44 protein-coding genes, 1 tRNA gene and 12 pseudogenes (2 of these 57 only partly in view) are annotated in these 57671 nt (G+C 51.4%); 38 read left to right on the top strand and 19 right to left on the bottom strand.

Going from position 1 to position 57671, the window contains the following annotated elements:
- The 4 genes and pseudogenes from ACQ86O_RS04845 to exaC all read left to right on the top strand — a co-directional run.
- Positions 1-163: the 3' end of a glutathione S-transferase gene (locus tag ACQ86O_RS04845; protein WP_431224341.1), read on the top strand. It extends 443 nt beyond the left edge of the window; only the last 163 of its 606 coding nucleotides appear in the window; its start codon lies off the left edge, out of view; the stop codon is at positions 161-163.
- A 77-nt stretch (positions 164-240) separates the two neighbouring features.
- Positions 241-1631: pseudogene (gene selA / locus ACQ86O_RS04840) on the top strand (L-seryl-tRNA(Sec) selenium transferase).
- A complete protein-coding gene (selB, locus tag ACQ86O_RS04835; RefSeq protein WP_431224340.1) occupies positions 1628-3469 on the top strand; it encodes a selenocysteine-specific translation elongation factor in 1842 nt (613 codons plus the stop codon). The pseudogene selA and the gene selB overlap by 4 nt, the downstream one beginning before the upstream one ends.
- Before the next feature lie 223 nt (positions 3470-3692).
- Complete coding sequence (gene exaC, locus ACQ86O_RS04830; protein ID WP_431224339.1) at positions 3693-5231, top strand: acetaldehyde dehydrogenase ExaC; 1539 nt, start codon at positions 3693-3695, stop codon at positions 5229-5231.
- Positions 5232-5280: 49 nt separating this feature from the next.
- Here the strand turns inward: exaC and ACQ86O_RS04825 are convergent, their stop codons facing one another.
- Together ACQ86O_RS04825 and ACQ86O_RS04820 are read right to left on the bottom strand one after the other, a co-directional pair.
- Positions 5281-6540 (bottom strand): tetratricopeptide repeat protein, encoded by a 1260-nt coding sequence (locus tag ACQ86O_RS04825; protein WP_431224338.1) that lies wholly within the window; start codon positions 6538-6540, stop codon positions 5281-5283.
- A 229-nt stretch (positions 6541-6769) separates the two neighbouring features.
- A complete protein-coding gene (locus ACQ86O_RS04820; RefSeq protein WP_431224337.1) occupies positions 6770-8014 on the bottom strand; it encodes an MFS transporter in 1245 nt (414 codons plus the stop codon).
- 216 nt (positions 8015-8230) lie between these two features.
- Here ACQ86O_RS04820 and ACQ86O_RS04815 point away from each other — a divergent pair, with 216 nt between their 5' ends.
- Entirely contained in the window at positions 8231-9223 is a 993-nt protein-coding gene (locus ACQ86O_RS04815; protein ID WP_431224336.1) for an acyltransferase, read from the top strand.
- 3 nt (positions 9224-9226) lie between these two features.
- On the opposite strand, the gene ACQ86O_RS04810 is transcribed toward ACQ86O_RS04815, so the two are convergent.
- From ACQ86O_RS04810 to xylA, 4 genes and pseudogenes are all read right to left on the bottom strand, one after another.
- Entirely contained in the window at positions 9227-10144 is a 918-nt protein-coding gene (locus tag ACQ86O_RS04810) for a GlxA family transcriptional regulator (protein WP_431224335.1), read from the bottom strand.
- 48 nt (positions 10145-10192) lie between these two features.
- A complete protein-coding gene (locus ACQ86O_RS04805; protein ID WP_431224334.1) occupies positions 10193-10759 on the bottom strand; it encodes a cysteine hydrolase family protein in 567 nt (188 codons plus the stop codon).
- Between the two features lie 151 nt (positions 10760-10910).
- Positions 10911-12362 (bottom strand): xylulokinase, encoded by a 1452-nt coding sequence (gene xylB, locus ACQ86O_RS04800; protein WP_431224333.1) that lies wholly within the window; start codon positions 12360-12362, stop codon positions 10911-10913.
- A 90-nt stretch (positions 12363-12452) separates the two neighbouring features.
- Positions 12453-13771: pseudogene (gene xylA, locus ACQ86O_RS04795) on the bottom strand (xylose isomerase).
- 382 nt (positions 13772-14153) lie between these two features.
- Between xylA and xylF the strand changes: the two are divergent.
- From xylF to ACQ86O_RS04750, 9 genes and pseudogenes are all read left to right on the top strand, one after another.
- A complete protein-coding gene (xylF, locus tag ACQ86O_RS04790) occupies positions 14154-15149 on the top strand; it encodes a D-xylose ABC transporter substrate-binding protein (RefSeq protein WP_431224332.1) in 996 nt (331 codons plus the stop codon).
- A 32-nt stretch (positions 15150-15181) separates the two neighbouring features.
- Positions 15182-16723 carry a xylose ABC transporter ATP-binding protein gene (locus ACQ86O_RS04785; protein WP_431224331.1) on the top strand — a complete coding sequence of 514 codons (1542 nt, stop codon included), beginning with the start codon at positions 15182-15184 and terminating at the stop codon, positions 16721-16723.
- Positions 16701-17884: pseudogene (gene xylH / locus ACQ86O_RS04780) on the top strand (xylose ABC transporter permease XylH). Before ACQ86O_RS04785 ends, xylH begins: the two are co-directional and overlap by 23 nt.
- An 88-nt stretch (positions 17885-17972) precedes the next feature.
- Positions 17973-19149: pseudogene (xylR, locus tag ACQ86O_RS04775) on the top strand (D-xylose utilization transcriptional activator XylR).
- Positions 19150-19333: 184 nt separating this feature from the next.
- Complete coding sequence (locus ACQ86O_RS04770; protein WP_431224330.1) at positions 19334-19594, top strand: hypothetical protein; 261 nt, start codon at positions 19334-19336, stop codon at positions 19592-19594.
- A gap of 62 nt (positions 19595-19656) precedes the next feature.
- On the top strand, positions 19657-20022 hold the full coding sequence (locus ACQ86O_RS04765; RefSeq protein WP_431224329.1) for a helix-turn-helix transcriptional regulator: 366 nt from the start codon (positions 19657-19659) through the stop codon (positions 20020-20022).
- Positions 20023-20083: 61 nt separating this feature from the next.
- Positions 20084-20686, top strand: coding sequence for an Orn/Lys/Arg decarboxylase N-terminal domain-containing protein (locus ACQ86O_RS04760; protein WP_431224328.1), 603 nt, complete (start codon positions 20084-20086; stop codon positions 20684-20686).
- Positions 20641-22494: an Orn/Lys/Arg decarboxylase N-terminal domain-containing protein gene (locus ACQ86O_RS04755; protein ID WP_431224327.1), complete on the top strand. Its 1854-nt coding sequence runs from the start codon at positions 20641-20643 to the stop codon at positions 22492-22494. Before ACQ86O_RS04760 ends, ACQ86O_RS04755 begins: the two co-directional genes overlap by 46 nt.
- 82 nt (positions 22495-22576) lie before the next feature.
- Entirely contained in the window at positions 22577-23923 is a 1347-nt protein-coding gene (locus ACQ86O_RS04750; RefSeq protein ID WP_431224326.1) for an amino acid permease, read from the top strand.
- A gap of 92 nt (positions 23924-24015) precedes the next feature.
- Here ACQ86O_RS04750 and ACQ86O_RS04745 read toward each other — a convergent pair whose 3' ends face one another.
- Positions 24016-24600 carry a DJ-1/PfpI family protein gene (locus ACQ86O_RS04745; RefSeq protein ID WP_431224325.1) on the bottom strand — a complete coding sequence of 195 codons (585 nt, stop codon included), beginning with the start codon at positions 24598-24600 and terminating at the stop codon, positions 24016-24018.
- A 173-nt stretch (positions 24601-24773) separates the two neighbouring features.
- Between ACQ86O_RS04745 and ACQ86O_RS04740 the strand changes: the two genes are divergently transcribed.
- From ACQ86O_RS04740 to ACQ86O_RS04730, 3 genes are all read left to right on the top strand, one after another.
- Positions 24774-24868, top strand: a tRNA-Sec gene (locus ACQ86O_RS04740).
- 162 nt (positions 24869-25030) lie between these two features.
- A complete protein-coding gene (locus ACQ86O_RS04735; RefSeq protein WP_431224324.1) occupies positions 25031-26206 on the top strand; it encodes a tyrosine-type recombinase/integrase in 1176 nt (391 codons plus the stop codon).
- A 5-nt stretch (positions 26207-26211) separates the two neighbouring features.
- Positions 26212-27585 (top strand): hypothetical protein, encoded by a 1374-nt coding sequence (locus ACQ86O_RS04730; protein WP_431224323.1) that lies wholly within the window; start codon positions 26212-26214, stop codon positions 27583-27585.
- A gap of 182 nt (positions 27586-27767) precedes the next feature.
- Here ACQ86O_RS04730 and ACQ86O_RS04725 read toward each other — a convergent pair whose 3' ends face one another.
- The 5 genes from ACQ86O_RS04725 to ACQ86O_RS04705 are packed head-to-tail and all read right to left on the bottom strand — an operon-like array spanning position 27768 to position 29891.
- Positions 27768-28355, bottom strand: coding sequence for a phage polarity suppression protein (locus ACQ86O_RS04725; RefSeq protein ID WP_431224322.1), 588 nt, complete (start codon positions 28353-28355; stop codon positions 27768-27770).
- Positions 28356-28378: 23 nt separating this feature from the next.
- Positions 28379-28630, bottom strand: a complete 252-nt coding sequence (locus ACQ86O_RS04720) for an ogr/Delta-like zinc finger family protein (RefSeq protein WP_431225649.1) — start codon at positions 28628-28630, stop codon at positions 28379-28381.
- Positions 28631-28635: 5 nt separating this feature from the next.
- Positions 28636-28809, bottom strand: coding sequence for an ogr/Delta-like zinc finger family protein (locus ACQ86O_RS04715; protein ID WP_431224321.1), 174 nt, complete (start codon positions 28807-28809; stop codon positions 28636-28638).
- Between the two features lie 45 nt (positions 28810-28854).
- Positions 28855-29034 carry an ogr/Delta-like zinc finger family protein gene (locus ACQ86O_RS04710; RefSeq protein ID WP_431224320.1) on the bottom strand — a complete coding sequence of 60 codons (180 nt, stop codon included), beginning with the start codon at positions 29032-29034 and terminating at the stop codon, positions 28855-28857.
- Positions 29031-29891, bottom strand: coding sequence for a hypothetical protein (locus ACQ86O_RS04705; RefSeq protein WP_431224319.1), 861 nt, complete (start codon positions 29889-29891; stop codon positions 29031-29033). The genes ACQ86O_RS04710 and ACQ86O_RS04705 overlap by 4 nt, the downstream gene beginning before the upstream one ends.
- Before the next feature lie 182 nt (positions 29892-30073).
- Between ACQ86O_RS04705 and ACQ86O_RS04700 the strand changes: the two genes are divergently transcribed.
- From ACQ86O_RS04700 to ACQ86O_RS04660, 9 genes and pseudogenes are all read left to right on the top strand, one after another.
- Positions 30074-30289 carry a hypothetical protein gene (locus ACQ86O_RS04700; RefSeq protein WP_431224318.1) on the top strand — a complete coding sequence of 72 codons (216 nt, stop codon included), beginning with the start codon at positions 30074-30076 and terminating at the stop codon, positions 30287-30289.
- 498 nt (positions 30290-30787) lie between these two features.
- Positions 30788-31054, top strand: coding sequence for a helix-turn-helix transcriptional regulator (locus ACQ86O_RS04695; protein ID WP_431224317.1), 267 nt, complete (start codon positions 30788-30790; stop codon positions 31052-31054).
- Positions 31051-31607: pseudogene (locus ACQ86O_RS04690) on the top strand (host cell division inhibitor Icd-like protein). Before ACQ86O_RS04695 ends, ACQ86O_RS04690 begins: the two are co-directional and overlap by 4 nt.
- On the top strand, positions 31597-31896 hold the full coding sequence (locus ACQ86O_RS04685; RefSeq protein ID WP_431224316.1) for a Derepression protein: 300 nt from the start codon (positions 31597-31599) through the stop codon (positions 31894-31896). Before ACQ86O_RS04690 ends, ACQ86O_RS04685 begins: the two are co-directional and overlap by 11 nt.
- Positions 31889-32338, top strand: coding sequence for a hypothetical protein (locus ACQ86O_RS04680; RefSeq protein WP_431224315.1), 450 nt, complete (start codon positions 31889-31891; stop codon positions 32336-32338). Before ACQ86O_RS04685 ends, ACQ86O_RS04680 begins: the two co-directional genes overlap by 8 nt.
- A gap of 75 nt (positions 32339-32413) precedes the next feature.
- Positions 32414-32677, top strand: coding sequence for a hypothetical protein (locus ACQ86O_RS04675; protein ID WP_431225648.1), 264 nt, complete (start codon positions 32414-32416; stop codon positions 32675-32677).
- Complete coding sequence (locus ACQ86O_RS04670) at positions 32670-32993, top strand: DUF5375 family protein (RefSeq protein ID WP_431224314.1); 324 nt, start codon at positions 32670-32672, stop codon at positions 32991-32993. Before ACQ86O_RS04675 ends, ACQ86O_RS04670 begins: the two co-directional genes overlap by 8 nt.
- 12 nt (positions 32994-33005) lie before the next feature.
- Positions 33006-35338 (top strand): annotated as a pseudogene (locus ACQ86O_RS04665) (primase-helicase zinc-binding domain-containing protein).
- Between the two features lie 306 nt (positions 35339-35644).
- The gene (locus ACQ86O_RS04660; RefSeq protein ID WP_431224313.1) at positions 35645-36460 is read left to right on the top strand and encodes a hypothetical protein; all 816 of its coding nucleotides are present in this window, start codon (positions 35645-35647) and stop codon (positions 36458-36460) included.
- Positions 36461-36692: 232 nt separating this feature from the next.
- On the opposite strand, the pseudogene ACQ86O_RS04655 reads toward ACQ86O_RS04660, so the two are convergent.
- Positions 36693-37799, bottom strand: a pseudogene (locus ACQ86O_RS04655) (IS3 family transposase).
- 74 nt (positions 37800-37873) lie between these two features.
- Here ACQ86O_RS04655 and ACQ86O_RS04650 point away from each other — a divergent pair.
- From ACQ86O_RS04650 to ACQ86O_RS04605, 10 genes and pseudogenes are all read left to right on the top strand, one after another.
- Positions 37874-38853: pseudogene (locus ACQ86O_RS04650) on the top strand (IS3 family transposase); the annotation flags it as partial.
- Between the two features lie 147 nt (positions 38854-39000).
- Positions 39001-39143, top strand: a pseudogene (locus ACQ86O_RS04645) (IS5/IS1182 family transposase); the annotation flags it as partial.
- 332 nt (positions 39144-39475) lie between these two features.
- Positions 39476-40267 carry a winged helix-turn-helix domain-containing protein gene (locus ACQ86O_RS04640; protein WP_431224312.1) on the top strand — a complete coding sequence of 264 codons (792 nt, stop codon included), beginning with the start codon at positions 39476-39478 and terminating at the stop codon, positions 40265-40267.
- A 541-nt stretch (positions 40268-40808) separates the two neighbouring features.
- Complete coding sequence (locus tag ACQ86O_RS04635; RefSeq protein ID WP_431224311.1) at positions 40809-41339, top strand: fimbrial protein; 531 nt, start codon at positions 40809-40811, stop codon at positions 41337-41339.
- A gap of 73 nt (positions 41340-41412) precedes the next feature.
- Positions 41413-41940, top strand: coding sequence for a fimbrial protein (locus ACQ86O_RS04630; RefSeq protein WP_431224310.1), 528 nt, complete (start codon positions 41413-41415; stop codon positions 41938-41940).
- A 79-nt stretch (positions 41941-42019) separates the two neighbouring features.
- A pseudogene (locus ACQ86O_RS04625) lies at positions 42020-44505 on the top strand (fimbria/pilus outer membrane usher protein).
- A gap of 12 nt (positions 44506-44517) precedes the next feature.
- Complete coding sequence (locus ACQ86O_RS04620; RefSeq protein WP_431224309.1) at positions 44518-45237, top strand: fimbria/pilus periplasmic chaperone; 720 nt, start codon at positions 44518-44520, stop codon at positions 45235-45237.
- A gap of 31 nt (positions 45238-45268) precedes the next feature.
- A complete protein-coding gene (locus ACQ86O_RS04615; RefSeq protein WP_431224308.1) occupies positions 45269-46411 on the top strand; it encodes a fimbrial protein in 1143 nt (380 codons plus the stop codon).
- 263 nt (positions 46412-46674) lie between these two features.
- Positions 46675-52185 (top strand): ESPR-type extended signal peptide-containing protein, encoded by a 5511-nt coding sequence (locus ACQ86O_RS04610; RefSeq protein WP_431224307.1) that lies wholly within the window; start codon positions 46675-46677, stop codon positions 52183-52185.
- A gap of 125 nt (positions 52186-52310) precedes the next feature.
- Positions 52311-53072, top strand: a complete 762-nt coding sequence (locus ACQ86O_RS04605) for a hypothetical protein (RefSeq protein WP_431224306.1) — start codon at positions 52311-52313, stop codon at positions 53070-53072.
- A 93-nt stretch (positions 53073-53165) separates the two neighbouring features.
- On the opposite strand, the gene ACQ86O_RS04600 is transcribed toward ACQ86O_RS04605, so the two are convergent.
- From ACQ86O_RS04600 to ACQ86O_RS04590, 3 genes are all read right to left on the bottom strand, one after another.
- Positions 53166-53798, bottom strand: a complete 633-nt coding sequence (locus ACQ86O_RS04600; protein WP_431224305.1) for a hypothetical protein — start codon at positions 53796-53798, stop codon at positions 53166-53168.
- A 55-nt stretch (positions 53799-53853) separates the two neighbouring features.
- The gene (locus ACQ86O_RS04595) at positions 53854-54261 is read right to left on the bottom strand and encodes a winged helix-turn-helix domain-containing protein (protein WP_431224304.1); all 408 of its coding nucleotides are present in this window, start codon (positions 54259-54261) and stop codon (positions 53854-53856) included.
- Between the two features lie 1028 nt (positions 54262-55289).
- Positions 55290-55451 (bottom strand): SMR family transporter, encoded by a 162-nt coding sequence (locus tag ACQ86O_RS04590; RefSeq protein ID WP_431224303.1) that lies wholly within the window; start codon positions 55449-55451, stop codon positions 55290-55292.
- 22 nt (positions 55452-55473) lie between these two features.
- On the opposite strand from ACQ86O_RS04590, the pseudogene rhuM reads away from it, so the two are divergent.
- A pseudogene (gene rhuM, locus ACQ86O_RS04585) lies at positions 55474-55644 on the top strand (RhuM family protein); the annotation flags it as partial.
- A pseudogene (locus tag ACQ86O_RS04580) lies at positions 55644-55818 on the top strand (integrase); the annotation flags it as partial. The pseudogenes rhuM and ACQ86O_RS04580, both read left to right, overlap by 1 nt.
- A 401-nt stretch (positions 55819-56219) precedes the next feature.
- On the opposite strand, the gene ACQ86O_RS04575 reads toward ACQ86O_RS04580, so the two are convergent.
- The 3 genes in view from ACQ86O_RS04575 to ACQ86O_RS04565 are tightly spaced (at most 4 nt apart) and all read right to left on the bottom strand, a layout consistent with a single transcriptional unit that may run on beyond the window.
- Positions 56220-56840 carry a class I SAM-dependent methyltransferase gene (locus tag ACQ86O_RS04575; RefSeq protein ID WP_431224302.1) on the bottom strand — a complete coding sequence of 207 codons (621 nt, stop codon included), beginning with the start codon at positions 56838-56840 and terminating at the stop codon, positions 56220-56222.
- A 4-nt stretch (positions 56841-56844) separates the two neighbouring features.
- On the bottom strand, positions 56845-57444 hold the full coding sequence (locus ACQ86O_RS04570; RefSeq protein WP_431224301.1) for an NADPH-dependent FMN reductase: 600 nt from the start codon (positions 57442-57444) through the stop codon (positions 56845-56847).
- A protein-coding gene (locus ACQ86O_RS04565) for an MFS transporter (RefSeq protein WP_431224300.1) crosses the window boundary here: on the bottom strand, positions 57437-57671 show its end. The gene runs 1001 nt beyond the window's last position; 235 of the gene's 1236 nt are visible here — the last part of the coding sequence; its start codon lies beyond the right edge, outside the window; the stop codon is at positions 57437-57439. The genes ACQ86O_RS04570 and ACQ86O_RS04565 overlap by 8 nt, the downstream gene beginning before the upstream one ends.

Below are 57671 nucleotides of genomic sequence, written 5' to 3'. Positions count from 1 at the left end.
CGCAGAACAGATTACGCTGGCGGATATTGCCACCGGTTGTGCGTTGGGTTATCTGAATCTTCGGCGTATTATCCCCAATTGGTGCGTCGGGCGTCCAGAATTGGTCAAATTGGCGGAACGCTTGTTCGCCCGAGAAAGCTTTGCCCGTACAATGCCTCCCTGATGAGGCAAATCGAGCGCACCCGATAAGGCGCCAATAAGCCAGCTTGCCGATAACCGGACACTGAAAACCGAGCGACCATGAGCACTGAATCCCAGCAACTATACAGCCAGTTACCTGCCATCGACCGCCTGCTGCGCGATCCTGCCGTTGAGCCTGCCGTAGCCAAACACGGCCAGACGTTAATCAGCGAGCTGCTGCGCCAGATGCAAGCGCAGGCACGTGAAGCCATCAAGACGCAGCAACAGTTGCCTGCCTGGTGCCAGGATTGGCCGCAGGCGCTGCATGCACGGCTGAACCAACAACAACGCCTGGCGCTGCAACCGGTGTTTAATCTCAGCGGTACCGTGCTGCATACCAACCTGGGGCGCGCTCTGCTGGCACAACCGGCGATTGAAGCCGTGGTCAGCACCATGGGCACTGCCGTTACGCTGGAATATGATTTGGACGGCGCAGGCCGTGGTCATCGCGATCGGGCCATCGCAGATTTGCTGTGCCAGCTTACCGGGGCGGAGGATGCCTGCATCGTCAATAATAACGCAGCGGCGGTGCTGTTGATGCTGGCGGCAATTGCGCCAGGCCAGCAGGTGGTGGTGTCACGTGGCGAACTGGTGGAGATTGGCGGCGCGTTCCGTATCCCGGACGTTATGCGTCAGGCTGGCTGCCAACTGGTGGAGGTCGGCACCACCAACCGCACCCACCTGAAAGATTATCGTTCTGCCATCAACGAGCAAACCGGGCTGTTGATGAAGGTACATACCAGTAATTACAGCATTCAGGGGTTTACTGCATCGGTAGAAGAAACCGAGCTGGCGCAATTGGGCCACGAACAGGGCATTCCGGTGGCGACCGATCTGGGGAGTGGCTCATTGATTGACATGGCACGCTATGGCCTGCCAGCCGAACCGATGCCGCAGCGTTTGATCGCCGCAGGGGTCGATTTGGTGACCTTCTCCGGCGATAAACTGCTGGGGGGCCACAGGCCGGGATTATCGTGGGTAAAAAGGAGCTGATTGCGCGCCTGCAACAGCATCCACTGAAGCGTGCTTTACGCGTTGGCAAAATCACGCTGGCGGCGTTGGAAGCCACGCTGCGCCTGTATCAACAACCTGAATTGCTGGCAGAACATCTGCCGACACTGCGGTTACTGACCCGCCCGCAGCAGGCAATGCAGGATGCCGCAGAGCGCTTGTTGAGCCAGTTGGCCCCGCAGTTTGCCGGCCACTTCGAACTGCGTAGTGAGCCGTGCTGGTCACAGATTGGCAGCGGCTCCCTGCCGGTGGATCGCCTGCCAAGCTATGCCCTGACCTTTACCCCGCTCGATGGCCGTGGCGCAACCTTAGAAGGTTTGGCACAGCGCTGGCGCAGCTTGCCACAACCGGTGATTGGCCGCATCAACGACGGCAAACTGTGGCTCGATCTGCGCTGCCTGGAACAGGAGGGCGCACTGGTTGAGGCGTTGAGCGCATGATTATTGCTACCGCAGGCCATGTCGATCATGGCAAAACCACTTTATTACAGGCGATAACCGGCATCAATGCCGACCGCCTGCCGGAAGAGAAGCGCCGTGGCATGACCATCGATCTTGGTTATGCCTATTGGCCGCAGCCCGATGGCCGGGTGCTGGGATTTATCGACGTTCCCGGCCATGAAAAATTCCTTGGCAATATGCTGGCTGGCATTGGCGGCATCGATCATGCGCTGCTGGTGGTGGCCTGTGACGACGGCGTTATGGCGCAAACCCGCGAACACCTGGCGATCTTGCGCCTGAGTGGGAGAGCGCAATTGACGGTGGCGCTGACCAAAGCCGACCGTGTAGATAACGTGCGCGTGGCTGAAGTCAGTGCTCAGGTGCTGGCAGAGCTGGCGCAACAGGGCTGGCAGGATGCGCCGCTGTTTGTCACTGCGGCGGCGCAAGGGGAAGGCATTGATGCATTGCGCCAGCATCTGTTGGCGCTGCAACCCGGCGAGCACCTGCAGGCACGCCGTTTTCGTCTGGCGGTAGACCGTGCTTTCAGTGTGAAAGGCGCAGGGCTGGTGGTGACCGGGACGGCACTTGGCGGCAGCGTGGCGCTGGGGGATACGCTGTGGCTGACCGGCGCAGAGCGGCCGGTGCGGGTTCGGGGCTTGCATGCGCAGAATCAGCCGGTTGAACAGGCGTTTGCCGGCCAGCGTATCGCGCTTAATATCAGCGGTGATGTCAGTAAAGAGCAGCTAACGCGTGGCGACTGGCTGCTGGAGCAACAACCACCAGGCGCAGCAGAGCGCATTTTGGTGGAGATTGACGCTGACGTGCCGTTACAACATTGGCAATCGCTGCATATTCACCATGCGGCCAGCCATATTACGGGCCGCATTGCGTTACTCACTGGCAATCTGGCGGAGTTGATCCTCGATCGCCCGCTGTGGCTGGTGGAGAACGATCGGTTGGTGCTGCGCGATATCGGCGCTCGCCAAACCTTGGGAGCCGCACGTGTGCTGGTGCTCTCGTCCCCGAAACGGGGGAAGCGCCAACTGGATTACCTGGCCTGGCTGGCCGCGCTGGCTCAGGCACAAAGCGATGGGCAAGTGCTGGATTTGCGCCTGCCGGGTGGCGCGCTGGATCTGGCCGCATTTGCCTGGGCACGGCAATTGACCGATCCGGGCCTGCAACAACTGCTGGCTGGTTATGCCCTGCTCATCGCCGGTCACATGGCCTTGGCCCCGGCCCAGGTGCAGGAAAAAGAACAGCATTTGTTGCAGGTGCTGGCTGAATACCACCAGCAACATGGCGATCAGCTTGGGCTGGGCCGCGCCAGGCTGCGCCGCATGGCATTGCCAGCGTTGGATGAAGCATTGGTATTTATGATGATCGATCGGCTGCTGGCGGCAGGTTTACTGCGCAATACGCGCGGCTGGCTGCATCTGCCGGAACACGGTTTGGCGTTTAGTGGTGAGCAACAGGCGCTCTGGGGGCGTATCGAACCGCTGTTTGGCGAAGAGCCGTGGTGGGTACGCGATCTGGCAGCTTCGCTGGGCGAAGAAGAAAACAGCGTTCGCGCCACATTACGTAAAGCGGCCCAGTTGGGGCATGTCACCGCAGTGGTGGTGGATCGTTACTACCTGAGCCAACGCATTGAACAGTTTGCTACGCTGATCCGTGAGCTGCATAACACACAGGGCAGCACCAATGCCGGTGATTTCCGCGATCGGTTGGGCGTAGGCCGTAAGCTGGCGATCCAGGTGTTGGAGTTTTTCGATCGCAGTGGTTTTACCCGCCGCAGGGGGAATCAGCACCTGCTGCGGGACAGTGGGCTGTTTGGTGGTTGAAATTATGGATGCAGAATGTTGCACCCAGTTTAAAAGATTGTGACCACCCTCGCGCATGTGACTATTATTTCGCCATTGCTCCCGCTATTCACCTATCTTTTGTGTAGCGATATTTTCCCAGATTCAGCTTCTTACGTTTTTCACGGATTGGCGGCCAACTGGCTGCGAACCTGCTTACCGCCCACCGGCGGTAAGGTTGCTGCTGCGTAAAAAGGAGATAACAATGGCGAATACCACTACGGCAAGTCACGTCACGCCTGAAAATACCGGGTTCCCCCTCAAGTTGAAAAAACGCTACGATAACTTTATTGGTGGCGCATGGGTGCCGCCGGTACAGGGCGAATATTTTACCAACCTGACGCCGATCACCGGCCAGGCGCTGTGCGAAGTGGCCAGCTCTTCTGCACAAGATATCGAACTGGCGCTGGATGCGGCCCACAATGCCAAAGGCGCCTGGGGCAAAATGTCGGTACAGGCGCGTGCCAACCTGCTTAACCGGGTTGCTGACCGCATGGAGCAGAATATCGATCTGCTGGCGGCGGCAGAGACCTGGGATAACGGCAAACCTATTCGTGAAACGGCTAACGCCGATGTCCCGCTGGCTATCGATCACTTCCGCTACTTTGCTGCCTGCGTCAGGGCCCAGGAAGGCGGTATCAGCGAGATCGACGCCGAAACGGTGGCCTACCATTTCCACGAACCGCTGGGTGTGGTGGCGCAAATTATCCCGTGGAACTTCCCGCTGCTGATGGCCTGCTGGAAGATGGCCCCGGCACTGGCGGCGGGTAACTGCATCGTGCTGAAACCGGCCAAACTGACGCCGCTGTCGGTGCTGATGTTGATGGAACTGATCCAGGACATTCTGCCGCCAGGGGTGATCAACGTGGTCAATGGCGCGGGTGGAGAGGTAGGGGAATATCTGGCGACCTCCAAGCGCATCGCCAAAGTGGCCTTTACCGGCTCCACCGAAGTCGGCCGCCAGATCATGGGCTACGCGACTCAGAACATTATCCCGGTGACTCTGGAGCTGGGGGGCAAATCGCCCAATATCTTCTTTGCCGACGTGATGGATAAAGAGGATTCTTTCTTCGACAAGGCGCTGGAAGGCTTTGCGCTGTTTGCCTTCAACCAGGGGGAAGTCTGTACTTGTCCGAGCCGTGCGCTGGTGCAGGAATCCATCTATGAGCGCTTTATGGAGCGGGCTATCAAGCGGGTAGAGAGTATCCGCAGCGGTAACCCTCTGGATGCCAGTACCCAAATGGGGGCGCAGGTCTCCGAAGGGCAGATGAAGACCATTCTCAATTATATCGAGATCGGTAAGCAGGAAGGGGCACGGGTGCTGACCGGTGGGCGGCGCAAAGCGCTGGATGGCGGGCTGGCAGAAGGCTATTACCTTGAACCGACCATCCTGTTTGGCAAGAACAGCATGCGAGTGTTCCAGGAGGAGATTTTCGGCCCGGTGCTGGCGGTGACCACCTTCAAAGATATGGATGAAGCGCTGGCGCTGGCCAATGATACCGATTATGGCCTGGGGGCCGGGGTGTGGAGCCGCAACGGCAATATTGCCTACCAGATGGGGCGTAACATTCAGGCGGGCCGCGTCTGGACCAACTGCTATCATGCCTATCCGGCCCATGCGGCGTTCGGCGGGTATAAACAGTCCGGTATCGGGCGTGAAACCCATAAGATGATGTTGGAGCATTATCAGCAGACCAAATGCCTGCTGGTGAGCTACTCCGAAAAACCGATGGGCCTGTTCTAAGCCCTGAATAGGGGATAAGGGGGCGGCCCGATGCGGCCGCCCCGCTGTATTAATCGATATTACGTAACTGCCATTCTCCTGCCATCACCGGATCAAGCAGGAAGAATGGCATCAGTTCCCGCCACTCGTGGTTTTTTACCGGACTGGCGTACTGGCATAAGCGGTTGCCCTGCTCATCAAGCACCTCCCAACGTTGTATCTCACCGTCGTTTTTCTGGCTTGGAGTGCCGGCCAACTGATAGCTGGCATTGCTGCCGATATGGAATTTATCTGTCTGCCAACGGATCGGCGGGTGGGCAGGATAGGGTTGGGCATCATGGAAGCCAAACAGCTCATCGTGATTGAGCAGGCTCTGCTTGAGGGTGGGCCAAAGATACTGACGCAGGAAATATTGATCGACAAAGCGCCGGTGCCCTTCCTGTTGGCTCAGATAGACACGGGTCTGATCGATGATCGAAGGCAGGTTTTCATTACGGCATCCACCCCACATTCCCGCCAGTAACAGCTCGGTATGAGTAAAGTAATCGCGCATATGGTGATACCAACGATCGCTCTGCAACCAGGCTTCTACTGCCGCCTGTTCCCGCTCTGAGAGCAGTGAGTCGGCATCCCGGATCAGGTAACGTTTGACCTTGGGATCGTCAAGTACCAGGAATCGCCACATCAGCGGTGGGATGCTCTGATGCTGTTCCCCCTCAACCTTGATCACTTGCGCCCCTTCCGCCAGCAGGCGTTGCTGAATTTCCTGCGGCACGCTGTCATCCAGATAAAAACGGCATTGCCAGGCAGGGAACAGCGTTTTACTGGCTCTGGCATTCACCACGGCACTTTCGCAGTAACGCACCAGCGCGCCAAACAAAGTGAAGGCGATGACGTTCTCTTGCGGGTTCTGCGGATTAAAGGCGGGTGGCCGTGGTGCTGGTAACGGGTAAGCAGGCCCGGCCCCGAATTTTTTATCGCCGTGCTCCAGTGAGAGCAGGCCATAACGGCGCACTTCTTCTGGTCGATTCAACCACCCGCAGACCTCTGCCAAACCGTCGATCATCGTCTCTGGCAACTGTTCGAACGGCAGGCTTTGCAGCAGCTTCTTATAGGTTTTATAGGATTTCTGATACTCCCCGGTGCGCATCAGGCACAGCGCATAGCTGGCAAGCACATCGGGGTTGCGTGGTACCAGGCGCAGCGTAACTTCTGCGATGACTTTACCGGCGGCAAAATCATTTTGCGCAATAGCGTCACGATACTGCTGGGCCAGCAGATTAAGGCGCTGCTCTTGCAGGGGCGGGTTGGTCTTTTGAAAAGGGTGCATCGTAGCTAGCCTCACATTGATATACCTTTCTTACTTGAAGTTGCAGCGTTGTTGGCTGCCACTCCAATGACGTGGGGTATACATGATCGAAATGTGGGGGCCTGAGCAAAACAGGGCGATCCATGCCCCCTTAAAAACAGCTTGCCGGTTAAGCAAGCCAGCGTGTATCCATACTGCTAAAAGGCTCTGTGGCTCAATCAACTCCAAAAGCCCTGATTCTATAATGAAACTATTGCGCCGTACTCGGGGTGGGTGTTACTCCGCCACGGTGTTTACTGAGGAACAAGACGGTTAACGTCAACCAGCACAGGCCACTGAGCAAATTGAACAGACTGAACAGCCCGTTGCCGCCCCAGACATAAGCCAACTTTGCCAGCTCAATCCCCACGGTGAAAACCGACATGCTCAGCATGCCCATAACCGCCGATACCGCCCCTTTGCTGACGTTACTGGAAAACAGCGTCAGACGGTATAAACCGGCGTTTGCCAGGCCGATGCCATAAGCATACAAGCTCAGGCCGGCGGTCATCCACAGATAGGCATGAGCGGAAAATACCGTGGCCAATGCGGCGATCAGCAGGCCCAGCAGCATCGGCCAGGCACCCAGCTTAATCGGGCGTTCAATGCTGAATTTGCCAGCCAGGCGCGCCAGCGTCAGGTTGCCGAGGATCAGCGCGCCAAACACCGGGATCTGCAACAACCCATAGTCCAAGGCGGAAAGTGACTCGCCTTTGATCAGGATCACCGGCGATTGGGCAATCCACGCCAGCAGCGGCAGACTGGCAAAACCGATGGCCAGCGAACCGCAGATAAAGCGGCGATTAACCAGCACCTGGCGATAATCTCGCCACAGGTTGGCTGCCGAGAAGGCTTCTCCCTGCAGCGTGGCGGTTTCCGGCATCGCTTTGTACAAACCGACAAAGGCGATAGCTGCCAACACCGCAAACAGCACAAACATACTCTGCCAGGGGGCGACGTGAACCCAGGCGGCACCGGCCAGCGGGCCGAGCAACGGGGCGATCAACGCCACGTTAGCCATCAGCGCGGTTATCTTGATACAGGTTGCTTCTTCAAACGATTCCTGGATGGTGGCATAGCCGACCGCGCCGATAAAGCACAGGCCAATCCCCTGCAGGAAACGCATAATGATAAATTGTTCAATGTTGGTAACCAGTAAGATCGCCAGACAGGTCACGATAAAGAAGGCCACCCCGGCCAGCATGACCGGGCGGCGGCCACGGCGATCTGACAATGGTCCCAATAGCCATTGCAGGAAAATACCGCCAGCCAGATAGGCGGTCATTGAGGTCGGCACCCATTCCACACCGGCGTTGAAATCCGCAACCACGGCTAGCATACCGGGCTGAATCATATCGTTTGCGATATAGGTCGCAAACTCGAACAGCACCAGACAAAGTGGGAATAAAAGCGCCTGTCGGCCCAAACGTGCCGCAGGTGGTAAAGAGATTTTCATTTTTATTTTACTGATAGCAAAGAAGAAATAAGGAACTGCCAGGGCGGGAGCGCAATCTGAGCGAGTTATGGCGGCTATTTTGCCGCCAATTGTCACCCTTGGCAATAATAAGGTTATGTTTAAGCACATTCTGATATTGCGCTCAAACGTTGTGCTCCGCTTTCTGGCGCTATAACCTTTGGTTAACATTTTTCTATGACAGAATTATAGGCGTTAATGAGCAATAAAATTGGTTGGATAGATAATCTGCGTGCGGTGGCGTGCATGATGGTGGTGATGATCCATGCCACCACCTATTACGTCACCACCGGTATCCAAGTCGGTGAGCATAACTGGGATATGGCTAATGTATTAAACTCGCTTTCTCGCGTGGGTGTGCCGTTGTTCTTTATGATCTCCGGTTTTCTGTTTTTTGGTGAGCGCAGTGCCAGTAAAAAACATTTTATCCGCATCGCCTGCTGCATTGTTTTCTACAGCGTTATTGCCCTGATTTATATTGCCCTATTTACCCGTATTGGGTTTTGGCCTTCGCTGCAGGCCATTTTACAAAAGCCGGTGTTTTATCACTTGTGGTTTTTTTATGCGATTGCGGTTATCTACCTGCTTTCTCCCCTGATCAGCGTCAAACCGGTGTCTGGCCGTTATCTGGCGGGGGTGATTGTTATCCTGGCGATTATTGCCAACCCCAATACCAGCAAGCTGACGGTGGAGCAGGTGCGCCTGCTGCCGGTAAACCTGTATATCGTTGGTGATACCTTCTATTACCTGCTGTACGCCCTGGCGGGCCGGGCGATTGGCCTGCTGGAAACCCAGCGGCGCAGCCTGAGCCTGTTGGCGGCCGCGGGTTTTGCGCTGAGCGTGATCCTGATTATCCGTGGCACCAAGAGCCAGATGTTTATCAACGGCAGCTTTGCGGATACCTTTTATATTTATACCGGCCCGTTGGTGTTTGTGGCTGCGGTTTCTCTGCTGGTGTGGGTTAAGAACTGCTTGCCGAACCCGATCGGCTGGCTTGGTGTTATCTCCCGCCATTCGCTGGCGATCTACGGTTTTCACGCCATGATCGTCAACCTGATGCGTAATAGGCATTGGGAGTTCCCTGCGCACCCGCTGCTGGATATTTTCTGGGTGTTTGGCATGGCGCTTGGCCTCAGCCTGCTGTTGTCGATGGGATTGCAGAAGCTGGATACCCGGCGGCTGGTTTCCTGAAAGTCACCGCTGCCAGCGCTGTTGTGCCCGCCGCAGTTGGCGGCCCGACGAGAAGCCTGCCGTCAGCGCGGCCTTTTCCAGGCCGTAACCCTGCTGCAGGCGCTGTTGAGCTACCGCCAGCCGCAGTTGTTCATGATATTCCCGTACGCTGATCCCGATATGGATACGAAATAACCGTGCCAGATGGCGGCTGCTGACGTGGGCCTTTTCTGCCACCCGGGGAACCGACCATTCGGCTTCGGGTTCAGCGGCCATCACATCCTGCGCCCGGTGTACGGCTGGGTGCAGATGGTTTCTATAGCGTAACCAGGGCGAAAGCTGCGGATCGTCGCCGGAACGGCGGAAATAAACCACCATCTCGCGGGCGATATCCAGCGCCCGGTCGGCGCCGCAATATTGATTTACCAGGTGCAAGGCCAGATCGATACCGGCAGTGATCCCGGCGCTGGTGAACACCCCGCGATCCTCCACAAAAATCCGGTTTTCTTTCACTTGTGCGGCCGGTGCCTGCTGGCGAAGGCGGTCGAGTAGATCATGATGGGTGGTGCAATGGTAACCGTCCAGCAACCCTGCCTGCGCGGCCAATAGGGCGCCGGAACAGACACAAACCAGCCCGATCTGCCGCTGTGCCAGGGCCGGGCGCAGGGCCCGCAGCCAACGACGGGCCAGTTCTGCTTCCTCATTGGCCAAGAAGCGCTGCGAGTCTGCTACCCCTGGTATCACCAAAATATCCCCGTCTGCCCACTGCTGCGGTAATGGGGCCAACTGGCCGATGGTCATGCCGATGGAACAGGTAATCTGCGGCACCGGGCTGACATAGTGCAATTGGAACTGCCCGGAGAGCCGCAGTACTTCCGCCGGGCCACTGACATCCAGTGACAGCACGTTGGGGAGCATCAGAAAGTATACGGCTCTGGGCATAACACCGTCCTGTTTAGCAGCTAAATGTATTGTGAGGGGGATGGCGACTTATTTATTGATTTGAGCTTGCTGTGCAATCTGCGCCAACGCCTCATCGACACTGGCAATGGTGGCAAAGCGGTCAACCAGAACAGTTTCAGTATGCCGTTTTAACTGATCGGGGGTGAAAAGGCCACCGTCTGGATGATGCATGGGGAAGGTGAGTGTGGCTTCGGTCACGAAAGTGACCTTATACCCTAAATCAGAGGCGACGCGGGTGGTGGTTTCGCAGCACTGCTCGGTGCGGATCCCGCTGATGATCAGATGGTCGATCTGGCGGTCCCGCAGCCAGTTATCCAGGCCCGACTCGGTCAGCGCATTGTGCACCCGTTTATGTACCGTAATATCGGCCTGATGGTTGAGGAAAGGCAGGTGTTGTACATAGCCGGATGCCAAAGAAAACGGCCCTTCGGGTGAGACGTGGAATACATCAACCAGTGCCACTCCCTGTTGCTGGCAACCCGCAATCAGGCGTGTCAGTGCCTGTTCAAATGCAGGCAGTTGGTCTTCCTGCCAGAACGGGCGATGTTGAAAGGATTGTTGAACATCGATGATCAATAACGCGCTATGTGACATTTTCGGCCCTCCTTCAGTTAGGTGTAACACCATACTGCGCCAACAGTAGGCCTAAAAGAAGGTCAGAAACGGCCATGATTAGGGCAATAGCGGACCGAATTGGGAGGACGGAGCGCAGCCCCCATCCATTGCGTGAGGGGCTGGCGAAGGGTCACATCAGCGGCAGCAGGCAGCGATACAGCTCGCGGAAGGTGTTGCGCCGTTGCGCGTAGTATTGGTGCCGTTCTGTATCCGGTTCGTGCACCTGCTCCAACGGCAGTTCAGGCAGCAGAACGTTGAGTGGCTTGCTGGGGTTCATCGCAATCTGTGCCAGGCGCGCGGCACCCAGGGCTGGGCCAACGTCACCGCCGGTACGGTATTCCAGCCGCTGGCCGCTGATATCTGCCAGCATCTGACGCCAGAACGGGCTACGTGCGCCACCGCCAATCAGGGTAATGGATGAGGGCTGCAAGCCGCTGGCATGCAGCACGTCCATACCATCCGCCAGTGCAAAACCCACGCCTTCCAGTACCGCTCGGGCCAGATCGTTTGGCCCATGCTGGTGGGTAAAGCCCCAGAATGCCCCTTTGGCATTCGGGTTATTGTGTGGCGTGCGCTCACCGGAAAGATAGGGCAAGAACCACAGCGGCGCTTCGGCAGGTTCGGCCTGTTCGACGTTGTGCAGCAGGGTGGCGACACTGTCTACGTGGGTTAGCTGGCAGGCCCAATCCAGGCAGGACGCTGCGCTGAGCATCACCGACATCAGGTGCCAGGTCTGTGGCAGCGCATGGCAGAAGCTGTGCACCGCGCTGGCCGGGTTGCTGAGAAAGCCGTCGCTAACCGCGAAGTAAACCCCGGAAGTGCCAAGCGACAGCATGGCCTGCCCGGCCTGATACAACCCAACGCCAATGGCTCCGGCGGCATTGTCACCGCCGCCAGCGACCACCGGCACCGGGGCGATCCCCCAGTGTTTGGCCAGCGTGACATTCACCTGCCCGATCCTCTGGTTGCCTTCAAACAGTACCGGCATCTGCTCGCGCGTCAGCCCGCAGGCACTGAGCATCACATCGCTCCAATCGCGTTGTGCGACGTTCAGCCATAGCGTGCCAGCGGCATCGGACATATCAGTGGCGAACTCGCCGGTAATGCACCAACGCAGGTAATCTTTCGGCAATAACACCTTATCAATCTGGCGGAAGATCTCGGGCTCATGCTCTTTAACCCACAGCAATTTGGGGGCGGTAAAGCCGGGCATCATCAGGTTGCCGGTTATTTCGCGCGAATTGGGCACCGCTTCTTCCAACATCTGGCATTGGGCAAAGCTGCGGCCATCGTTCCAGAGAATTGCCGGGCGTAATACCCGTTGCTGTTTATCTAACAGCGTTGCGCCATGCATCTGACCCGTCAGGCCGATGGCTTTTACCTGTTGCAGATCGTGAAGCTTTGCCAATGCCAGCATGGCGCGATCGGTAGCCTGCCACCAATCCTGGGGTGATTGTTCAGACCATAAGGGATGGGGGCGCGAGATGGGCAGTGGTTCGCCGTGGCTGGCAAGCAGTTGACCTTGCTCACCTAACAGGATGACTTTCACACCGGAAGTGCCTAGATCGATTCCAATATACATGAGCGCGAGTCCTTTAAAGAGCGGTGAGCTCCCACCCACCAGCAAGCAGGTTCCCCCTCCCTTGCGGGGAGAGGGGCTGCAACAGAAGTGTTAGCCAAACAGGTAGCGGTTAACCAGATTCTCCAGTTTTTCCTGATGTCCGCTGACATGCTGTGGCGCCAGAGTCTGTTGCTCAGCGTACTGCGCCAAGGCTTCCAACGACAGCTTGCCCTGCAAAATTTGCTGGCCCAGCTCACCGTTCCAACCGGCATAACGTTTGGCGACCTGCTGATGCAGTTTGCCGTCTTCTACCATGCGAGCGGCCACTTTCAGCGCCAGTGCCATGGTGTCCATCGCCCCGATATGGCCATAGAACAGGTCATATTTATCGGTGCTCTGGCGGCGTACCTTGGCGTCAAAGTTCAGCCCCCGGTGGTAAAGCCCCCAGCCTTGAGGATTTCGAACATGACCAGCGCGTTCTCTTCCACGCTGTTCGGGAACTGATCGGTGTCCCAGCCCAGTTGCGGATCGCCACGGTTGGCATCGACCGAGCCAAAGATCCCCAATGCGATGGCGGTGGCAATCTCATGGTGGAACGAATGGCCAGCCAGCGTGGCGTGGTTGGCTTCAATGTTGACCTTGATCTCTTTCTCCAAGCCGAACTGTTTGAGGAACCCATACACCGTCGCAACGTCGTAATCATACTGATGCTTGGTCGGTTCCTGCGGTTTAGGTTCGATCAGCAGTGTGCCCTGGAAGCCGATTTTATGCTTGTGCTCAACCACCATCTGCATAAAGCGGCCAATCTGTTCGCGTTCCTGGCGCAAATCGGTATTGAGCAAGGTTTCATAACCTTCGCGCCCGCCCCACAGCACATAGTTTTCACCGCCCAGTTGGTGGGTGGCGTTCATGGCGGTAAACACCTGGGTGGCGGCCCAACTGAAGACTTCCGGGTCCGGGTTGGTTGCAGCTCCTGCCCCGTAGCGCGGATGGGTGAAGCAGTTGGCCGTCCCCCACAACAGTTTTACGCCGCTGCTTTGCTGCTTTTCGGCTAATACTTCGGCCATGACGGCAAAGTTGTTCTGATACTCTTTCAGCGTGGCTCCTTCTGGCGAAACGTCGATATCGTGGAAGCAGTAGTAAGGAACATTCAGCTTGTGGAAAAACTCAAACGCCACATCGGCTTTGCGTTTGGCTAACTCCAGCGCATCGCCCGGTTGCTGCCAGGGCCTGTCGAAAGCGCCCACGCCGAACATGTCTGCCCCGTTCCAGCAGAAGGTGTGCCAGTAGCAGGCGGCAAAACGCAGATGATCGGCCATGCGTTTACCAAGGATGATTTCATCGGGGTTGTAGTGGCGGAAAGCCAAAGGATTGGTGCTGCTGGTACCTTCGTAACGAACCTGCTCAAGCTGATCAAAATAGGATTGCATTGGTGACTCCTTGGTAACGGTGCGGTGACGTTATCTTCGGAGTAACTCGGGAGTTGCTCAATTACGTTATTTCACACTTAAATTCACAGAATTATTAAATGTGCGCGGGATCTCATAATTCGCTTTATTCATGACACCGCTCATTTTTACTGAGGCTGTTGTTATTTCATCTGTGCAAAACATGATCGCTATCATAAAAAAACATAAATCTAACATTAAACCAAAAATCATAATTAGCCGGTAAAAATCTGTAATTGCTGAATAGGCAGCAAGCGATAACAATCCACTGGAAGTTTCGCAATCTATATCCATCGCTAAGCAATTTATGCACGATGAAAACGATGGGTATCACTATTTCCCTACACAACTAAAGGGTCATAAGATGAAATTCAAACCACTTCTTCTTTCTGCTTGTGCACTTGTGCTGCTGGCCAGCCAACCGGGATACAGTAAAGACATTAAAATCGGTATGGCTATCGATGACCTGCGTTTGGAACGCTGGCAGAAAGACCGCGATATCTTTGTTAAAAAAGCCGAATCCCTGGGGGCTGACGTATTCGTTCAGTCGGCCAACGGCAATGAAGAAACCCAGATGGCGCAGATTGAGAATATGATCAACCGTGGCGTTGATGTGCTGGTGATCATTCCTTATAACGGCCAGGTGCTGAGTAACGTCATCAGCGAGGCGAAGCGTGAAGGGATCAAAGTGCTGGCCTATGACCGTATGATCAATAACGCCGATATCGATTTCTACATCTCGTTTGATAATGAAAAAGTCGGTGAGATGCAGGCGCAAAGCCTGGTGCAGCGCGTGCCGCAGGGTAACTATTTCCTGATGGGTGGTTCCCCGGTGGACAATAACGCCAAGCTGTTCCGCAAGGGCCAAATGACCGTGTTACAACCGCTGATCGACGGCGGCAAGATTAAGGTGGTGGGCGACCAGTGGGTCGACGGCTGGCTGCCGGAAAATGCGCTGAAGATTATGGAAAACGCCCTGACGGCCAACAATAACCATATCGATGCGGTAGTGGCTTCCAACGATGCTACTGCCGGTGGGGCGATTCAGGCATTGGCGGCGCAGGGGTTGGCGGGCAAAGTGGCTATCTCCGGCCAGGATGCCGATCTGGCGGCGGTAAAACGCATTGTAGCGGGCACCCAGACCATGACTGTGTATAAACCGATCAGCAAGCTGGCTGACGAAGCGGCGGATATCGCAGTGCAACTGGGTAAAGGGGAGCAGCCAAAATCTAACGCCAAATTAAATAATGGCAGTAAAGAAGTGTCTGCCTGGTTATTAACACCGGTTCAGGTAGATAAATCGAATATCGACAGCACCATTATTGCTGATGGCTTCCATAAAAAAGCCGATCTTAATTAATTCCTGGTGAAGCCATCTTGGGGGAGTGAATAATGCCCTGCCTGTTAGAAATGAAAAATATCACTAAGCAATTCGGCGTAGTGAAAGCCGTGGATAATGTCAGTCTGCAATTAGAGGCCGGCCAGGTATTATCCTTGTGTGGTGAAAATGGCTCAGGGAAATCTACCTTGATGAAAGTGCTGTGCGGAATATATCCGCACGGCAGTTATCAGGGCGATATTTATTTTTCGGGCGATATCATCACGGCGAAAACCATTCGTGATACCGAGCAGAAAGGCATTGCCATCATTCACCAGGAACTGGCCCTGGTAAAGCAGATGACGGTGCTGGAAAACATGTTTCTCGGCAATGAATGGGGCCGCTATGGGCTGATGGATTACGACAATATGTATCTGCGCTGCCAGCGTATGCTGGCGCAGGTCAAGCTGGCGGTAGACCCCAATACCCGCGTGGGCGAGTTGGGGTTGGGCCAGCAGCAACTGGTGGAGATCGCCAAGGCGCTGAACAAGCAGGTGCGCCTGCTGGTGCTGGATGAGCCTACGGCCTCGTTGACCGAAAGTGAAACGGCTACCCTGCTGGCGATCATTGCGGATCTGCGCGATCACGGTATTGCCTGTATCTACATCTCCCACAAGCTGAATGAAGTGAAAGCGATCTCGGACTTTATCTGCGTGATCCGCGATGGCAAGCATATCGGCACCCGGCCAGCTTTGGGCATGAGCGAGGACGACATTATCGCCATGATGGTTGGCCGTGAGCTGACGGAACTGTATCCGCAGGAACCCCATGACATTGGTGAGGTGATCCTGCAGGTGGAGAACCTCACCGCCTGGCACCCGGTCAATCGGCATATCCGCCGGGTGGATGACGTGTCTTTCACCCTGCGGCGTGGGGAGATCCTCGGTGTGGCCGGGCTGGTGGGGTCTGGGCGTACCGAAACCATGCAGTGCCTGTTTGGGGCCTATCCAGGACGCTGGCAGGGCAACATCCTTATCGAAGGGCAACCCGCCACCATCAGCAACTGCCGTCAGGCGATGGGGTATGGCATCGCCATGGTGCCGGAAGATCGCAAACGCGACGGCATCGTGCCGGTGATGGGCGTGGGGGCCAACATGACGCTGGCAGCGTTGGGGGATTTCAGTGGGCCGTTAACCGTGCTGGATGATGCGCAGGAACAGGCCACTATCCAGCAATCGCTGGCGCGGCTGCGGGTGAAAACCTCTTCCCCTGAGCTGGCCATTGCCCGCCTGAGCGGCGGCAACCAGCAGAAAGCCATCCTGGCCAAGTGCCTGCTGTTGAACCCAAAAATCCTCATTCTGGATGAGCCGACGCGCGGCATCGATATTGGTGCCAAACAGGAGATTTACAAGTTAATCAACCAACTGGTGCAGCAAGGGATTGCGGTGATTGTGGTGTCTTCCGAACTGCCGGAAGTGCTGGGGTTAAGCGATCGGGTGCTGGTGATGCACCAAGGGCAGATCAAAGCTGATTTGGTGAACGCCGGTCTGACCCAGGAACAGGTAATGGAAGCGGCCTTGAGGAGTGAGACACATGTCGAAAAGCACGCAATCTGAAGCAAGCCTGCCACCGGTAGTGCAGAAAAAACCCTTGTTCGGGCTCAAGTCCGTCAACTTGCAGGTGTTCGTCATGCTGGCGGCGATCGTCGTCATCATGCTGTTCTTTACCTTCACCACCGAAGGGGCCTATCTCAGCGCCCGTAACATCTCCAATCTGCTGCGCCAGACGGCGATCACCGGCATTCTGGCGGTGGGCATGGTGTTTGTGATTATTTCGGCGGAGATCGACCTTTCCGTCGGCTCCATGATGGGGCTGCTGGGGGGCGCGGCGGCGATTTTCGACGTCTGGTTCGGCTGGCCGTTGCCGTTGACCATTGTGGTCACGCTGGTGGCGGGGTTGCTGCTGGGGGCATGGAATGGCTGGTGGGTTGCCTATCGCAAGGTGCCTTCGTTTATCGTCACTCTGGCGGGCATGTTGGCGTTTCGCGGCATTCTGATCGGCATTACCAATGGCACCACCGTCGCACCAACCAGCGGTGCCATGTCGCAGATTGGCCAGAGCTACCTGCCTGACGGGCTGGGGTTCGGCATAGGTGCCGTTGGTCTGATGCTGTTTGTGGCCTGGCAGTGGCGGCGGCGCAGTAAGCGGGCGCAGCTTGGTTTGCCAGTAACGCCAGCAGGTGGCGATGTGACCCGGCAGAGCATCCTGGCGATACTGGTGCTGGGTGCGATTTATCTGCTCAATGACTATCGCGGTGTCCCTACGCCGGTGCTGATCCTGACCGCCTTGATGCTGGCCGGGATCTTTATGGCGACACGTACTGCCTTTGGCCGGCGTATTTATGCCATTGGCGGCAATATCGACGCCGCACGGCTTTCCGGGGTTAACGTTGAGCGCACCAAGCTGGCGGTGTTTGCCATCAACGGCCTGATGGTGGCGATTGCCGGGCTGATCCTCAGCTCACGCCTGGGGGCCGGTTCACCTTCCGCTGGCAATATTGCCGAACTGGACGCCATCGCCGCCTGCGTGATCGGTGGCACCAGCCTGGCCGGGGGATCGGCAGCGTGGCGGGGGCAGTGATGGGGGCATTCATCATGGCTTCGCTGGATAATGGCATGAGTATGCTGGACGTGCCGACGTTCTGGCAGTACATCGTCAAAGGTGCAATTCTGTTGCTGGCGGTGTGGATGGATTCTGCGACCAAACGCCGGGTATAAGTGCTGCCTCACAATTGCGGCGGCATTTTTCCAGCTCTCTGAAAGGTTGTGCTATTCAGAGAGCTGTATTCATTCTTGGGGAGTTCCCATGTTCAAAAAGCGCTACCGTATTACGCTGCTATTCAACGCCAATAAAGTGTATGACCGCCAGGTGGTGGAAGGCGTAGGGGAGTATTTACAGGCGTCGCAGAGTGACTGGGATATCTTTATCGAAGAGGACTTTCGTTGCCGCATTGATAACATCAAGGATTGGCTGGGGGATGGTGTGATCGCCGATTTCGACGATCGGGATATTGAGCAACTGTTGCATAACGTCAAGGTGCCGCTGGTCGGTGTCGGTGGCTCCTATCATCTGGAGCAGGATTACCCGCCAGTGCATTACATCGCCACCGATAACCATGCCTTGGTGGAAGCGGCGTTTATGCATCTGAAAGAGAAAGGGCTCAACCGCTTTGCCTTCTATGGCCTGCCGGTTGAGGGGGTAAACGCTGGGCGCAGGAGCGCGAACATGCCTTCCGGCAGTTGGTGGCGGCGGAGCAATATCAGGGTGTGGTTTATCAGGGGATGGAAACCGCGCCCGAGAACTGGCAATACGCGCAGAACCGCCTGGCGGACTGGGTGCAGACATTGCCGCAGCAAACCGGGATTATTGCCGTCACCGATGCGCGGGCGCGCCACCTGCTACAAGTGTGCGAGCATCTGGACATCCCGGTACCGGAAAAACTGTGCGTAATTGGCATCGATAACGAGGAATTGACGCGATATCTCTCGCGTGTGGCCCTCTCCTCCGTGGCCCAGGGCACGCGCCAGATGGGTTATCGTGCCGCCAAGTTGCTGCACCAGTTGCTCGATCGGCGGGAGCTGCCGCTGCAACGCATTCTGGTGCCACCGGTGAAGGTGATTGAGCGCCGTTCTACTGATTTCCGCTCGTTGCGCGACCCGGCGGTGATCCAGGCCATGCACTATATTCGCTACCATGCCTGCAAGGGGATCAAGGTGGAGCAGGTGCTGGACGCGGTGGGCATGTCCCGCTCAATCTGGAAAAGCGCTTCAAGGATGAAACCGGGCAGACCATCCATAACGTGATCCATGAAGAAAAACTCGATCGCGCCCGCAATTTACTCACCGCAACCTCGTTGCCCATCAACGAGATTTCCCAGATGTGCGGTTACCCTTCACTGCAATATTTCTATTCGGTGTTCAGGAAAGGCTATGACATGACCCCCAAAGAGTGCCGCGATCGCTATGGTGAAGTAGGGTATTAATCTCTCTGTCATCGCTGCCACAATGTTATTTACCCCTGCGCCTTCGCTATCCCGTGAAGGCTTTTTTATATCGGTTAAATCGTTACTTTAAATATTACCTATTCAGATTTACCTTCTGTTAGTCTGCTCCGGGCGTTTTACACTCTGTTGCCGTCTGTTGGCATCAAGGATTGAAGGTGAAAAAATGTCTCGTGTTGTTATGGAAAATATTATTGCAAAATTAAACTTGTTAGAAATTGCTATTCCTTTGGAGGTTTTAATTGCGTGGGAGGCAAGCGATGAGGCATGGTGTTTAAAGGACGCTCATAAAGGCCTTGTCTATGCCAATGCCAGATACGGCTTATTACTCAAACCGATTAAAGAGGGGAAACCTTCTGCATTGGCACCATTTAAACTTTTTATTATTGCTCATGATCAGCGTGTGATTAAGGAGAGAAAAAAGTAGAGGCAATAGGCATCCTCCCCATAGGCGCTAACAGAATACTCAGCGTTTTTTATTGTGAACGTATGCCTTACTATGACAAGCATGCCAATATCTGCGGTGTTATCAGCCATATCAAGCCGCTCAACGCTGTCACACCCCGCTTTTTTGTCTCTCGGGATGACATGGGTAAGTTAACCACTATTTGCCCCTCGGATATTTTCTCTGAAAAGGAGTGGGTGGTGGCATTCCTTCTACTGCAAGGGCTAGCGGAGAAAGAAGTTGCCAACATTTTAAACAGGACGCTAAGGACGGTAAAATTCCACAAGAGTAATATACTGGCTAAAACGCAGTGTGAAACTACCAAAGAGTTTATTTTATTTGCCAGGGCGCGCCAATGGCAATTCTATATTCCGCCTTTATTTTCTAAACCCTGCTATATCATAAGGTAAATGACGCTATAAAAACTGTACCTTTGGTACAGTTTATTTCTGGCCTCCGCCGAGTAAGCTCATGATCGTCATCTGGTATCGCCAGTTGATAATCAAAAAAATGCAAGCAAGGAGAGGCAATACCATGAGTTATGCAAGTAATCTTGAATTTCCAATATTGATCATCTCTATCAGCAATGATGAAATACAGGTTGACAACCCTCTGCAAGAGATAAAAGAGGCGCTGACGCTAAATAACTACCACTTTATTCACGCCGAAACGAGAGAAACCGCGTTGGCGATGGCCAGAAAAGAGTCTGGCATCGGGTGTATTATTATTAATGAGTGCGGTGCAGGTAATAACCACAATGGCACAACATTTATCAAGAATGTCATAAGCATCATCCGGGCTAAAAACGGCCGGGTGCCGATATTCTTTTCTTCTCAGCAACCCTTATTAGGCCGCCTGCCGGTAGATTTCATCAAGGAAATCCATGAGTACATCAATATCAGCCAGGATACACCCCGATTTATTGCTGGCCGCATTCACCTGGCTACCCGCCAGTATATTGAAAATCTGCTGCCACCCTATTTTTCTGCGCTTAAAAATTATGCTCAGGATAGCCCCTATTACTGGGATTGCCCTGGCCACCAGGGGGCGTTGCTTACCTTAAACACCCGGTAGGCCGTGAGTTCATCAACTACTTTGGTGAAAACCTGATGCGGGCGGATATTGGCATTTCCACGCCGGAAATGGGGGACTGGCTTGAACACAAGGGCGCACCGGGTGAATCAGAAAAGCGGGCGGCCACGTTATTCGGCGCGGACAAAACCTACTATGTGACCGGTGGTTCTTCACAGTCGAACCAGATTGTGGGGCACTCGATTAATCTAAAAGATAAGATCATCCTGGTTGACCGCAATTGCCACAAGTCGGTTAACCATGAGCTGACCATTACTCAGGCTACACCGGTCTATTTCCAGCCCGCACGTAACGGACTCGGTATTATTGGCCTTATCTCGCCCGATCAGTTTGAAATCAGGGTGATCCGGCAAAAAATCGACGACAGCATTCTGGCCTATCAGGCCGAAGATCCGTTCCCCGCCTATGCCGTTATCACCAATTGTACTTACGACGGTTTGATTTATGACGTGACCTCCCTTACCCAAAAGCTGGGTAAATCGGTGCCACGGATAAAATTTGATGAGGCCTGGTACGCCTACGCGAAATTCCATCCTTTGTATCGTGGGCGTTTCGCCATGGACGTGCCGCGCGACAGAGACAACGGCCCGACGCTGTATGCTGTGCAATCGACTCACAAAATGTTGGCGGCCTTTTCTTCTGCCTCGATGATACATATCCGTAATAGCAACCGTGCCCCGGTGGATTACGAGATTTTTAATCAGGCGTTCATGATGCATGGCACCACGTCACCCTTTTACCCGATTATCGCCTCAATGGATGTGGCTGCGGCCATGATGGAAGGGGAGGCTGGTAAAACCTTGGTGGCGGAAGCTATTGCCGATGCCATCAGCTTTCGCAAAACGTTGGTGACCGTTGCAGACAAGCTCAAGGCAGAAAACCCGCAAGGATGGTTCTTCGATGTCTGGCAGCCGGTCACCTTACTGCAAGAGGGTAAAAAAATACCCTTCACTCAGGTTCCCGATGAGGTGCTCGCCAACGATCCCACCTGTTGGCAACTGCGTTCAGACGATGCATGGCATGGTTTTGGCGACTTGCCCGCAGGTTATGCAATGCTTGATCCCATCAAGGTGACCATCACTTGCCCGGGCCTGAACGCCCAGGGGCAAATGAGCGATTTTGGTATTCCTGCCCCGGTGGTCGCCAAATATCTGGATACGCAACGCATTATCCCGGCCAGAAATGGCGATTACACCATTCTGGTGTTGTTTGCGTTGGGCTCTACGCAGGGTAAATGGAATACCCTGATCGATATGCTGATGATGTTCAAACACCATCATGATGACAACACGCCACTGGCCACCATTCTTCCTGAGGTTGCCGCCAGCGCGCCTGGCTATCAAGACATGGGGCTGGGCGATTTATGCCGGGCTATCCATCAGGCAAATATTGAACTGAGGATCTCTGAACTCTCTGAATTGGCCTGCTCTATGGAGGCTATTCCCGTCCTTACCCCCTCGCAGGCCTATGAATGCCTGATTGCGGATAAAACCGAGCGGGTAAAAGCCGCCGAAATCAACAACCGCACGCTTGGTGTCATGATCACGCCTTATCCACCGGGTATCCCGCTGATCATGCCGGGCGAAAAAGTCACAGTTGAATCGCAGGCCATCGTCGATTACCTGGTTGCATTACAGACCTTCGGCCAGCGTTTCCCCGGCTTTGAACACGAATTACAGGGCGTGGAAGTTGATGAGGAGGGCATTTACTGGGTGCGCTGCATCAAAGAAACCCCCACCAACGTGCTTAAGGATCCCGCCGAAAAGAACCCTATCTACGCAATGTTTTAATCGCGCGCGTGTTTTATCCCAACGGGTGCGACATGCACCCCTTTTCAACATCTGAATCCACTCAATAATGATGGGGAATATTATGGCTAGTAGCGTCTCCGTGAAAAAAATGGGGCTGGTTGCCCTGACATTGGTTACCGCTTCCAACATGATGGGGTCCGGCGTTTTTATGTTGCCGACCAACTTGGCAGGCATCGGCTTTATCTCTCTGTTTGGCTGGGTGATCACCATTGTCGGCGTGATTGCCCTGGCGTTGGTATTTGCAAAAAACAGTATGGTCACGCCGCGTGATGGCGGCATTATCGCCTATGCCAGTGATGCTTTCGGGCCGTTTATCGGCTTTCAGACCACTATCTGTTATTGGATCAGTGCCTGGGTGGGCAATGTGGCGCTATTGGTCGCCGGTGTCGGCTACCTCAGTTACTTCTTTCCCGTTCTCAAGGACCCGCTGGTCAGTTCGATTACCGCCATTGTCATCCTTTGGGGATTTGTAGGTTTGGCTTCGTTAGGGGCCAACGTTGCCGGGCGTTCCCAGTCGTTTACCGCCTGCTGCATGCTGGTTGTGGTGCTGGGGATTGGTTTTGTCGGCTGGTTCTGGTTTAAGCCCGCTTTGTTTACTGAAGTTTATAATGGCACCAAGGGCAGCGACGCTTCGGCTATTCTCTCGGCAGCCTCTCTGGCTCTGTGGGGATTTCTGGGCGTGGAGTCTGCTGTGGTTTCCAGCGGGCAGGTGGAAAACCCCGAATCCACCGTCCCCAAGGCGACGGTGCTGGGGTTGCTGATTGCCGCCGTGTGCTATGTCACCAGTTGCTCGGTGATCATGGGGTTGGTGCCGCACAGCGAACTGGTGAATTCTGCCGCGCCATTTGCCGATGCAGCCCGTTACATGTTTGGTCAGTTCGCCGGAGAAGTGGTTTCCGCACTGAGTGTTATCGCCTGTTTCGGTTCGATCTCCGGCTGGTTGATCTTACAGTCTGAAGCGCCTAAGGCAGGGGCTAAGCAGGGGTTATTCCCGCAATTCTTTGCCGTGGTGAATAAGAATGATGTGCCAATGAAGGGGCTGATTTTTACTGGTGTACTGATGACTCTGGTCTTACTGACAACGGCTTCACCTAATCTGGCAAAACAGTTCCAGGTCATTGTGCTGATGTCGGTGTTTGCCTCGCTGCTGCCCTATATTTACGCGCTGGTTGCGTTGCCGATCATTATGGTGGCCAAGTCATTGAATAAAGGCGGCGGTTTTATTTTCTACTGCACCTTGGCGGTGATCGGCATTCTTTACAGCCTGTTTGCCCTGTTTGGATCGGGCAGTAATGCCATGTTCTGGGGGGTATTGATGATGATGCTCACCATCCCGTTATATGCGCTGGTGGCCGCAAAGCGCAGCAAGAGTGGGGTGAAAACGCTGTATCTGGAGAGTGAGGAGTAGGCTAAAAAACAGAAAGCGCGGTAACAATTGCCGCTCCCGGCGTGGGGCCGAAGAGCGCAAACTGTGCCGCGCCTGATTAGCAGCAGTGTGGATTAATGCACTGCCTGTGGGACTTGCCAGTTTTCGTGATAGATGTGTGCAGCTTGTTCTTGCGTGGTCAGGCGATCGCCAGTCAGACGGTAAGCGATGGTCAGGGCAAAATCAAACGCTGCCCCCAGCCCTTGGCCACTGATCAGGTTGCCATCTTCGACAACCTTTTCTGCCACATAGGTTCCATCTTCGATCTCCAGGTGGAGATCGCCCGAACAGACATAGCGGCGGCCTTGCAGCAGCCCATTGGTAGCCAGCACGCGTGCGGCGGCGGAACACAGCGGGCAGATCAGCTTGGCAGCACGATCGTGGCGACGGATAAACTCCACGGCCAGCGGGTTTGCTGCCATATCGATGGTCGCTTGTGGCCCACCGGGGATCACCACGGCGTCGTACACTTGGTCCATGCGGCGTTCCAACAGAGCATCGGCGAACATACGCATCTGGTGATAGCTGCGTAGCTCCAGCCGATCCAGACAGGACAGCAGCTCCACTTCAATCTCCATACGACGCAACACGTCGATCACGATAACCGCCTCGGCCTCTTCAAATCCTTCGCTCAGCAGGACGGCAACTTTCTTGGTCATAGCATCTCCAGCAATGGACGGGTTAATAACCCGGGCCCGGTCAGACTAGCAGATATCTACATGGATTTTTTGCCTGGAGGTGAAGTGTAAGAAGGGGATCGCGGAAACTTTAATTCCCCCTTAGCGCCAAGGGGGATTCGCGCTATAATCGCTTCTTGCTTCCGATTCCCAGAGGAAGATCTTCGTCCCCGGTGGGGCGGCTGGACTTCAAATCCAGTTGGGGCCGCCAGCGGTCCTGGGCAGGTTCGACTCCTGTGATCTTCCGCCAAATATCATCTCCCAATGTCCGATAAAGTCCTTTAAAACCATTATTTACAGCAAGTTATCTAATAATGCCATCCGTATCATTCCGAGGGAATCTCCCTAAATCCACGAAAAATATGTATAGTGTTGTGTATAATTTTTTTATACACAGATTTCACTTATACACATGCCACTTACAGACATACAAATCCGACGCGCTAAGGCACAAGACAAGCCCTACACCCTCAATGATGGACAAGGCTTATCCTTGCTCATAAATCCCGACGGGAGCAAAGGATGGAGGTTCCGCTACCGGCTTGCAGGTAAAGCCCGGTTAATGTCATTTGGTTCCTACAGTCTCGTCTCGCTTTCAGAGGCTCGCGACAAACGCGATACAGCACGCAAGCAGGTAGCAAATGGCATTGATCCAGTCGAAGAACGCAAAGCTCAAAAGCTGGCACAGCAGCTCTCAACAGAAAACTCATTTGAAGCTATATGTCGGGAGTGGCACTCAAATAAAGCCGATCGCTGGACAGTGGCCTACCGCGAAGAAATCATTAAAACATTTGAGCAAGATGTTTTCCCGTTCATTGGCAAGCGTATTATAAGTGAGATTAAACCGCTGGAACTACTCGAGGTGCTACGACGAATAGAGAAGCGTGGAGCGCTGGAGAAGACCAGAAAAGTGCGCCAAAGATGTGGAGAGGTCTATCGCTATGCAATTATAACTGGCCGGGCTGAATACAATCCTGCGCCTGATTTAGCCATCGCTCTGGCCGTACCAAAGCAAAAACACCATCCTTTTCTTACCTCAGAAGAGTTGCCTCACTTTATCCGGGATTTGGAAGCGTATACCGGTAGCATCATCACGAAAAATGCAACGAAGATAGTTATGCTAACTGGAGTAAGAACTCAGGAAATGCGCTTTGCTACGTGGGAAGAAGTAGACCTTGAAAAGGGGATATGGGAAATACCCGCAGAACGGATGAAAATGCGTAGGCCTCACATTGTGCCTCTATCTACTCAGGTGATCGATCTTTTCAGGCAGCTCAAGCCTATTACCGGCCATTACCCCTACATTTTTATTGGTAGAAATAATCGTAGTAAACCGATCTCTAAAGAAAGTGTGTCACAGGTAATTGAATTACTAGGCTACAAAGGACGTGCGACAGGTCACGGATTCAGGCATACAATGTCGACAATTTTACATGAAAGAGGATTTGATAGTGCATGGATTGAAATGCAACTAGCGCATGTTGATAAAAATAAAATTCGCGGTATTTACAATCATGCTCAATATATTGAAGATCGAGCAAATATGATGCAATGGTATAGTGATCTTTTCACTGAACATCAAAGGTGAAAATTATGAGCGCAAGTTTAGATGATGTAAGAGATTTTGACTTTATTATCTCAGAGGCATATAGAATAGATGTTGAATTAGGCTCACCTAACTTTAGGGAGTTTTATAATCAAGAGTACAACAGGAATTTTGGTTCACTCGGAATGACAATAAATGCACCGACTGAATTAATTCCAAAAAATATAAGAGTCCCTAAACGACAAATACATCTTTCATACGCCTCAAATGAGAAATTACATTTAATATCTGAAAGGTTTATAAAATCAAATAGATTGGAAATGCTTATCACTGTTGATGAATTTGTGGAAAACTTAAAGAAATTTCTTTATATTCATGTTTTCATCGATAACGGTGAAGATGGTATAAAAGGATACACCCAACTACTCAATAAGGCACTAAAAATAACAAAGAGAGAAATGGCGCAAGAAGATTTCTTCTTCCCAATTTTAGCCCATGGTCTTGATAAAGAAAAGATATCCATTGGTCGCGCTGAGATTATATCAGCACAGCATATGTACTCAATGATTAATGATACACTTACAGAAGAACAAATATCATTATCCAAAAGATTTTGCTCTGCACATAAATATCACTACGAACATTTTTTACGAATTCCAGTTAGCAAGCGCTCTAAGAAAAGTCGAGAGAGAATTGCTAAAAACATTGCAGGATTTGCAGTTGGAATACTCCAATTGTTCAGTGAGCATTATCACATATCACCTTATTTCTTGAGTCTTTCAACGAGTCCATATCCTAATTATGAAGGTTTTTACTTCACAAGAATATCAAATAATGATTTCAACTATAATCATTCCTCCAAAGGAAGAATAACTTGGAGCGACAAATTCTGGGATAAGTTTGAAAGCGATTATAATTCAGACTTAGGGACGGTGCTGTCTCGTCTAATAGATCTAGCCATAGAACCCAATGAGAGAACAATAATTGCTGACCGATTGATTGATGCCATTTATTTATTTAGCAGCGCCCAACAAGATAAAGATGATAGTTCACGTATAGTAAAATTAGCAACAGCTTTAGAACGATTAGTAAGCCTTCCAAGCGAGAAAAAGGACGAGTCTACAACAAAAAACTTCGTAAGCCGTGTATCGTCGTTAGTCTCCATTTATTACCCTGATGAAAAAGACTGGGCTAAGGTTTCGAAAGAAATGTATGAAATCAGGTCTAATATTACTCACGGCGCGTGGTCTTTATATCGTGGGGTAGAGCCATTATATTCTTCAAGATATAGCGAATTAACAAGCAGAGCCATTTTCTCTGCATGTATTGGATTTTATAAACGCAGCTTCACTAGCGATAACAATGATCAGTTAGTAAAAGAGTTCTTCGACTTTTTAGAAAATGCCATAAAGGATAAATAAATTGTTGTCGCGATCTTAGCGCGCAATGCTATCCCCGCCTCGCCTGCCCGCTTCATGGGGCGCTTTTAATGCAGTTGCATGGATGCACCAAAGCCGCGCCAGGATTGGCACGGCAGGATACAAAAATCACGTCATTACCCAGGCAAAACCATGCACGGTCATGCAGGGATTAATTACGCCGATTATTGCAGATTTATGGTCGGTTTTTCGCGTTCGAGTGCCGCTTTTCTGTTGGCGTAAGTATGGGATTGCGCCGGGGTATAAAATCGCCGGTTATCGTTCATCGCGGTGGTGTCAGGATACAGCCCAACGGCGGTGAGAATGTCGCTATCCTCGGCCACGTAGTGAATGTCAGGGTGTACCGCCAGATAGGCCAGCAACGCCTCCTGAATAAATCCCAATGCATCGCGGATAACCTCATTGCGTTTGGTGCCTGAACTGCGCGACAGTTTCATTAGCACCGGGGCTAACGCGCTTGTCAGCGCTTCTCCATTCTGCTGCATAAAGGTATTGAGCTGTTTCCTCACACTGATGCACTGAACGCTGTCATGGGCGCGCAGGACGCTGCCAGCGGAGAGCGTGATATTCCATTGCATGACGTCAATAAACTCACGCAAGTACCGCAATTGCGCGTCATCATAAGGTGGGCCATTTTCGAGCTGCTCGGTAAGCTGCTCGTGTGCTTCTTCACGCTGTTCTTTTTTGTGCTTCCAGGCCGCTTCCGTAGTCTGGTATTTATCGTAAGCGCTTTGTAATTGCGAGGATGACATTATTTCTACTCCGTTAAAGCGGGTTATTCCAGACGCATTGAATAACGCCTGATGGGCTGCGTAAGGGGCTGCTGTGCAGACTCCTGAATAGGGAGGTCTGGCTTTATAGTCGGGTCTCTGGTTGTCGTAATGAAATGCTCAAAACATTCATAGGTCTTGAATGTGCATAAGCACGCGGGATTATGGCAGCGATAATATTTCTCTTTGATGTGTGCAGACAGCGTCCGTGAGGTTCGCGCTTTAGCCTTATTATGGCACGCCGGGCAGGGGTACATGATTATCATGATGCTTTCCTGTCGGGTATGCGAATAAAGGTTTCCAGTCCCTCAAGGGTTTTAAATGCCATCAAACAGGCCTTGTTGTGGCAGTAATAATATTTCTCCTTGGTGTTCTCGGTCAGCGTGCGCGTACTTTTGGTGTTTATTTTGCGTTTGCAGGCAGGGCAAATAAACATAGTGATAACCTTTTTAAAACGGGGGAGGTGTTACCTCCCGGTGGGTTAATGTGGTGCGGGCTGTGTTACCGGTTCGCGGATAACCCGATAAACAGTCTCTTTTGTCCGGTAGGTGGCAGAGCATTCAATATTCTGGCATTGAATATCACTGTCTTTGCTCCCGTCAGGTTGGTAGCGAATGGCATGCGTTTTTGCTGTGCCTTGGCATAACGGGCAATTAATCATGACAGGGAGTCCTGTTGTTTAAATTGTGCTTCTCGCTCACGTAATTCATTAAATGCGCGATTACGTGCGCACGGTGATGACAGGAATTTATCATTGGTGTAGTTGACCTGCGGTGTGCTAATGCCTATCTTGGCCAATTCAGGTGCATTATTCACATCAAAGGGATAAATGTCGGCCAGTTGTTTAAGGTACTCATTGACCTCTCTAAAGATATCTTTCTCGATATCTCTGTTATATTCGCTGAACCTCCCGTTTTGCGTAACGAAATATTGTTCCAGCTCCAGCGCATGACGTTTCAATTTAAAGGCATGGGCAAATCCGGCCAATAGCGGCAGTGCGCGAGTAAACTCCCGCTGTGCATAAATGACCAGCGCCTCTTTATGAGCAAGGCGTAATGTACTGGCAGAAGCGGAGCATTCAAGCGCTTTGCGGTCTTTATTGAGTGCCAGCTCGGCAAGCAGTCCGTCAAGTTCTCCGGCCAGCTCACGCTGGGCGATACGCTCAAGATGTTGCTGTTTCATTTCGTCGGTTATCGCACCGCGTAGCTGGCGAAAGCGTAAACGCCAATCTCCCTCGGCTTTCTGACCCTCTTCCTTTGCAGCCCGCTTCTGTTGCTGGCAGTTTTCAATGGCCGTGAGGATATTGCCCATCTCTTCGCTGTCAGCTTGATGTTTTGCCTTGGCATCGAGAAAGACCTGAACGGCGTCGGACAGTTTTTTATCCTGTGACTGTTCGCTCTCAATATCGATATTGAGGGCTTTGGCTATCGTTCCGGCCAGGACATCGGCATTCACTTGCTCAGTTGGCGTGTTTTGAAAGTATTGCTTGATGCTGTGAACGGCGTTATCGATATTCATGGGCTTTTATCCTGCGAGTCTCGTGGTGTTGGTATGCCCCTATTATGTGAGGTGCCAGACAACACCACCATTGAGGGCGGAAGTCTGGTCTAAGGCACAACGGCAGCGCCTAACATCTCTTTTTCAATCAGGTAATCTGAAGGTGTTGTTTAAGACCAAAACCAAACATATGAGGAATAGCCGTGCTGACATTAAAACTCAATAACGAACACATCATCCTGAATGAACGCGACGCCTGTCTATTAGCGGAGGGCATAGTGGTGGCGCTTCGCAACCCGCAGAAATCAGGAAAAAACGAATTCCGTGTCGGGCAGTTGGTGCTGTCTTCGGAAGGGGACCCCGCAACACCGGCAGCAAATAAATTCACTACAATCCCGTCTATGCTGACTAACTGCTAACCCGCCAGCATTACGCGCCCAGGCCAGGGAAGCCCACTTGACTCAATGCCCTTGTAAAAGACGGCTTGCCAGAGAAAGGTCTCAGAACCCCTTTCTCTGATTATTTTTATATATATAACTGTTCACTACTCTTCACTTAGAAGGAAAAAATAAGTAATACAGTAAGTTAAGTGGTGAATAGTGGATGCAAAAGTATTCACCCACTGTTCACTACTGTTCACCTAAAAAAGAATCCGTATTATTAATTTATTCAATGTTTGTATCATTTAATTTATTCACTTTAATAGAATTCACCTATCAATCATTTTTCATGAATGTCTCAGCGCGTCGTGTGGCGATTATTTTTTATTATTTAATCTCAGTGTTTAAATAACAAACAGAGTCGCTCTACGACGCGTCTTTCATCTGTTGCATTGGAGGAAAATATTCACAAAATAGAGAGCTACTCGAAGCCGGACGAACACGATCGGCACCGCATGGACTTTATGAGGTAGCTCAATGCACACCACGTTTTCTTCTTCGTCTCCTGTACCTGTAGCCCCACCGATGCTGGTTTCCAGCGGCGTTCCTGAACGTTTTTTGCGCCTGCCTGAAGTCATTCACCAATGCGGGCTTTCTCGCTCCACGATTTATCAGCTTATCAAGGATGATGCCTTTCCGACCCAGGTAAACCTTGGAGGGAAAAACGTGGCCTGGCTTCAATCAGAAATCACGGCATGGATGGCCGACCGCATCGCTGAACGTGGCCGAGGGTACGATGCATGAAACAGGCTATTTCGCCAAAAGCCCCTTTTTCTGGCTTGCATTCTTTCGTGATTTGCAGCTATAGTTTTCCCGCTGTCGCAAAATCGGCAGCCGGGCGTAGGAACCCGTGTAATTCACAGGCGACACCAGACGCGCCATGCGTCTTTTTTACGTCGTAGCTCAGGTACACCCATTTTTCGGGCTGTGGTGTTTACACCGTAGCACTGGTCAGATAATGGTGGCCCGGGCGGGGCAGTCTTCGGGCTGGCCGGTATTCTGTGAAGCCGGTATTCCTACCCCCGTTCGGGTCACCACCCATGAGTGTAGGAACTCCGGTGGTGGCGTTAACCGCTATTCACAGGAGTTTGCCCTTATGGCTACAACCCTCACCCTGTCTCATTCGCAGTTTGTCTTTGTGTTCGCGGCCATTCGTCGCACTGACCGTAAGCCCCGCATCTGTATGCTCCGCACCGTGGCCGGTGACGAGAACACCGCCCGCCGTTCCCTTGTTCGTGATTATGTGCTTTCCCTGGCGGCCCGCCTGCCAGTTGCGGAGGTGTCACATGCACACTAAAAACACCCCGCAAACCGCCTTGGCGCGTAGTGACGCTCCCGCTAACACTCAGGCACACCTGAGCATTGAGGCTTACCATAAACTCAACCGCGCCAATGCAGTCTCACAGTTTGTCGGGCTGGATGTGGCGCAGCGAGAAACGGCGGGTCTGCATCAACTCTGTATGCCGCATATTTTAAGCTACCTGCATGACGACATCAGCTTTGTTCTGGAGGAGCTTAAAACCAAAGGGTTGTGCCGCGATTTTCTTGTCCAGCATTCTCCAATGGGAGGTGAACGCCATGTTTGACTTTCCTCAACCGGGTGAGAACTACCGCTCTACGGGCTTTCCTGAAGTGGCGGTGGTGGGGGTATTGGCTGACGGCATTCCGTGGGATTTACCGTACCGCTGTCCGGATGTGGTCTGGAACCCTTACCGCCGGAAATACACCATTCTTATTCGTCTTATTATTGATGGTCGTATTATCGACATACCGCTCAGTCGTTTTTTACGGGAATATACCTGTGTGCGTCCGGACCTGTTTAAACGTAATCCGGAAAATCGCCATGTCGTTCTGAAAGAAATAACCATTGACCCGGTATTACAGCAATGGCGGGCGAAAAATATCGATAATTACCCGACAGAACGCCCCCCGGTGAAACAGTCTTTACCTCTGGCGCGTCAATGGCGGGACATTCAAAAAACAGGAAAGGAATTAACACCGGATAATCATTATCGCCATTATCTGTAATTAACAACAATAACGAAAAATACATGTGCGTATTCGCGCAGGGATACGCACGTGCTCAGGAGACGAATGATGTCTATGCCTATTATTACCGCACGAACATTGTCACAGAATAAACACCCGCACGTTATCAGTCAGGCTGAACTCGAATGCCTGGAGCATTTGCGAAACGTCGGCCAGTTTGTCGGCACCTTGATGCAAGAACAGGACTGCACCACCGTTCGCCGTGACCCGGCGCAACGGTTACAGCTCACCTCGGTGATTTACTTGATGACCACCCAGCTTGACGGCATGGTCGAACGCTGTCACCAGCGCTGGCTGACCGGGGAGGGCAATGTATGAAACAGCCGTTCCCCCTGTCCTGCACGCGGCACTCTATCGCCGCGCCGTGGCCTGTGCCTGGCTGGCCCTGTGTGAGCACCAGCACAGTTACACGCCGTTAACCCTTGAGGCGTTGGAAAGTGCTATCGCCGGTGAGGTAGAAGGTTTTTACCTGCGCCAGCACGGCGAGGAGAAGGGCCGACAGATTGCTTGTGCCTTGCTGGAAGATTTAATCGAAACAAGCCCGCTCAATGCCGTGCCGTCGCTCTCCTTGCTTGGGCTGGTCGTGATGGATGAATTGTGCGCCCGTCACCTGACAACGTCGGTGCGGCACTGAGGGAAAACCACCATGAAAATGAACGTAACGGAAACAGTAAAACAAGCGTGCGGCCATTGGCCGCGCATTCTCCCGGCGCTGGGGGTGAAGGTGGTGAAAAACCGTCATCAGGCTTGCCCGGTCTGTGGTGGCTCAGACCGTTTTCGGTTTGACGATAAAGCAGGGCGCGGCACATGGTTCTGTAATCAGTGTGGCGCGGGGGATGGGCTTAAGCTAGTTGAAAAGGTGTTTGGTGTGAATCCGGCAGAGGCCGCCAGCAAGGTGAACGCCATCAGCGGCCACCTGTCACCGGTCGCACCGGAGGCGTTGGCTGTCACTGCGGCAGAAAGCGACGCCAGCCGGAAAGCGGCCGCCGCGCTGGCGGCCAAACTCCTCGCGAAAACCCACGCGGCCACCGGCAACGCCTACCTGACCCGCAAAGGTTTCCCCGGTCGGGAATGCCCGGTGCTGACGGCCACACACAAAACTGGCGGCGTCGCGTATCAGGCCGGTGATATGGCCGTACCGCTGCATAATGAAGCGGGCGCACTGGTGAACCTCCAACTTATCAACGCCGAGGGGCTTAAGCGCACCTTGAAGGGCGGTCAAGTTTCTGGGGCCTACCACACCCTTGAGGGGCAGAAACAGGCGGGAAAACGCCTGTGGATAGCGGAAGGCTATGCCACGGCGCTCACCGTGCATCACTTGACCGGGGAAACCGTGCGAGTGGCACTTTCTTCCGTGAACCTCCTTTCTCTGGCAAGCCTCGCCCGCAGTCAGTGTCCGGGCTGTCAGATTGTGCTGGCCGCCGACCGTGACCTCAATAGCGACGGCCAGAACAAAGCCACCCTGGCCGCCGAAGCCTGTGACGGGGTTATCGCCCTGCCGCCGGTGTTCGGTGACTGGAATGACGCCTTTATGCAGCACGGTGAGGAGGCCACCCGCAAGGCGCTGTATGACGCTATCACGCCCCCGGTCGCCAGTCCGTTCGACTCCATGAGCGAAGCCGAGTTTACCGCCATGAGCACCAGTGAACAGGCGATGCGGGTGCATGAGCATTACGGCGAAGCGCTGGCCGTAGACGCTAACGGCCAACTCCTTTCCCGTTATGACGCAGGGATATGGAAGATTATTTCGCCCTCAGACTTCAATCGCGATGTGGCCGCGCTTTTTCTGCGTCTGCGTGCCTCGTTCTCGTCCGGTAAAATTGCCTCCGTGGTGGAGACACTAAAGCTGATTATTCCCCAACAAGGCAGCCCGGCACGGCGTCTGATTGGCTTTCGCAACGGCGTACTTGATACCGTCACCGGAACATTCAGCCCGCACCAGAAATCACACTGGCTGCGCACGCTCTGTGATGTCGATTTTACCCCGCCGGTGGAGGGCGAAACGCTGGAAACCCATGCACCGCATTTCTGGCGCTGGCTTGACCGGGCCGCCGGTGGCCGGGCAGAAAAGCGCGACGTGATACTCGCAGCGCTGTTTATGGTGTTGGCGAACCGCTACGACTGGCAGCTCTTTCTCGAGGTGACCGGTCCCGGTGGCAGCGGGAAAAGTATTCTGGCCGAAATTGCGACCTTGCTGGCCGGTGAGGATAACGCCACATCGGCCACCATCGAAACGCTGGAATCCCCCGCGAACGCGCTGCGCTGATTGGTTTCTCGCTGATACGTTTGCCTGACCAGGAGAAGTGGAGCGGTGACGGTGCAGGGCTTAAGGCTATTACCGGAGGTGATGCGGTTTCAGTCGACCCGAAATACCGTGACGCCTATTCCACGCATATTCCGGCGGTCATTCTGGCGGTGAACAACAACCCGATGCGCTTTACCGACCGTAGCGGTGGCGTTTCCCGCCGCCGGGTTATCCTGCATTTCCCGGAACAGATTGCCCCAGAGGAGCGCGACCCGCAGCTTAAGGACAAAATCGCCCGCGAATTGGCCGTGATTGTGCGCCAGCTTATGCAGCAGTACAGTGATCCGATGATCGCCCGCACACTGCTCCAATCGCAGCAAAACTCCGACGAGGCGCTCAGCATCAAGCGAGACGCTGACCCGACCTTTGATTTTTGTGGCTACCTGGAGGCGTTACCGGGGCCCGATGGGATGTATATGGGGAACGGCAACATCATTCCGCGCCAGCCGCGTGTCTACCTGTATCACGCCTATCTGGTCTATATGGAGGCCCACGGCTATAAGAACACCCTCAGCCTGACGATGTTCGGAAAAGGACTGGCGGCGATGTTGAAAGAGTACGGGCTGAATTACGAGAAGCGGCGAACAAATCAAGGGATGCAGACCAATCTCGCGCTCAGGGAGGAAAGCAACGCCGATTGGCTCCCGAAATGTGATGACCCGACAGCGAAATAACCTACCCAGACCGGCGTTCGCCGGTCTTTTTTACCTGAAAATCGCCAAAAGTGAAGTGTTCACTGTTCACTGTTCATAGACCATTCACAGCTTAACATTATGAATATATTAAATAAAAATCCTCAGTGAACAGTGTGAACGGTTTTCTATAAAAAAGTTTTTTTGGTTTCCGTAGTCATTACTTAACACTCTCGATGTCGAGGTTATTACATAGTCATGCACTCAACTCTTTGACAAATATCTCAGTTAAAAAATTATATATTCGTATAATTCGATAACAGTATTATTAATCACAAAGGGAATAAAATGGAAAAAGATGATTTTTTTGATGTTGTTAATGTTAGGGATGAGATAGATAGTCTAAATCCCTCAAATAAAAAAAGACTTGCTGAAAATTTCGCTTTAGCAGCAGTAGGGAGTATTCCATGGGTTGGCGGTTTTATTGGCGCAATGGTTACGTATAAAAATGAAGGTGGTAATATTAAGCTCAATGCATTACAGACTAAATGGCTTGAAGAGCACCATAAGAAATTAGAGCGGCTTAATCAAACACTTAATGCAATAGCCTTGCGATTTGAAAATCTTGGTGATGAAATCAGCGAGCGTCTTGAATCAGAAGAATATCTCGATCTGGTAAGGAAAAGCTTTAGAGTATGGAATGAAGCAGATACAGAGGAAAAGCGTAAGTTAGTATCTAATATGATAACAAATGCAGTGAGTGTACAGTTGTGTTCTGATGATATAATAAGATTATTTATTGATTGGTTAAACAATTACCATGAAATACATTTCCATGTAATGCGTATAATATATCAAACACCTGGTGTGACGCGTTATGACATTTGGACGAATTTATATGCAAGCATACCTAGAGAAGATTCAGCGGAAGCTGACCTGTACCGTATGTTAATTAGAGATCTGTCAACGGGAGGGGTAATACGACAGGCTCGGAATACTACCGAAGATGGCCGTTTTATTAAACAAAAACAAGTGGCACATGTAAAGAAAACCTCCTCAACAATGGAATCAGCATTCGAGGACACTAAACAATACGTTTTAACTGAGTTAGGTAAGCAATTTGTACATTACACAATGAACGAGGTCGTGACGCGGCTTGACTAATAAGAAAAAGCATTGCTGTACACATCGAGTAGGTTATGTGTATAGCAATGCGTATAAATTTCTTTTAATCTGAAACAATAACAATGAGTTAGATTGTAATTGCGACTCCTGTGATCTTCCGCCAGTTTGCCTCTACTGAACTCCACAGTCTCAAGTAAATCCCCTATAATACCCGCAATTACCGTTAATTATGTTCTCCCGAGGTCAACTGTCTCTGTAGTCCCTCCAGTTTTTAGTACCACCGCCAATGAGGGTCTCCGGCCAGTTTTTGCCTCGCATAGATAACCGGTGGCATATCACCCAGTGAGCTATGCGGGCGTTCCTCGTTATATTCTGTGCGCCAGTCTTCTGTTAGTTCACGTACTTCAGACAATGTTCTGAACAGATACATATCAAGTATTTCTGTTCGCAACGTTTTGTTAAATCGCTCGATAAATCCGTTCTGCATCGGCTTTCCGGGCTGAATAAAATCGAGTATCACTCCATGCATCTCTGCCCACTCGGATAAGGCCGCGGCAGTGAGTTCTGGCCCGTTATCACTTCGTATATAAGTCGGGTAGCCGCGTTCTGCACTTAATCGCTCCAGAATGCGCACAACACGATGGGCCGGTATATTCAAGTCAACTTCGATTGCCAGTGCTTCCCGGTTAAAGTCATCAACTACGTTAAATAACCGGAATCGCCGCCCGTCGCTCAAGGCATCACTCATAAAATCAACTGACCAACAGTGGTTCATTTTATGTGGAATAACCAACGGCTGTGGATGCCTGTTCGGTAAGCGTTTTTTCCTTTGCGTCGGAAGTTGAGTTTTAACAATCGATAGATCCGGTAAACCCGCTTTGCATTCCACAGTAATCCTGCTTGGCGTAACTTATTGAACATAAGTCCAAAACCATAGGCCGGATACTGATGTGCCAGTTTTTGTAGCGCCTCGACCACAGGCAGATCCCGTACTGTGTTCGGGCAATAATGCAACAGGCTTCGACTGATACCGATAATCCGGCACCCGCGTCGTTCGCTGGCCTGATGTTCCGTCATGACGTAACGCACCAACTCACGCTTTTCGGGTACCGTTAAAGTTTTTTGAAACAACATCCTTAAGAATTTCATGATCTAAGCTCAAGGAAGCATACATCTGCTTTAACCGACGGTTTTCCTCTTCCAGCTCTTTCATTCGTTTGATATCAGAGGACTCCATGCCGCCGTATTTAGATTTCCAGTTGTAATAGCTGGCTTCCGACACACCGTTTTCACGGCACACATCCTTCACATGCCGACCCCCTTCAACTTCTTTCAGGACCCTCAGGATCTGAGTTTCAGTGAAACGCGCTTTCTTCATGATGAGCCTCCGTTGGTTGTATTTTAACCAGAGAACTCCATTAAGCGGTAAGACTAAATTCAGGGGGGACTACATCTTCATCTGGACGCGAGCAGGAAATGTCCACCGAAATTGCCCGCCTTAAACGCCAACTTGCTGAAAAGGATGAAGAGTTGGCCATTCTCCAAAAGGCCGCGACATACTTCGCGAAGCGCCTGAAATGAAGTATGTCTTTATCGAAAAGCATCAGGCTGAGTTCAGCATCAAAGCCCTGTGCCGGGTGCTCCGTGTTGCACGCAGCGGTTGGTATGCCTGGCGTCTGCGCCGTCATCAGATAGCCCCGCGTCGGCAGTTCCGTCTTATCTGCGATAACGCTGTCCGAAAGGCATTCAGTGACGCAAAACAGTGGTATGGCGCGCCGCGTCTTGCTGATGAGCTTCCGGCGTACAACGTCAAAACCATTGCAGCCAGCTTGCGCCGTCAGGGGCTGCGCGCAAAGGCCTCGCGCCGGTTCAGCCCGGTCAGTTACCGTGAACATGGTCTGCCGGTGTCTGAAAACCTGCTGAAGCAGGACTTTTACGCCAGTGAACCGAATCAGAAATGGGTGGGAGACATCACCTATCTTCGCACTGATGAGGGCTGGCTTTACCTGGCAGTGGTCATTGACCTGTGGTCGCGAGCCGTCATCGGCTGGTCGATGTCATCGCGGATGACGGCACAACTGGCCTGCGATGCATTGCAGATGACGTTGTGGCGGCGTAAGCGCCCGGAAAATGTGATTGTTCAAACTGACAGAGGCGGCCAGTACTGTTCAGGGGATTACCAGGTCTTACTGAAACGTCATAATCTGCGTGGAAGTATGAGCGCAAAAGGCTGTTGTTACGACAATGCCTGTGCGGAAAGCTTCTTCCACTCGCTGAAGGTGGAATGTATCCACGGCGAGCGCTTTGCCACCCGGGAAATAATGCGAACGGCGGTGTTTAATTATATCGAGTGCGATTACAATCGCTGGCGTCGCCACAGTGCCTGTGGCGGACTCAGCCCGGAACAATTTGAAAACCAGACCCTCGCTTAGTCGTGTGTCCATTGTTCGTGGGTAAGATCAAAAAACCATTAACAATCAAACATAGCGTCACTTGATACCCGTAGCAAACCCTACAAGTTTTCGATCGGTAAGGGGCTCAATCTGCTGGTCGTGCCTACAGGCTCAAAATACTGGCGTTTGGCGGAATCGGCGATGTACCGAGTCAAACAGCTGTTCGGCGGACACCTTACGATGCCCAAGTCGGAGAGGCTATGGCCATGATCCGTGGCTTAAACAAAATGACGCGTGCAGGCATGCCAGAAAGTGTACAAATTGCCTGAGGAAGAGGCTGACAAGCTGATGTTTTATCTAAATTCGATTTATTCAACAAAGCCATCACATCAGCTGTCTAAAATTAATAACCCCGCAGCACCTCAAGAGAGAATCAGGCTCTAAAAAATTAACTTATGCTGCAATTTTTTAATGCGTTGCTATGCTCTGATAAGCCTTGTATTTGCTCTCACATACTGGATAATGAGAAAACTCTCAAGGCTGCATTTTTTAATAACATGCTGATTTAAAATACTACCCCTCAATAACAACGTTAATGGTTATACCGTTAACGTGATAATGCCTCGCATTAAGATAACTATTACCCTAAAGGACTGTTCCTATGCACTATCAGTATGTCATTAACGATAGCATCGTTTTCTACCCAGATAACAACCTGTTGATGCAGGTAAATGATTCGACTAAAACCCTTACTTTACATGAATCTAGTGCACGATGTTTGCAACTGTTACTTGAAAATGATCATGATACTGTTTCTCAGCGTGATTTTTATCCTTATGTCTGGGGGGATGCGAAAGAAGTTGCCCCCAATACGCTGTATCAAAGTATTCATGTCTTACGGAAATCATTAACGATCATCTCACCCGACTCTAAGAGAGATATTATCATCACCGTCCCAAAAATAGGTTTTAAAATCAATGATGAAGTAAAAATAAGCTACACCATTGAAAAATCACCACGCGTAAAAACAAAACCCGCGTCTGAATGCCTGAAAGTAGCATCAAAGACCCTCCTTATTGTTACCGGAAAATACAAAGCAATGATGATTATTTTCGCCTTAGTGCTACTCATCAGCAACGTACTACTGATTAACTATGAAACTAATAGAAGCCACACCAAACTGTTCAATAGTTATATCATTTCATTTAAAAAACAAAGCTGCACAATCTATAGCCATCAGGAAGCCTCAACCCTGGCACCTGCCCTGGTCAATCAAAGCACCGGGAAAGTGATCGATTGCGCAGGTCACCCGGTTATTTACATCGCGAATTTTAGCAGTATTGCTGCCGCCACCTCAATTATCTCTTGCAGTCGTCATGACGAAGCTTCAGCGTTACCAACCTGCATCTCAGTTTTCTCCTCAGACATCATACCGACTCAAAACTCCTTCTAAACATGCTGATTCCCTACGCTTATCTTAATTTCTATGACATCAAAAAAGAAATAAACCCCCTCTTGATTTAAGAATAATCCCGGAAATTGAATTAAATATTTACCGCCTATTATCTTCCGGGTAACAGTAGATTAATTCAGATAAATCCGAACCTCCAGTTTATATTATTTATTTAATGGGCATTAAATAAGCATAAAACACTATAAAAAAACACAAAACCAGGCTATTAACTTGATTTATTGGTATTGACCAGATGAAGATTTCAAGTACTATCCACCTCATGGTTTAAACAAGAGCAAGAGTAGATAGTGGTGAACAGCAGTTCATCGTTATTAAAAATGGAGTTTTCACAAGGTTATAAAAAATAACCTTGGCTTAATCAATGAAAGCACATTAGCCAGCCAATAACGGCTAATGCTGAATGTTACCTCCATGATTTTTTGTTTTTAAAATCATTCTACATTGTAGAAGTACCCTTGCATGTCATAAAGCACTGCATTTTTTAATAATGATTTACCTTCAAGAAAATAAAGGATTATTTATGTCTAGTTTCAAAATGAACGTACTGGCCGCAGCACTGATTTCTGCTTCAACATTTGCTGTACACGCAGCTGACCAAGGTTCAGGTACTGTTACCTTTACCGGCTCTATTATTGATGCACCATGCTCAATCACCCCACAGACTTCTGATCAGGTTGTTCCATTGGGCCAGGTTTCTGCAGCGCTGCTGGCTGACGAAGGTTCTTCAACCCCACAGAACTTCTCTATCGATTTAGAGAAATGTGATACTACCACGCTGAAAAACGTAACTATCACCTTTAACGGTTCTAAAGATGCCACTAACCCTAACCTGCTGGGTATTACTGGTGATGCCAAAGGTGCTGGTGTTGTAGTCACCGACGGTAGCGGCACAGCAATTACGCTGGGTACGGCTTCTACTCCTCGTCTGCTGGGTACTGGTAACAACACTCTGTTGTTCTCCGCTTATCTGCAAGGCAACAGCGATGTTGCTGGTAGCGTAATCCCTGGTGAATTCACCAGCGTAGCCAACTTTACCTTGGCTTACCCATAAGTCTTACACTAAGCATACGGCCTCGCCGTATGCTTTATCTCTCATCAAATTAATCATGGTGTCAAAGATAAGCATGTTGAGACCTCTATTATTGCTATTCAGCCTGACATTCTCTTTTGTAACTTCGGCTGCACGGGAAGAAAATGGCAGAGTGAATATGAACGGGGTCATTTTCAATTCGGCCTGTAACATATCTTCTGATAATACAGAGCAAACCGTCGACTTAGGTGTTATCACCCTACAAAGCCTTGCCCAAAGCAATACGGCAACTATTTTCCCGTTTACAATAAAACTCATAAGCTGTGTGTTAACCAGCCCAGAAGATAAAGCATTACAACAACGCCTGTTCAGCCTGAAGTTCGATGGGCCGAGCGAGCCGGGCAGCAGTTGGTTCACGCTGGGGGGCGAAGCTCAAGGATTGGTTTTTGAGATCCACGATGAGCAAGATAACACCATCGTGCCTGGCACCGTAATCAATGTTCATGAACTCTCAGCAGAAAATAAAACACTAAATTACTCGCTACATCTTAATAAAAAATCGCTGCAGGTAACCTCCGGGCGTTTTCACACGGCTGTGAATTTTACGCTGGTTTATCAATAAATACCTTCACGGACAGATAGCATTCTTATTTTTTCCGGTCCGTAAAGGGTTAAGTAGAGCTATTTAAATGAGTCATACAATGGACTGTATCAGGGTACTGTGCGTTACCGTTGCAACGTCATTGATAGGATTCAATGAGGCTGCTCATGCCGTTGAGTTTAATACTGATGTGCTGGATACCGAAGATAAGCAGAATATCGACTTATCACGTTTTGCCAAGTCAGGTTACATCATGCCTGGCCAGTATCAGTTAGTGGTCAGAGTTAACCAACATGATTTACCCGAGCAGAATATCTCTTTTCTGGCCCGCGAAGGCAAACCAGGCAGCAGCGACGCCTGCCTGCCGGAAAACGTGATCGCACAGTTCGGGCTAAAACCCGCCATCGCCGAAAAAGTGCGTTACTGGCATCAAGACAGCTGTGCGGATATCAGCGCACTTGAAGGCGTCACACTCCGTACCGATCTCGGCACCGGTATTCTGTATCTGTCCATCCCACAAGCGTGGTTGGAATACACCGATCAAAACTGGCTGCCGCCTTCGCGTTGGGATGACGGTATTCCTGGCCTCTTGTTGGACTATAACCTGAACACATTGGTTAGCCGCCCGGATCAAGGCCCCGCAATGCGCAACGCCAGCTTAAGCGGCACCGCCGGCGCAAACCTTGGCCCATGGCGGTTCCGGGGTGATTTCCAAGGAAACTATCACCAGTTAAGTGGTGATAACGGCCAGACTCAACGTAATTTCGACTGGAGCCGGGTGTATTTATTCCGTTCCGTACGTTCACTGGCCTCCACATTAACGCTCGGAGAGAACTATTTTAGCTCCGATATTTTCAGCACCTTCCGTTATACCGGACTGAGCCTGGCCAGTGACGAGCGGATGCTGCCACCGAACCTACGTGGCTATGCACCAGAAGTTAACGGCATTGCCAGGACCAACGCCAAGGTCACGGTCAGCCAGCAGGGGCGGCAGATATACCAGACCACGGTGCCCTCTGGGCCGTTCCGTATACAGGATTTGAACAGTTCAGTGAGCGGGTTGCTGGATGTGCGGGTAGAAGAGCAAGACGGTAGCATTCAGACCTTTCAGGTCAATACCGCCACTATTCCTTATCTGACACGCCCCGGCGCCATACGCTACAAAACCGCCGTCGGCCGCCCTTCAACCATGAACCATGGTACCGAAGGGCCAGCATTTGCCAGCGGCGAGCTTTCCTGGGGGATGAGCAACAGTTGGTCGCTGTACGGCGGGGGTATTGCTGCTGGAGACTATAACTCGCTATCCGTCGGTATTGGCCGGGATCTTTATGCTTTGGGCGCCTTGTCGGCAGATATTACCCAATCCCGCGCCAGCGGTTTACCACAACAGCAAACGCAACAAGGCAAATCCTTCCGCCTGAGCTATGCCAAGCGTTTCGACAAACTGGACAGTGAGGTGACCTTTGCCGGCTACCGCTTCTCACAGCGCCAGTTTATGACGATGGAACAGTATTTGGGGAGCCGCTACCGCGGTAATGACAACGGGCGTGATAAAGAGATGTATACCATCACCGCCAGCAAAAACTTTGCCGATGCACGCGTCAGCCTGTACCTGGCTTACAGCCATCAGACTTACTGGGATCAGCGGGCCGCAGACAACTATAGCCTCACGCTCAGCCGCTATTTTGACGCGCTGAATATGAAAGATCTTTCGCTCAACCTGTCTGCCAGCCGCAGTAAGAATAACGGCGCGAATGACGATACGCTGTTCCTGAGCCTGTCGGTGCCGCTAGGCAATCAGCAAAGCCTGAGCTACAACGGGCAGCATAGCCAGGGCGGCTATAACCAGAATGTCAGCTATTTCAATAATAACGGTGAAAACAGCAATTATCGCCTGAATGCCGGAACAAGCACCAACCGTGGGGAACAGGACGGCACCAATGCTCAGTTTAGCGGCTTTTACACCCAGAGCAGCAGCATGGCAGAAGTCAGCCTGAACGCGTCCTATGAACAAAACAATTACACCTCCTACGGCGCCTCAATCAAAGGCGGGGCCACATTAACCCCTAAAGGGGCTGCGCTGCACACCAATAGTGGCAATGGCGCAACACGGCTGATGGTCAGCACCGACGGTATCGCTGGCGTGCCGATTGAAGGACGTGGCTTAAAAACCAACGCCTTTGGCATCGCGGTGCTGAATGACTTCACCAGCTATTACCGCATCGATACGCGAGTAGATATCAACAACCTGGCCGACGATGTTGAAGCCCGTCAGCCCGTGGTGGAATCGGCCCTGACTGCCGGAGCCATCGGCTACCGGCGCTTTGAGATGGTTAGAGGTGCAAAAGCTATCGCTACGCTACGCCTGGCTGATGGCAGTTATCCCCCTTTGGCAGCAGCATCATGAACGCTAAAGGCCAGGAGTTGGCCATTGTCAGTGATGACGGTTTTGCTTACCTGAGCGGCATTCTGGCTGGTGAGACTTTAGATGTCGTTTGGAATGGCAACACGCAGTGCCAGGTTGATATCCCAGAAAAATTGCAGGCCCAGGCGCAGTTGTTGCTGCCCTGCCGCCTGATGAAATAGGTATATATTCATATGAACATCAGACAAAAAATCATCTTAGCCACCGTATTGTTGCTGGGGAGCCAAATGGCTAATGCGGCGATTGCCCTGGATCGCACGCGAGTGATTTATAACGGTCAGAGCAAATCGGTCAGCCTCAACCTCAGCAATGAGAATAAAGAGCTGCCTTATCTGGCACAGGCGTGGATCGAAGACGCCCAACACCAGAAAGTCACCACCCCACTGGTAGTAACCCCACCGGTGCAGCGGCTGGAGCCGGGCGCCAAAAGTGCCATCAAGGTTTCCGCCATGCCGGAAGCGATGAAATTGCCACAGGATCGCGAATCCTTGTTCTACTTCAACCTGCGGGAAATCCCACCGCGCAGTGAGAAAACCAACGTGATGCAGATTGCGCTGCAAACGCAGATCAAACTGTTCTATCGGCCAGAGGCGATCACCCCGAAAAAGGGGGTGATCTGGCAGGAGCAGACCACATTGCAACAAACAGCACAGGGTTATCGCATTGAAAACCCGACACCGTATTACCTGATCGTGATTGGCTTGGCAGAAAAAAACAGCGCCGCGGCGGTTGATGAATTCCAGCCGTTGATGATAGCTCCGCAGTCCAGTGCCGAACTGAAGTCACCCGCCTTCAGCAAGCCGGTGGTGACCTACATTAACGATTACGGTGGCCGCCCGACGTTGGATTTTAATTGTAACGCTGGCAACTGCCAGGTGGTGAAATCCACCTAAGCCTTCTTAGATACGCCAGGGAGAATAAACAATGAATAGGGATAGCGTCATGCACTTCACACGCTTTATGCGCCAAATCGGCCTGCTGATGGGCTTGGCTTGCACAGGGTTATATAGTTCCCCAGGAATGGCCATCATAACCGCTGGCAGCTGCGCAGCAGCTGCGATGGATACCAGCCCTTATATTTTCACACCGCTGCCCGTTACCTTGACCAATGGATTTGTGTTGGCTTCACGCACAGTAACCTCCAATTACACCTATAAGAAAACCGGCACAACATCAGATGTCTTGTATACCGGGGCTTCATATGCCACTGGGACCATGAATACTACTTATAATACCCTGCCAGTAAACGGGCCAAAGGGTGTCGTGCAGGGTGTCGGGTTCCGTATGACTAGCCAGGGTGATCCTGGCGGCATTGTTGTTATAGGTAGCCCCTTTGGCATCCTTAACTCTCGTACTACTACCATCGCAGGGTCCGATCTTCGCGAGTCTGACGAATGGTTACAAGAGTTGGTTGTCACTAATGCCAGCATTTATCAAGGTGGCCAAATTATCGGGCTCAATGGTGTCGCCTTACAAATAATTTTTGGTAACCAGGCCACTTGGACCGCGCAAAACGCTCAACCAGGGGGTACCCGTTGCACCGCACTTCAACTTGTTTCAAGCTCTAACATTTTGACACCAGGAGGCGGCGGCGGGCTCCCCGAATTACCGATACCCAAAACCCCAACCTGCGATTTAGGCGGGGTCAATATTGAAGTTGATTTACAGAATGTCGAGAGCAGCGCCCTGAAAAACAGCGGCGATATCAGCGGCGGCAAAGAGTTTTCGATCTCTTTGGGCAACTGTGGCAAAAATGCCAAACCCTATATCACCTTTACTGATGGCAACAATAAAGCCAACCGCACCACCACGTTGGGGCTGGCCGCTAGCAGCACGGCTACCGGGGTCGGGGTTGTGATTGAAAAAAGTGGCGGCGGGTTGGTGCAATTCGGCGCGCAGAATACCAGCGTCAGTGCCAGTAACGCAGGGCAGTTCCTGGTCGGGACATCGGCAGCAGACGGCTCGTCAATCCCGTTAAAAATGACGGCGAGATATATTCGAACCGAGGGTGATATTAAGCCTGGGGAAGTTAAGTCTGACGCTATTTTTACGATAGCTTACCCTTGAGTTAACAGCAGTGAATTAAAAATTCCATTAATAATATTGGTAACTTTTATTACGAGATAAAACTTTAATTTAAGAACCGCGTTGTACCCAGGGGTATTAGTCCATCTGATTTCCTCCTAGTGAGATCGGGTGGATTTCCATTGCCGAATCACGGACTGGTTAACGTCAGACTGTTTTTCGGCCGTGCGTTTTTGTCTTTAAATTAATAAACAAGGTGATAACCGTGCTTGTTATCACTCTCTAAAATGAATGGAGTCATCACAATGAATAAAGTTTATCGTGTTATTTGGAATCATTCGCTGCAATGTTTTGTTGTCGCTTCTGAATTCGCTAAAGCCAAGGGTAAGGCTGCCAGCAAAGTTGCGGCGGCGATCGTCCTAAGCTCGGTGGCAACCGCAGGCTTTGCCGATGACAATCTAACTCCCGATGTCGTCGACAGCTCAGTAGAAGAAACCACTACCGATAGCAACACCCTGCCAGATTTAACCGAAATTGCAGCGATTGGCGCACAAGTGGCCGCGGTGATGGCGGATAACGATTTAACGTTGTTCGACGATACTGTCGTTGCTGAAACACCGGTATTTACCCCAGGGATGGGGCGTGCGGTAGGAACTAACCCGGTTATTAATATTGTGGTTAATGGCCCGGATGCTGCAACAGCATCCAGCTCAGGGTGGATAAGTGCATTGGCAGCAGAGCATCGGGCAGATGGGCTGGGCGTTCTAGTAACAGGTCAAGCTAATGGGCAAAGTATAGCAATTGGTTCTGGAGCAAACTCGTCTACTTCTGGGACAATAACACTTGGCTCGTATTCTTCATCTGCTGGAATAGGAGCAATGGCATTTGGCAACTGGGCATCGGCTGCTGGGCGTGCAGCTGTGTCAATAGGCCCTGGGGCCTACAGCTCAGATAACGCCATCGCTCTCGGGGCCTGGACTGCAGCTACCGGTGCCCGGTCTAATGCCTTTGGTGTTGTTGCCGGGGCTACAGCTGCTGATGCAACCGCGATAGGTACTTCTGCAATGGCATCGGGAGCCCGAGCAATAGCGCTTGGTTCATCATCTAACGTCGGTTCAGCCGCAGATCCGTTCCAAGATACCACCACGAATACTAAAGCCTCTGGTATTGACTCTATTGCTTTAGGCACCAACGCCAAAGCCAGCGCCAATAATACGCTAGCACTGGGGCTCAACAGTTCCGCAACCTTGGTCAATAACCTCGCCGTGGGTGCCAACGCCAGTGCAACCGCAGCCAACTCGGTTGCTTTAGGTGCATCTTCTGTGGCAAACCGTGCTAATAGCGTTTCTATTGGTGGCACCGGGGCAACACGCCAGTTGGTGAATCTGTCTGCAGGTACAACTGCGACTGATGCCGTCAGCGTTTCACAATTAACACCGCTGATTGCTGCCTTGGGTGGCGGTTCAGCCTTCGATAACACTACCGGGGCAGTTACCGGTCCGCAATACACTCTGAGACAAATCAATGCTACAACCGGTAGCAGCCAGTCAGTGTCTACCCCATTCAGCAACGTAGGGGATGCGCTAACAAGCCTGAGTGGCAGCCTGTCTAATCTTTCGGGCTCAGCACTGCGCTATGTCGATTCAGCGTCCAAAGCCTTGATTCAGTTAGGCGGCGAAGATGGTACTCGTATCACCAACCTTAGCACAGGTGAGCTATCGGCCAGCAGCACCGACGCCGTCAACGGCAGCCAGCTGTTTGCCACCAATAACGACGTGGCGGCAAACACCTCGGCCATCGCCATCAATACCAGCGCCATTGCCACCAACACCTCGGATATCGCCACTAACTCTAGCAATATCGCCGCCAACACGGCCGATATCACCCAGAGCAAAACCGATATCTCCAGCCTGACTACCAACATCTCCAACATCACCAATGACCTCAACAGCGGTGCTGTCGGCCTGGTGCAACAGGATGTGGATACGCTGGATCTGACCGTGGCTGCGGCAACCGGTGGCACGTCCGTGTCGCTGGCCGGTACCGACGGCGCTCGTACCCTGACCGGTGTGAAAGCAGGCAGCCTGGCGGCAGACAGCACCGACGCCGTGAACGGCAGCCAGCTGTTTGCCACCAATAACGACGTGGCGGCAAACACCTCGGCCATCGCCATCAATACCAGCGCTATTGCTACCAACACCTCGGATATCGCCACTAACTCTAGCAATATCGCCGCCAACACGGCCGATATCACCCAGAGCAAAACCGATATCTCCAGCCTGACTACCAACATCTCCAACATCACCAATGACCTCAACAGCGGTACTGTCGGCCTGGTGCAACAGGATGTGGATACGCTGGATCTGACCGTGGCTGCGGCAACCGGTGGCACGTCCGTGTCGCTGGCCGGTACCGACGGTGCGCGTACCCTGAGCGGTGTGAAAGCGGGCAACCTGGCAGCAGACAGCACCGAGGCCGTTAACGGCAGCCAGCTGTTTGCCACCAATAACGACGTGGCGGCTAACACCTCGGCCATCGCCATCAACACCAGCGCTATTGCCACCAACACCTCGGATATCGCCACTAACTCTAGCAATATCGCCGCCAACACGGCCGATATCACCCAGAGCAAAACCGATATCTCCAGCCTGACTACCAACATCTCCAACATCACCAATGACCTGACCAGCGGTACCGTTGGCCTGGTGCAACAGGATGTGGATACGCTGGAGCTGACCGTGGCTGCGGCAACCGGTGGCACGTCCGTGTCGCTGGCCGGTACCGACGGCGCGCGTACCCTGACCGGTGTGAAAGCGGGCAACCTGGCAGCAGACAGCACCGAGGCCGTTAACGGCAGCCAGCTGTTTGCCACCAATAACGACGTGGCGGCTAACACCTCGGCCATCGGCATCAATACCAGCGCTATTGCTACCAACACCTCGGATATCGCCATTAACTCTAGCAATATCGCCACCAACACGGCCGATATCACCCAGAGCAAAACCGATATCTCCAGCCTGACCACCAACATCTCCAACATCACCAATGACCTCAACAGCGGTGCTGTCGGCCTGGTGCAACAGGATGTGGATACGCTGGATCTGACCGTGGCTGCGGCAACCGGTGGCACGTCCGTGTCGCTGGCCGGTACTGACGGCGCTCGTACCCTGACCGGTGTGAAAGCAGGCAGCCTGGCAGCAGACAGTACCGACGCTGTGAACGGCAGCCAGCTGTTTGCCACCAATAACGACGTGGCGGCTAACACCTCGGCCATCGGCATCAATACCAGCGCTATTGCTACCAACACCTCGGATATCGCCATTAACTCTAGCAATATCGCCACCAACACGGCCGATATCACCCAGAGCAAAACCGATATCTCCAGCCTGACTACCAACATCTCCAACATCACCAATGACCTCAACAGCGGTACCGTTGGCCTGGTACAGCAGGATGCGGATACACTGGACCTGACCGTGGCAGCGGCTACCGGTGGCACTACTGTGTCGCTGGCCGGTACCGACGGTGCGCGTACCCTGAGCGGTGTGAAGGCGGGCAACCTGGCAGCGGACAGCACCGATGCCGTTAATGGCAGCCAGTTGTTCGAGACTAACAATAATGTGGCGACCAACACCGCCAATATTGCGACAAACGCAGCAAATATTGTCACCAATACCGCAGATATCGCCAAAAATACCGGCAACATCAGTGGGCTGGCAGGCAGTTTAGGCGGTGGCGCGGCGGTTGATGCGGACGGTAACTTTGTTGCACCAAGCTACAGCGTGCAGGGTCAGACCGTAGGGACTGTAGGCGACGCACTGAACGCCTTGAACGGTGGAGTTAATACCAACACTGCCGTTATCGCGCAAAACAGCGCCGATATTCTGCGTAACAGCGGTGATATCAACAGTTTGAGCACCAGCCTGACCACCATTACCAACGATCTGAACAGCGGTGCTGTTGGTCTGGTACAGCAGGATGCGGATACGCTGGACCTGACCGTGGCTGCGGCAACCGGTGGTACTTCCGTGTCGCTGGCCGGTACTGACGGTGCGCGTACCCTGAGCGGTGTGAAGGCAGGCAACCTGGCAGCGGACAGCACCGAGGCCGTTAACGGCAGCCAACTGTTCGAAACCAATAATACCGTGGCGAGCAATACCGCCAATATTGCGACGAACGCAGCAAATATTGTTACCAATACCGCAGATATCGCCAAAAATACTGGCAACATTAGCGGACTGGCGAGCAGCTTAGGCGGCGGCGCGGCGGTTGATGCAGACGGTAACTTTGTTGCACCAAGCTACAGCGTACAGGGCCAGACCGTAGGGACTGTAGGCGACGCACTGAACGCCTTGAACGGTGGAGTTAATACCAACACTGCCGTTATCGCGCAAAACAGCACCGACATCCTACGTAACAGCGGTGATATCAATAGCCTGAACAACAGCATGGCTAGCATGACCAACGATCTGAACTCCGGTTCGGTTGGCCTGGTAAAACAGGATCTGGTGAGCAAAGAACTGACCGTAGCAGCGCTATCTGGTGGTGACAGCATTTCATTCAGCGGGTTGTCCGGTAGCCGTGTCTTAAGCGGTGTGCGTGCAGGCCGTGCTGATGAAGATGCAGTGAACATCAGCCAGTTGAAAGATCTGTTTGCAGAGTTGGGTGCAACAGATGCCTCAATTGATGCGGCAACTGGCAAGATCAGTGGGCCACGCTACAACATCCAGGGCAGCAGCTATAACCTGAGTGACTCGCTGGCCGCACTGGATACCCATATCGGTACCATGAAAACCAACATCAACAATGCTATTGCCTATGATCTGGATAACAACAATAAAGTGACGCTGGGTAATGTGAACGGCTTAACGCGCGAAGCGCCTGCTCCGGTCACGATCACCAATCTGGCAGAAGGCAACGTGGCAGCAGGCAGTACCGATGCGGTTAACGGCAACCAACTGTACGAAGTGAAAACCCAGGTAACGCAAAACACCTCGGATATCAGCGATATCAAAAACAATATCGACGGTATTACCAACGGCACCGTAGGTCTGGTGCAACAGGATGCAGAAACTCAAGCGCTGTCGGTGGGTAAAGACAAAGGCGGCACTACCGTTTCCCTGGCAGGTACCGAGGGTGATCGTGTGTTAACCGGTATTGCTAACGGTGTGGCAGATAACGACGCAGCCACGGTTGCTCAGGTGAAAGACATTGCCGTTGCATCAAGCACCGTAGCCACCAACAACAGCAGCAACCGTGTCAAAGCCGTAGCAACAGGCAAAGACAGCGCAGCGTTGGGTGGTGGAGCGCAGTCCTCTGGAAACAACAGCCTGGCGTTGGGCAGCAATGCTCGCGCAACCGCCAGCAATTCTGTCGCTCTGGGTAATGATTCACTGGCCGACCGTGCCAACTCGGTCTCTGTAGGATCTATTGGCAGTGAGCGCCAGGTCACCAACGTGGCGCGTGGCACCGCGGGTACCGATGCGGTTAACGTCGATCAGTTCAACGAGGGGCTGTCATCACTGAGTAACAGCACCAATCAGAACTTCCGCGATATGGGCCGCCGTATGGACGACATGAAAGACAAACTGAGTGCAGGTGTAGCGTCAGCAATGGCAATGGGCTCGTTGCCTCAACCATACAGCGCCGACGCAGGCATGATGTCGATGGGTGGCGGTAGCTATAATGGCGAATCCGCACTGGCCATCGGTGCGTCTAAAGTGTCTGAAAACGGCAAGTGGGTGACTAAAGTTCAGGGTAGCACCAACACCCAAGGCGACTTCGGTATCTCTGCGGGTGTGGGCTATCAATGGTAATAGGTTGTACTCAAGCGTGCCGGATATCGGCACGCTGCTTTAATGCAATCACACATTAATTAAGTCAGCAAACCCATGCTGTTAGGTGGGTTTGCTTTTTTATAACTATTTATGGACAAGCCGTTATGAAGAAAAAGATTTTCCTGTTCCTCGGTGGAATACTTCCTTGGGTACTTGCTGGTTGTGACGCCAGTAACACCAGCACCAATAGCATGACCATGGCTTCTTTACCATTAGTGCAGAACACCATTGCTTCGCTGGCACCAGTTTTTGGCGGTTCACGTAATGACATCATCATGGAGCAGGTCTGTGCGCTGGCTCAAGGGCAGAAAACCCAGGAGCAGTTTGAGCAGTTCTTTACCAACAAAGGCATTGCCTTGCAGAAACTGGCTGAGCAAGATGCCGGATTTGCCCTGCTTGCAGATAACAGCCTGGTCAAAAAACAGGTTGCCTGCATGGCTCACCTCACCTCGGCGGCGTTTTTACAGACTGTGAAAGCAACGGATGATAAAGCCACATTGACGCCCCAGCTTAGTCAGAAACTGCAGGTGATGGTGACCAATGCCGAGTTCTTCTCACTGATATCCGAACGGATTGAGCAGGCACCAGCAACCACTATCGTGCGGCATAAACAAGAGATTATTCGGCAGGCAACGGCAATGGCCCCACTCTACTTTGCTATCATGGCCAAAAATGCGCCGCATAATCTGCAATATACCGTGACCCAGTTACAGGGTAATCGCCTGGCATTCTCCAGCTCAAACGGCTATTTCTTTGCTCTGCAGAACAATATCGCAACATTACAGTTATTGAATATCAATTGGTATGGCGAGGGAGAATTGCTGGGTAAGCGGCATTTTATTCAAGTGCAACAGCCGTTATCTTGATGAAAAAAATTAATAATATTATCTGACAAAAACAAAACGGACGGTATCAAGCCGTCCAATGTCATACACTGACTACAAATTTGCATACGGCATTTATCTAAAGCAGGAGAGCTTCATCAGCCCCGAAAACAGTTCCTGGTTATAACGCGCAAAGAAATGATCAGAAGATTTTACGCCTAACTTCGCTAACGCTGAGTTTTTATGGCTGTACAGCGTCTTGGCTTCTTTACCGCTATATTTACTCAAGTAATGTATGCTCTTGTTTTCGGACAGGTTCATCAGCACCTCCTTTTCCGTTTTAGTAATATGCGGTCTTATGATCTTCACGTTATCACCTAAATAAATAATTTCCGTGATTTTTTGAATAAAAATATTAACTCTATCTTCTTTATTGTAAACACTTCTCGAATAAAAATTTAAAATCGTTATCGGCAACTGCCCCAACGGCGAACGATGGGTAAAGAGTATTTTTGGCCGTTTTCTACTGGATGCATAAATCTTATCAAGCCAAGTAAATACATCCAGTGCAGTAAAGTCAATACCGTTAGCGTCAATGATAATAAGATCCCAGTACAACGCGGGCATTTCTATTAACTCATCAAGCGTGTAAAAAGTTTCTACCTTTAGCAATGATGAGTATTCTCTGTTCAGTAAGGAGCTCATGCCCAGGCAAGAGATTTTATCTTCATCAAGTATTGCGATGTTTATTGCTTTTTCTATTATCATGTTACTTCCTTATCATTAATAAAAAACGAGATTCCTTCCCGTATTATTTAAAAAGTTAGCTAACAACTTCCTCGGTATTGAAATACAGGTAGAGCAATTGACTACAATTAAGACTGTATCCCTTACCGCGATCATAATTAATAAAGTCTGATGGTACCCCTAGGAGCTGTAAATCCTCTTTGAGTTTATTCACTACTTGCAACAGTCGCGGATAAGAAGAACTCAGACTACTGGCTTCCCAGACATTACTCAGCAATTCCTCTCTGCTGACAATATTATTTTTAGCCTTCTCCAGGAGGTAACACAGCAATTTCATCTTAGTGCTTCTTACCGATACTATTTTAAGCTCCTCATTTTTTGCCGTAGACATCCTGACCAATTGGTTATGCAGCAAATCAACCTGAAAATGGCTGCCACTGTCAAACTTGATAATATATCCAAAATGATTTTCTTTATTCAGCACCTGTGACTCCCTACTAAAATATACAATGTTTATCTGGCTCTAATAAATGTAATCACGATAAGAAATTAAATTTCACAGATGGCATTAATTAAGACCATTCTCTTATATAAAGTTAAAAAGGAGTATCCCAATCTGTTTCTGAACTTAGTTGACAAATTGTTGTTTGATTTAATATTTTTTACCATAAACTTAACAATACAAAGATTAAAAAGTGACTAATAGTTTAAAAGTCAGTGTTATAGACTAATTGCATCGCATTAAATAAAGTAAACGTTTTCTCCTTTTTTTCTCTGATTTATAGAGCTATTACCTATTATTGGTAACGCTTGCATGATGTCTCACCTCCAATAGTAGCTGCATGATGACCTGATTATCTAACCGTATTTAAATCAGGTAGCGCATCGGCACAATTTATTTTCTTAAGACAAATCTATTGAAACATCACTCATAATGAAACTTAAATCTATTTAGTGAGAATTTTCTTCTAAAAAAGGTTAAAGCAATAAGATTGTTAACAAATCATTAGCAAAATAATAATTAATCCTCTATTATCATACATATGTGATTCATTTCGTTTAAATACGAATTTTATTATCAATGATGAATTATATTGCAATAATGTTACAGCTAAGATCTAAGTAAAAAAATTAATAGCTTTAATGTTTTTTAATGTCATGAAAATAATAAATATTTTTCATACCAGAGAATGAGAAGCAACAAGTATTCTCGGAGTAAATATGTGCAAGCTAAAAACGGATAAACCATGATGAGATAATTCTATCTAGAAAGGGAACAGTGACAAATTCTTGGGGGTATGAAGGAGAACGTTACTGTAGTAACACTGGGGGATCGAACAAAAACTAAAAATAATAAGCATGGGTTGCTCGATATTAACCTGCATACAGCCCTATTTCATGCTAAGGCGATGCAGTGGCATTGACGCCTGGCATTGACGCCTGGCATAGAAGCCATCTGCAGTTGTTAATAATGCAGCACAGCCAGGACCAGCATGCGTTGCCTGGCGTTATTTATTTTTTTACCACGCCATACTTCAAACAAGCTATCCCACAGACAATCACTACAAAGCCACTTAGCTTCAGCACCGATATCGGTTTTTGAAACAGCAGATAGCTCAGTGGGGCAATCAGCAAAATACCGAGCCCTTCCCAAAGCCCATAGGCTACGCCCAATGGAATTGACCTGCTCCCCGTTGATTACTTCGATGAGATGCTGGAACGCATCCGCGATATCCGCGCCAGCGAACGCCGGGTTTATTTGCGGGTTCGGGAGATTTTTGCGTTAGCCGCTGACTATCAGCCATCACTCAAAGAAACCACGCAGTTCTTTCAAACCATCCAGAATAAGCTGCATTTCGCCTGTACTTATCGCTGGCTGAAGCGCGAGAAAAACGCGGGGAACCCGTAAGCAGGTTGCGAATGGCATTACCCAGTAGCCGGGAAGAAGGCGCAAAAGCGTGCTCAGAAACTTTCTGTCGAGCACTTCTTTGAAGCGATTAGCCGCGAGTGGCACACGAACAAGGCTGACCGGCGGACTCTGACGCTGGATAACATTCATGCCACGGAAAGCAATCAAGCGGGCAATTCACTGACCTGCAAGGCACGACTCATGGCGGTGCGTTCGGATAAGGAAAAAGCCCGGTTGAAACGTATTATGGATGTAATCGAAGATAGGGCAAAAGGCATGTCAAATGACGATTCTAGCTGCCTCATTATAGATAATGTAAATACCTCAGCCAGACGTATGACGGAAACCCGCAAGGTAGCAGGAACGGTGGAGTACGTCGTATATAACTTCCCCAGTTCCTGGCATAAGGCGCATCAGGTAGTCCTGGGCCCATTTGGAAATGGTAAAAAACCAGGCTGTTACAGCTAAGCCGAAAAAACGAGTTGCATTATGGGGTGGCATCCTTACGGGTGCCACCAAGCAAACTGGTCAGATTATGCCTTTTGGCAAAACGAGATACGGTAGTAATTTTCGTGCGTAGGCCGATAGATATAGGTGGTTTCCACCACGTGAAACCCGGCTCTATTTAAAATATCTGCAAGCTGATCATCACTGAAATAGTGGTGAATACGGGCATAGCTATCCTGGTAGGTCGGTTTTCTATCGTCACAGAACGTCGATAAAATGAAATGACCCTGCGGAGATAAAAATTGGTGCGCCTTCTCTAGATACTCCGCCCAACTTTCCTCTTTCTGATGATGGAAACAGCCGTTGTCCACGATGACCTGATAATGTCCGTTCAATGGGCAGGAAAGAAAATCACCATGATAAAAATTGACGTTATCATAGTGCCCGCTTATGGCTTTCCATTCGGGATGGGCGTAAATATCTACGCCCGTAACTCCGAGGCTCAGCGGGCTATAGACGTGGGTATCCTGCCCGCTACCACAGCCAATATCGAGTATACGTCCGTTGCCGGACAAACGCAGTTTTCCTTGAATGAGCAACGGTAAAATACGCATACCGATATCACCGGTCCACACATCGGACTGTTCCGTGTAATGGCGGTGAAAAGCTTTGGCAATGGTCATGGCGTAGTTGTCTGAAGTTTGCATGCGGTTACATTCCATACGGCCAAGTTTCAAAATCCAGTACCCCGCTTTGACGTACCTGATCGAGCCCTGGAATATAAGCTTTCAGCACGCTAAGCGCATAAGACAGACGTGCCTCGTCACCCGCACTATCTTCGTTACCATTGAACGATTTGCTACGCACATTGCGCACGATAACGTGGTCCGGAATGAAGCAAATCCGGTTGTTTTTTGCGCAGAATCCTTTAAGCTGCGCGACCGGGTTCGCTCCACCACTCCCACCTGAGATACTGACGATCAACGCTGGTTTGTGCGCCAGTTCATTCCGTTCAGCCAGGACCAGCAGGTTCATCAGCGCAGGCGGGACCATGCCATGCCATTCTGGTACAACGAAGATCACCGCAGAGCTTTCCGCAAGCTTATGGGAGGTTTTTTTCCAGTTGGAGCAAGGGATCTCTTTTTCCCAAAACGCATTATTCCACTCTTGATGCCGGGTTTCGGCTAAGTCGATAACATCGGTGTGCGCATCAACGTCCACCGCAGCAATCATCGTGTTAATGATGTGGGATAGCCTGGAGGATTGGCTGTTCTCGCGGGAACTTCCGCTGATAATGACGTAGTTATTCATTCAAATTTTCACCATTTTCATAACGTGTTGAGGAGAAGTGTGGATTCTGGCTGAGCATCAGGGCAACCAGAACCATCAGAATGATGATTAGAGCGATGTATTTGAAGCTGAGTACTGCTGCCAACGAGGTGAGGAAAATCGTTGAGAGCGAAATCATTGCGCTGTTGATAATGCGTAGTAATCCACTGATTCTGCCCAGCATCGCTTGCGGCGCGCTTTCCTGAATA

The organism is Serratia sp. L9 (genome assembly GCF_050632285.1).
Taxonomy (GTDB): Bacteria; Pseudomonadota; Gammaproteobacteria; order Enterobacterales; family Enterobacteriaceae; genus Chania.
This window is presented reverse-complemented; position numbering and strand designations above follow the sequence as displayed.

What these genes read in the sequence shown, in the direction of transcription:
- selB (WP_431224340.1), top strand. Translation starts at nt 1,628, where the DNA reads ATGATTATTGCTACCGCAGGCCATGTCGATCATGGCAAAACCACTTTA.
- exaC (WP_431224339.1), top strand. Translation starts at nt 3,693, where the DNA reads ATGGCGAATACCACTACGGCAAGTCACGTCACGCCTGAAAATACCGGG.
- ACQ86O_RS04825 (WP_431224338.1), bottom strand. Translation starts at nt 6,540, where the DNA reads ATGCACCCTTTTCAAAAGACCAACCCGCCCCTGCAAGAGCAGCGCCTT.
- ACQ86O_RS04820 (WP_431224337.1), bottom strand. Translation starts at nt 8,014, where the DNA reads ATGAAAATCTCTTTACCACCTGCGGCACGTTTGGGCCGACAGGCGCTT.
- ACQ86O_RS04815 (WP_431224336.1), top strand. Translation starts at nt 8,231, where the DNA reads ATGAGCAATAAAATTGGTTGGATAGATAATCTGCGTGCGGTGGCGTGC.
- ACQ86O_RS04810 (WP_431224335.1), bottom strand. Translation starts at nt 10,144, where the DNA reads ATGCCCAGAGCCGTATACTTTCTGATGCTCCCCAACGTGCTGTCACTG.
- ACQ86O_RS04805 (WP_431224334.1), bottom strand. Translation starts at nt 10,759, where the DNA reads ATGTCACATAGCGCGTTATTGATCATCGATGTTCAACAATCCTTTCAA.
- xylB (WP_431224333.1), bottom strand. Translation starts at nt 12,362, where the DNA reads ATGTATATTGGAATCGATCTAGGCACTTCCGGTGTGAAAGTCATCCTG.
- xylF (WP_431224332.1), top strand. Translation starts at nt 14,154, where the DNA reads ATGAAATTCAAACCACTTCTTCTTTCTGCTTGTGCACTTGTGCTGCTG.
- ACQ86O_RS04785 (WP_431224331.1), top strand. Translation starts at nt 15,182, where the DNA reads ATGCCCTGCCTGTTAGAAATGAAAAATATCACTAAGCAATTCGGCGTA.
- ACQ86O_RS04770 (WP_431224330.1), top strand. Translation starts at nt 19,334, where the DNA reads ATGTCTCGTGTTGTTATGGAAAATATTATTGCAAAATTAAACTTGTTA.
- ACQ86O_RS04765 (WP_431224329.1), top strand. Translation starts at nt 19,657, where the DNA reads ATGCCTTACTATGACAAGCATGCCAATATCTGCGGTGTTATCAGCCAT.
- ACQ86O_RS04760 (WP_431224328.1), top strand. Translation starts at nt 20,084, where the DNA reads ATGATCGTCATCTGGTATCGCCAGTTGATAATCAAAAAAATGCAAGCA.
- ACQ86O_RS04750 (WP_431224326.1), top strand. Translation starts at nt 22,577, where the DNA reads ATGGCTAGTAGCGTCTCCGTGAAAAAAATGGGGCTGGTTGCCCTGACA.
- ACQ86O_RS04745 (WP_431224325.1), bottom strand. Translation starts at nt 24,600, where the DNA reads ATGACCAAGAAAGTTGCCGTCCTGCTGAGCGAAGGATTTGAAGAGGCC.
- ACQ86O_RS04735 (WP_431224324.1), top strand. Translation starts at nt 25,031, where the DNA reads ATGCCACTTACAGACATACAAATCCGACGCGCTAAGGCACAAGACAAG.
- ACQ86O_RS04730 (WP_431224323.1), top strand. Translation starts at nt 26,212, where the DNA reads ATGAGCGCAAGTTTAGATGATGTAAGAGATTTTGACTTTATTATCTCA.
- ACQ86O_RS04725 (WP_431224322.1), bottom strand. Translation starts at nt 28,355, where the DNA reads ATGTCATCCTCGCAATTACAAAGCGCTTACGATAAATACCAGACTACG.
- ACQ86O_RS04720 (WP_431225649.1), bottom strand. Translation starts at nt 28,630, where the DNA reads ATGTACCCCTGCCCGGCGTGCCATAATAAGGCTAAAGCGCGAACCTCA.
- ACQ86O_RS04715 (WP_431224321.1), bottom strand. Translation starts at nt 28,809, where the DNA reads ATGTTTATTTGCCCTGCCTGCAAACGCAAAATAAACACCAAAAGTACG.
- ACQ86O_RS04710 (WP_431224320.1), bottom strand. Translation starts at nt 29,034, where the DNA reads ATGATTAATTGCCCGTTATGCCAAGGCACAGCAAAAACGCATGCCATT.
- ACQ86O_RS04705 (WP_431224319.1), bottom strand. Translation starts at nt 29,891, where the DNA reads ATGAATATCGATAACGCCGTTCACAGCATCAAGCAATACTTTCAAAAC.
- ACQ86O_RS04695 (WP_431224317.1), top strand. Translation starts at nt 30,788, where the DNA reads ATGCACACCACGTTTTCTTCTTCGTCTCCTGTACCTGTAGCCCCACCG.
- ACQ86O_RS04685 (WP_431224316.1), top strand. Translation starts at nt 31,597, where the DNA reads ATGCACACTAAAAACACCCCGCAAACCGCCTTGGCGCGTAGTGACGCT.
- ACQ86O_RS04680 (WP_431224315.1), top strand. Translation starts at nt 31,889, where the DNA reads ATGTTTGACTTTCCTCAACCGGGTGAGAACTACCGCTCTACGGGCTTT.
- ACQ86O_RS04675 (WP_431225648.1), top strand. Translation starts at nt 32,414, where the DNA reads ATGCCTATTATTACCGCACGAACATTGTCACAGAATAAACACCCGCAC.
- ACQ86O_RS04670 (WP_431224314.1), top strand. Translation starts at nt 32,670, where the DNA reads ATGTATGAAACAGCCGTTCCCCCTGTCCTGCACGCGGCACTCTATCGC.
- ACQ86O_RS04660 (WP_431224313.1), top strand. Translation starts at nt 35,645, where the DNA reads ATGGAAAAAGATGATTTTTTTGATGTTGTTAATGTTAGGGATGAGATA.
- ACQ86O_RS04640 (WP_431224312.1), top strand. Translation starts at nt 39,476, where the DNA reads ATGCACTATCAGTATGTCATTAACGATAGCATCGTTTTCTACCCAGAT.
- ACQ86O_RS04635 (WP_431224311.1), top strand. Translation starts at nt 40,809, where the DNA reads ATGTCTAGTTTCAAAATGAACGTACTGGCCGCAGCACTGATTTCTGCT.
- ACQ86O_RS04630 (WP_431224310.1), top strand. Translation starts at nt 41,413, where the DNA reads ATGTTGAGACCTCTATTATTGCTATTCAGCCTGACATTCTCTTTTGTA.
- ACQ86O_RS04620 (WP_431224309.1), top strand. Translation starts at nt 44,518, where the DNA reads ATGAACATCAGACAAAAAATCATCTTAGCCACCGTATTGTTGCTGGGG.
- ACQ86O_RS04615 (WP_431224308.1), top strand. Translation starts at nt 45,269, where the DNA reads ATGAATAGGGATAGCGTCATGCACTTCACACGCTTTATGCGCCAAATC.
- ACQ86O_RS04610 (WP_431224307.1), top strand. Translation starts at nt 46,675, where the DNA reads ATGAATAAAGTTTATCGTGTTATTTGGAATCATTCGCTGCAATGTTTT.
- ACQ86O_RS04605 (WP_431224306.1), top strand. Translation starts at nt 52,311, where the DNA reads ATGAAGAAAAAGATTTTCCTGTTCCTCGGTGGAATACTTCCTTGGGTA.
- ACQ86O_RS04600 (WP_431224305.1), bottom strand. Translation starts at nt 53,798, where the DNA reads ATGATAATAGAAAAAGCAATAAACATCGCAATACTTGATGAAGATAAA.
- ACQ86O_RS04575 (WP_431224302.1), bottom strand. Translation starts at nt 56,840, where the DNA reads ATGCAAACTTCAGACAACTACGCCATGACCATTGCCAAAGCTTTTCAC.
- ACQ86O_RS04570 (WP_431224301.1), bottom strand. Translation starts at nt 57,444, where the DNA reads ATGAATAACTACGTCATTATCAGCGGAAGTTCCCGCGAGAACAGCCAA.